Annotated in this window: 55 protein-coding genes (1 of these 55 running past the window's edge); 52 read left to right on the top strand and 3 right to left on the bottom strand. The window is 45.4% G+C overall.

The window, feature by feature from the left end; all coding sequences use genetic code 11:
* Window positions 1-941 carry the 5' portion of an iron-containing alcohol dehydrogenase gene (locus tag H605_RS0106465; protein WP_029053480.1) on the bottom strand. It extends 259 nt beyond the left edge of the window, so only the first 941 of its 1,200 coding nucleotides appear in the window; it begins with the start codon at window positions 939-941; its stop codon lies off the left edge, out of view.
* A 418-nt stretch (window positions 942-1,359) separates the two neighbouring features.
* Here H605_RS0106465 and H605_RS0106460 point away from each other — a divergent pair, with 418 nt between their 5' ends.
* The 9 genes from H605_RS0106460 to H605_RS0106415 all read left to right on the top strand — a co-directional run bounded on the left by H605_RS0106460 (window position 1,360) and on the right by H605_RS0106415 (window position 15,887).
* Window positions 1,360-3,588: a (Fe-S)-binding protein gene (locus tag H605_RS0106460; RefSeq protein ID WP_029053479.1), complete on the top strand. Its 2,229-nt coding sequence runs from the start codon at window positions 1,360-1,362 to the stop codon at window positions 3,586-3,588.
* A gap of 156 nt (window positions 3,589-3,744) precedes the next feature.
* Window positions 3,745-4,935 (top strand): acetyl-CoA C-acetyltransferase, encoded by a 1,191-nt coding sequence (locus H605_RS0106455; protein WP_029053478.1) that lies wholly within the window; start codon window positions 3,745-3,747, stop codon window positions 4,933-4,935.
* A gap of 15 nt (window positions 4,936-4,950) precedes the next feature.
* Window positions 4,951-5,802, top strand: a complete 852-nt coding sequence (locus H605_RS0106450) for a 3-hydroxybutyryl-CoA dehydrogenase (RefSeq protein WP_029053477.1) — start codon at window positions 4,951-4,953, stop codon at window positions 5,800-5,802.
* Window positions 5,803-5,834: 32 nt separating this feature from the next.
* Window positions 5,835-6,929 carry an acyl-CoA dehydrogenase gene (locus H605_RS0106445; protein WP_029053476.1) on the top strand — a complete coding sequence of 365 codons (1,095 nt, stop codon included), beginning with the start codon at window positions 5,835-5,837 and terminating at the stop codon, window positions 6,927-6,929.
* A 321-nt stretch (window positions 6,930-7,250) separates the two neighbouring features.
* On the top strand, window positions 7,251-8,390 hold the full coding sequence (locus H605_RS0106440; protein ID WP_029053475.1) for an acyl-CoA dehydrogenase: 1,140 nt from the start codon (window positions 7,251-7,253) through the stop codon (window positions 8,388-8,390).
* A 15-nt stretch (window positions 8,391-8,405) separates the two neighbouring features.
* On the top strand, window positions 8,406-9,023 hold the full coding sequence (locus tag H605_RS0106435) for a TetR/AcrR family transcriptional regulator (RefSeq protein WP_029053474.1): 618 nt from the start codon (window positions 8,406-8,408) through the stop codon (window positions 9,021-9,023).
* 68 nt (window positions 9,024-9,091) lie between these two features.
* Window positions 9,092-12,349, top strand: coding sequence for a fused isobutyryl-CoA mutase/GTPase IcmF (icmF, locus tag H605_RS0106430; RefSeq protein WP_029053473.1), 3,258 nt, complete (start codon window positions 9,092-9,094; stop codon window positions 12,347-12,349).
* A gap of 1,204 nt (window positions 12,350-13,553) precedes the next feature.
* A complete protein-coding gene (gene rpoE, locus H605_RS0106420; RefSeq protein ID WP_037561682.1) occupies window positions 13,554-14,114 on the top strand; it encodes a DNA-directed RNA polymerase subunit delta in 561 nt (186 codons plus the stop codon).
* Window positions 14,115-14,285: 171 nt separating this feature from the next.
* Entirely contained in the window at window positions 14,286-15,887 is a 1,602-nt protein-coding gene (locus tag H605_RS0106415; protein WP_029053471.1) for a CTP synthase, read from the top strand.
* A gap of 415 nt (window positions 15,888-16,302) precedes the next feature.
* Here H605_RS0106415 and H605_RS0106410 read toward each other — a convergent pair whose 3' ends face one another.
* Window positions 16,303-16,830 carry a DUF2529 family protein gene (locus tag H605_RS0106410; protein WP_029053470.1) on the bottom strand — a complete coding sequence of 176 codons (528 nt, stop codon included), beginning with the start codon at window positions 16,828-16,830 and terminating at the stop codon, window positions 16,303-16,305.
* A 239-nt stretch (window positions 16,831-17,069) separates the two neighbouring features.
* Here H605_RS0106410 and H605_RS0106405 point away from each other — a divergent pair, with 239 nt between their 5' ends.
* The 7 genes from H605_RS0106405 to rpmE all read left to right on the top strand — a co-directional run bounded on the left by H605_RS0106405 (window position 17,070) and on the right by rpmE (window position 23,525).
* Window positions 17,070-17,438, top strand: a complete 369-nt coding sequence (locus H605_RS0106405; RefSeq protein WP_029053469.1) for a response regulator — start codon at window positions 17,070-17,072, stop codon at window positions 17,436-17,438.
* A 98-nt stretch (window positions 17,439-17,536) separates the two neighbouring features.
* On the top strand, window positions 17,537-18,394 hold the full coding sequence (locus H605_RS0106400) for a class II fructose-bisphosphate aldolase (protein ID WP_029053468.1): 858 nt from the start codon (window positions 17,537-17,539) through the stop codon (window positions 18,392-18,394).
* Between the two features lie 95 nt (window positions 18,395-18,489).
* Window positions 18,490-19,137, top strand: coding sequence for a fructose-6-phosphate aldolase (gene fsa / locus H605_RS0106395; protein WP_029053467.1), 648 nt, complete (start codon window positions 18,490-18,492; stop codon window positions 19,135-19,137).
* A 20-nt stretch (window positions 19,138-19,157) separates the two neighbouring features.
* Window positions 19,158-20,435, top strand: a complete 1,278-nt coding sequence (locus H605_RS0106390) for a UDP-N-acetylglucosamine 1-carboxyvinyltransferase (protein ID WP_029053466.1) — start codon at window positions 19,158-19,160, stop codon at window positions 20,433-20,435.
* A gap of 137 nt (window positions 20,436-20,572) precedes the next feature.
* On the top strand, window positions 20,573-21,538 hold the full coding sequence (glpX, locus tag H605_RS0106385) for a class II fructose-bisphosphatase (RefSeq protein WP_029053465.1): 966 nt from the start codon (window positions 20,573-20,575) through the stop codon (window positions 21,536-21,538).
* 160 nt (window positions 21,539-21,698) lie between these two features.
* On the top strand, window positions 21,699-22,979 hold the full coding sequence (gene rho / locus H605_RS0106380) for a transcription termination factor Rho (protein WP_029053464.1): 1,281 nt from the start codon (window positions 21,699-21,701) through the stop codon (window positions 22,977-22,979).
* A gap of 330 nt (window positions 22,980-23,309) precedes the next feature.
* Entirely contained in the window at window positions 23,310-23,525 is a 216-nt protein-coding gene (gene rpmE, locus H605_RS0106375; protein WP_029053463.1) for a 50S ribosomal protein L31, read from the top strand.
* Between the two features lie 66 nt (window positions 23,526-23,591).
* Here the strand turns inward: rpmE and H605_RS19700 are convergent, their stop codons facing one another.
* Complete coding sequence (locus H605_RS19700; protein WP_155979479.1) at window positions 23,592-23,885, bottom strand: hypothetical protein; 294 nt, start codon at window positions 23,883-23,885, stop codon at window positions 23,592-23,594.
* A 246-nt stretch (window positions 23,886-24,131) separates the two neighbouring features.
* On the opposite strand from H605_RS19700, the gene H605_RS0106370 reads away from it, so the two are divergent.
* The 36 genes from H605_RS0106370 to H605_RS18850 form a co-directional block, all read left to right on the top strand.
* Complete coding sequence (locus H605_RS0106370; RefSeq protein WP_029053462.1) at window positions 24,132-24,728, top strand: thymidine kinase; 597 nt, start codon at window positions 24,132-24,134, stop codon at window positions 24,726-24,728.
* Window positions 24,729-24,820: 92 nt separating this feature from the next.
* Window positions 24,821-25,897, top strand: coding sequence for a peptide chain release factor 1 (gene prfA, locus H605_RS0106365; RefSeq protein ID WP_029053461.1), 1,077 nt, complete (start codon window positions 24,821-24,823; stop codon window positions 25,895-25,897).
* The gene (gene prmC, locus H605_RS0106360) at window positions 25,890-26,741 is read left to right on the top strand and encodes a peptide chain release factor N(5)-glutamine methyltransferase (RefSeq protein ID WP_029053460.1); all 852 of its coding nucleotides are present in this window, start codon (window positions 25,890-25,892) and stop codon (window positions 26,739-26,741) included. The genes prfA and prmC overlap by 8 nt, the downstream gene beginning before the upstream one ends.
* 47 nt (window positions 26,742-26,788) lie before the next feature.
* A complete protein-coding gene (locus H605_RS0106355; RefSeq protein WP_029053459.1) occupies window positions 26,789-27,358 on the top strand; it encodes a stage II sporulation protein R in 570 nt (189 codons plus the stop codon).
* 60 nt (window positions 27,359-27,418) lie between these two features.
* A complete protein-coding gene (locus H605_RS0106350) occupies window positions 27,419-28,450 on the top strand; it encodes an L-threonylcarbamoyladenylate synthase (RefSeq protein ID WP_029053458.1) in 1,032 nt (343 codons plus the stop codon).
* 79 nt (window positions 28,451-28,529) lie between these two features.
* Complete coding sequence (locus H605_RS0106345) at window positions 28,530-29,033, top strand: manganese efflux pump (RefSeq protein WP_029053457.1); 504 nt, start codon at window positions 28,530-28,532, stop codon at window positions 29,031-29,033.
* A gap of 54 nt (window positions 29,034-29,087) precedes the next feature.
* The gene (locus H605_RS0106340) at window positions 29,088-29,534 is read left to right on the top strand and encodes a low molecular weight protein arginine phosphatase (protein ID WP_029053456.1); all 447 of its coding nucleotides are present in this window, start codon (window positions 29,088-29,090) and stop codon (window positions 29,532-29,534) included.
* Window positions 29,531-30,823 (top strand): methyl-accepting chemotaxis protein, encoded by a 1,293-nt coding sequence (locus tag H605_RS0106335; protein ID WP_029053455.1) that lies wholly within the window; start codon window positions 29,531-29,533, stop codon window positions 30,821-30,823. The genes H605_RS0106340 and H605_RS0106335 overlap by 4 nt, the downstream gene beginning before the upstream one ends.
* Before the next feature lie 607 nt (window positions 30,824-31,430).
* On the top strand, window positions 31,431-31,871 hold the full coding sequence (gene rpiB, locus H605_RS0106330; protein WP_029053454.1) for a ribose 5-phosphate isomerase B: 441 nt from the start codon (window positions 31,431-31,433) through the stop codon (window positions 31,869-31,871).
* 18 nt (window positions 31,872-31,889) lie between these two features.
* Window positions 31,890-32,435 carry a TIGR01440 family protein gene (locus H605_RS0106325; protein ID WP_029053453.1) on the top strand — a complete coding sequence of 182 codons (546 nt, stop codon included), beginning with the start codon at window positions 31,890-31,892 and terminating at the stop codon, window positions 32,433-32,435.
* A gap of 55 nt (window positions 32,436-32,490) precedes the next feature.
* On the top strand, window positions 32,491-33,744 hold the full coding sequence (glyA, locus tag H605_RS0106315; protein WP_029053452.1) for a serine hydroxymethyltransferase: 1,254 nt from the start codon (window positions 32,491-32,493) through the stop codon (window positions 33,742-33,744).
* 1,624 nt (window positions 33,745-35,368) lie between these two features.
* The gene (upp, locus tag H605_RS0106310; protein ID WP_029053451.1) at window positions 35,369-35,998 is read left to right on the top strand and encodes a uracil phosphoribosyltransferase; all 630 of its coding nucleotides are present in this window, start codon (window positions 35,369-35,371) and stop codon (window positions 35,996-35,998) included.
* 15 nt (window positions 35,999-36,013) lie between these two features.
* Complete coding sequence (gene wecB, locus H605_RS0106305; RefSeq protein WP_029053450.1) at window positions 36,014-37,132, top strand: non-hydrolyzing UDP-N-acetylglucosamine 2-epimerase; 1,119 nt, start codon at window positions 36,014-36,016, stop codon at window positions 37,130-37,132.
* 923 nt (window positions 37,133-38,055) lie between these two features.
* Entirely contained in the window at window positions 38,056-38,424 is a 369-nt protein-coding gene (locus H605_RS0106295) for an ATP synthase subunit I (RefSeq protein ID WP_029053449.1), read from the top strand.
* A gap of 32 nt (window positions 38,425-38,456) precedes the next feature.
* Window positions 38,457-39,167: a F0F1 ATP synthase subunit A gene (atpB, locus tag H605_RS0106290; RefSeq protein ID WP_029053448.1), complete on the top strand. Its 711-nt coding sequence runs from the start codon at window positions 38,457-38,459 to the stop codon at window positions 39,165-39,167.
* Between the two features lie 61 nt (window positions 39,168-39,228).
* The gene (atpE, locus tag H605_RS0106285) at window positions 39,229-39,441 is read left to right on the top strand and encodes a F0F1 ATP synthase subunit C (RefSeq protein ID WP_029053447.1); all 213 of its coding nucleotides are present in this window, start codon (window positions 39,229-39,231) and stop codon (window positions 39,439-39,441) included.
* Between the two features lie 148 nt (window positions 39,442-39,589).
* A complete protein-coding gene (atpF, locus tag H605_RS0106280; RefSeq protein ID WP_029053446.1) occupies window positions 39,590-40,141 on the top strand; it encodes a F0F1 ATP synthase subunit B in 552 nt (183 codons plus the stop codon).
* Window positions 40,138-40,674 (top strand): F0F1 ATP synthase subunit delta, encoded by a 537-nt coding sequence (locus H605_RS0106275; RefSeq protein WP_029053445.1) that lies wholly within the window; start codon window positions 40,138-40,140, stop codon window positions 40,672-40,674. Before atpF ends, H605_RS0106275 begins: the two co-directional genes overlap by 4 nt.
* A 24-nt stretch (window positions 40,675-40,698) precedes the next feature.
* Window positions 40,699-42,210, top strand: coding sequence for a F0F1 ATP synthase subunit alpha (atpA, locus tag H605_RS0106270; RefSeq protein ID WP_029053444.1), 1,512 nt, complete (start codon window positions 40,699-40,701; stop codon window positions 42,208-42,210).
* A gap of 43 nt (window positions 42,211-42,253) precedes the next feature.
* A complete protein-coding gene (atpG, locus tag H605_RS0106265) occupies window positions 42,254-43,111 on the top strand; it encodes an ATP synthase F1 subunit gamma (RefSeq protein WP_029053443.1) in 858 nt (285 codons plus the stop codon).
* 33 nt (window positions 43,112-43,144) lie between these two features.
* A complete protein-coding gene (gene atpD, locus H605_RS0106260; RefSeq protein WP_029053442.1) occupies window positions 43,145-44,560 on the top strand; it encodes a F0F1 ATP synthase subunit beta in 1,416 nt (471 codons plus the stop codon).
* Between the two features lie 24 nt (window positions 44,561-44,584).
* Window positions 44,585-44,989 carry a F0F1 ATP synthase subunit epsilon gene (locus tag H605_RS0106255; RefSeq protein ID WP_029053441.1) on the top strand — a complete coding sequence of 135 codons (405 nt, stop codon included), beginning with the start codon at window positions 44,585-44,587 and terminating at the stop codon, window positions 44,987-44,989.
* A 77-nt stretch (window positions 44,990-45,066) separates the two neighbouring features.
* The gene (locus tag H605_RS0106250; protein WP_029053440.1) at window positions 45,067-45,300 is read left to right on the top strand and encodes a DUF1146 family protein; all 234 of its coding nucleotides are present in this window, start codon (window positions 45,067-45,069) and stop codon (window positions 45,298-45,300) included.
* 580 nt (window positions 45,301-45,880) lie between these two features.
* The gene (gene murA / locus H605_RS0106245; RefSeq protein WP_029053439.1) at window positions 45,881-47,176 is read left to right on the top strand and encodes a UDP-N-acetylglucosamine 1-carboxyvinyltransferase; all 1,296 of its coding nucleotides are present in this window, start codon (window positions 45,881-45,883) and stop codon (window positions 47,174-47,176) included.
* Window positions 47,177-47,382: 206 nt separating this feature from the next.
* Complete coding sequence (gene spoIID / locus H605_RS0106240) at window positions 47,383-48,210, top strand: stage II sporulation protein D (protein ID WP_248681202.1); 828 nt, start codon at window positions 47,383-47,385, stop codon at window positions 48,208-48,210.
* Window positions 48,211-48,240: 30 nt separating this feature from the next.
* Window positions 48,241-48,897, top strand: coding sequence for a M23 family metallopeptidase (locus H605_RS0106235; RefSeq protein ID WP_029053437.1), 657 nt, complete (start codon window positions 48,241-48,243; stop codon window positions 48,895-48,897).
* 109 nt (window positions 48,898-49,006) lie between these two features.
* Window positions 49,007-49,279 carry a sporulation transcriptional regulator SpoIIID gene (locus tag H605_RS0106230; RefSeq protein ID WP_029053436.1) on the top strand — a complete coding sequence of 91 codons (273 nt, stop codon included), beginning with the start codon at window positions 49,007-49,009 and terminating at the stop codon, window positions 49,277-49,279.
* Window positions 49,280-50,507: 1,228 nt separating this feature from the next.
* Window positions 50,508-52,001: a glycerol kinase GlpK gene (gene glpK / locus H605_RS0106225; protein WP_029053435.1), complete on the top strand. Its 1,494-nt coding sequence runs from the start codon at window positions 50,508-50,510 to the stop codon at window positions 51,999-52,001.
* Window positions 52,002-52,143: 142 nt separating this feature from the next.
* Window positions 52,144-53,145, top strand: a complete 1,002-nt coding sequence (gene mreB / locus H605_RS0106220) for a rod shape-determining protein (RefSeq protein ID WP_029053434.1) — start codon at window positions 52,144-52,146, stop codon at window positions 53,143-53,145.
* A 74-nt stretch (window positions 53,146-53,219) separates the two neighbouring features.
* Entirely contained in the window at window positions 53,220-54,044 is an 825-nt protein-coding gene (locus H605_RS0106215) for a flagellar hook-basal body protein (RefSeq protein ID WP_029053433.1), read from the top strand.
* A gap of 40 nt (window positions 54,045-54,084) precedes the next feature.
* A complete protein-coding gene (locus tag H605_RS0106210; protein ID WP_029053432.1) occupies window positions 54,085-54,918 on the top strand; it encodes a flagellar hook-basal body protein in 834 nt (277 codons plus the stop codon).
* Window positions 54,919-54,941: 23 nt separating this feature from the next.
* Window positions 54,942-55,544 carry a DNA-directed RNA polymerase subunit beta gene (locus tag H605_RS19375; RefSeq protein ID WP_232321196.1) on the top strand — a complete coding sequence of 201 codons (603 nt, stop codon included), beginning with the start codon at window positions 54,942-54,944 and terminating at the stop codon, window positions 55,542-55,544.
* Between the two features lie 53 nt (window positions 55,545-55,597).
* Window positions 55,598-56,032: a 3-hydroxyacyl-ACP dehydratase FabZ gene (gene fabZ, locus H605_RS0106200; RefSeq protein WP_029053430.1), complete on the top strand. Its 435-nt coding sequence runs from the start codon at window positions 55,598-55,600 to the stop codon at window positions 56,030-56,032.
* A gap of 84 nt (window positions 56,033-56,116) precedes the next feature.
* A complete protein-coding gene (locus tag H605_RS0106195) occupies window positions 56,117-56,512 on the top strand; it encodes a hypothetical protein (protein WP_029053429.1) in 396 nt (131 codons plus the stop codon).
* Between the two features lie 90 nt (window positions 56,513-56,602).
* Window positions 56,603-57,007 (top strand): hypothetical protein, encoded by a 405-nt coding sequence (locus tag H605_RS0106190; protein WP_029053428.1) that lies wholly within the window; start codon window positions 56,603-56,605, stop codon window positions 57,005-57,007.
* Window positions 57,008-57,193: 186 nt separating this feature from the next.
* The coding region (locus tag H605_RS18850; RefSeq protein WP_155979478.1) for a hypothetical protein at window positions 57,194-57,671 on the top strand (478 nt) is incomplete at its 3' end.

The following is a 57,671-nucleotide window of genomic DNA, read 5'->3' as shown; positions in this document are numbered from 1 at the left end:
TCGTATACACTTTTGCCGTAATACTCGAGCACGTGTGGCAAAATAATCGCATTCGCTAACCCGTGTGGCATGCTGTAAAATCCGCCGAGCGTGTGTGCAATCGCATGGACATTTCCAACATACGCCCTTGTAAATGTTTTGCCTGCTAAATAAGAAGCCCATTGCATATTCGTTCGCGCAGTCAAATTATCTCCATTTCTATAGGCTTCATATAAATTTGAGAATACGAGTTGCACTACTTCACGGCTATCATTCCACGTTTCATTCGTATTACTGTTGCCAATATACGCTTCCACTGCATGCGTTAACGCATCCATTCCAGTAGCGGCGGTAATCGCTGGCGGCAATTTCATTGTCAATAATGGATCGAGTACAGCGTAGTGGGGGATCAGTGACGTATCATTGATCGCATACTTCTCAAGCGTCTCACTATTCGTCACGACTGCAGCAAGCGTTGCTTCACTTCCTGTTCCCGCAGTCGTAGGTACCGTGAACAACGTAGGGATTTGCTTGCGCACGTGGAATAAACCTTTCAACTCGGGAATCTGTTTCTCAGGTCTCGCAATTCTTGCACCTACTGCTTTTGCACAATCAATCGGAGATCCACCACCAAACGCAATGAGCGCTTCGCATTCATTCGCTACGTACAAACCGCGCGCTTCTTCGATATTGACTATCGTGGGATTCGCGACAGTTTGGTCATACACCAAGTATTTGATGCCGAGTGAATTGAGCCCAACTAGCATGACGTCTAGTAAACCTAGCTTGGCGATGTCGCGATCCGTAATAATGAGCACACTATGAATTCCAAGACTTTTCACTTTCCCCGCAAGGCCTTCCAAACTACCAGGCCCGACTAGCAGCTCAGGCTCTCGCCAAGGTAAATAGTTCATTCCTGCTTTGAGTCCTTTTTGAACTGACCGTGCATACAATCGATACATAACAAAACCCCTTTCCAATGTTAGCAACACATTATGAAAACGTTATCATGAAATAGTCAAATTTGCTATATTCAGATATAATGAAAATAGAGTATTGTAATATCCTAGATAATAATGTGCTAGATGTGTAGAGAATATAATTTTGCTAATTTGGAACGATTCCAGGTCCTATATAAATTTGTAAATTAAAGTAACATAACGATAAAGCCTATAATAGCGGGACTGTGTGAGAGAATAATCACAAAAAATAAAAAAATGCTTGACAAAAAGGTCTTTCAACCATAGTAAGAAAATAAAAAATAAACTTTTAAAAACTGTTGACTGAATGATCATTCATTATTACACTAGATATAGAATAGTATTGAAAGCGGTTTCTTAAAGGGGATCTCAAGTAGAAGAAATGGAAGGGGAATAAGAGATGAATATACTACTCATCGCAAACTGGATTTTATTTGTAGCAGTTGTTGTATACGGCTTTGGTCTATTCCTATATCTATTAAAAACTCGCTACGAATTCATCCGACTGGGGAGAAAAGAAGAATTCGACAATGACGTCAAAGCGCGTCTAAAGAAAATTTGGGTGTATGTATTCGGACAAAAGAAACTATTGAAGGATAAAAAGAGTGGGGCCATCCACGTCATGTTCTTTTATGGCTTCCTACTCGTTCAATTCGGCGCAATTGACCTGATTTGGAAAGGCTTAAAGCCAGGATCACATCTACCACTTGGCCCGTTGTATCCGGCATTTACATTCTTTCAGGAAATTGTCGTATTCGTCATCTTAGTAGCGGTCGTATGGGCATTCTACCGTCGTTACATGGAGAAACTAGTTCGTCTAAAGCGCGGTTGGAAATCCGGTCTAGTTCTCATATTTATTGGACTACTTATGCTTTCCACACTGGTCGCTAACGGGGCGAACATGATTTGGCATAATGAAGGCACTACATGGACAGAGCCTATGGCATCGCTCATCGCAACTGTATTCAGCGCTGTTCCAACAGGCGTAGCCGTTACCATATTCTTTGTTGGCTGGTGGGTACACTTACTGACATTGCTGACGTTCCTGGTGTATGTACCACAATCCAAGCACGCGCACTTGATCGCGGGTCCAGCAAATGTTTATTTCCACCGTTTAGATCACGCGGGACGTTTGAAGCCGATCGATTTTGAAGCGCTTGAAGAAATCGAAGACGAAGACGATATGCCGCCACTTGGTGTAGGCAAGATCACGGACTTCACACAAGCGCAAATGATCGACTTCTATGCATGTGTAGAATGTGGACGTTGTACAAATATGTGTCCGGCAACAGGTACAGGTAAAATGCTGTCACCGATGGACTTGATCACGAAGCTACGTGATCACTTAACAAACACAGGTGCTGTCATGACGAAGCAACAGCCATGGGTACCTCAATTAATGTTTAAAAACTCACAAGGAAATCAATTGGCACTCGCTGCTACGGCAGAAGGAATGACAATGGACGAACTATACAATCCTTCATTGATCGGTGACGTCATCACAGAAGAAGAAATTTGGGCATGTACGACGTGCCGTAACTGTGAAGATCAATGCCCGGTAATGAATGAACACGTAGATAAAATTATTGATCTTCGTCGTTATCTTGTTATGACGGAAGGAAAGATGAACCCAGATGCACAGCGTGCGATGACCAACATCGAACGTCAAGGTAATCCATGGGGCCTTAACCGTAAAGAGAAAGAAAACTGGAGAGATGCACGTCCAGACTTGCACATCCCGACTGTGAAGGAAGCGAAAAAAGCTGGAGAAGACTTTGAATACTTACTATGGGTTGGTTCTATGGGTGCGTTTGATAACCGCTCACAGAAAATCGCTCTATCGTTCGCACATTTATTGAATGAAGCAGGGGTAAGCTTCGCGATTCTTGGTAACAAAGAGAAGAACTCGGGAGACACACCACGTCGTCTCGGGAATGAATTCTTATTCCAAGAGCTCGCAACAGCAAATATCGCAGAATTTGAAAAAGCGAACGTCTCGAAAATTGTTACGATCGATCCGCACGCATACAATATCTTCAAAAATGAATACCCAGATTTTGGACTGAAAGTCATCGTTAAACACCATACCGAGTTGCTACACGAACTGGTCATGGCAGGCAAGCTAGTACCGAAATATGAAATTGATGAAGTTATCACATTCCACGACTCTTGTTACCTAGGTCGCTATAACGACGTCTACGATCAGCCGAGAGAAATACTTAAAGCAATTCCAGGCGTACAGTTGGTAGAAATGGAACGTAACCGTGAAGACGGCATGTGTTGTGGAGCGGGTGGCGGTATGATGTGGATGGAAGAAGATACGGGTCAGCGCGTCAACGTAGCACGTACTGAACAAGCGCTTGAAGTTAGCCCAGGAATCATTTCATCTGGCTGTCCGTATTGCTTGACGATGTTGTCTGACGGAACGAAAGCTGTTGAAGTCGAAGAACAAGTCGGCACATACGATATTGCTGAACTATTGGAACGCTCGATCTTTGGAGAATACCAAACAGTCGCTGAACCTGAAGAAATAGTAGAGTCGGAAGAAGGGATTCTGGAGCCTGAGTTGGCTGTAACGGTTGAAACAGAGGATGAAACACCGGAAACCGACGATAGAAAACAAGATTGAAATTATTGCGAATTTCGTGTAAATACCGTACAATTAAGATATCTAAAACGCTAACAATTCAATAAACTATTAATAAGAGGGTCTAAACGCCCTCTTATTTAGTAGTAAGATATCGAGCGAGCGTTCAGTCAGTAAACTACTAGGGGGAATAGAGGAATGAGAACAGTGATATTACAAGGTGCTAGAACACCATTTGGTAAATTAAGCGGTGCATTGCAAACACAAACAGCAAGCGATCTAGGCGGTATTGCCATCAAGGAAGCGCTTGCACGCGCTGGCGTACAAGGCGATCAAGTAGACGAAGTCATCATGGGGACTGTTTTACAAGCAGGGCAAGGCCAGATTCCTTCCCGTCAAGCAGCTGTTAAAGGCGGCATTCCATACGGTGTCAAGACTGAAACGATCAACAAAGTATGCGCTTCTGGAATGCGCAGTATCACACTCGCTGATCAGCTGATCCGTCTTGGGGATGAGACAACGATCGTCGCTGGCGGTATGGAATCGATGACCAACGCACCGTATTACGCAAATGTCCGTTCAGGCTTGAAAATGGGCGATAGCACATTAGTAGACGGCATGATTTATGATGGACTGACGTGTTCATTCTCCGAAGGCAATGTCCACATGGGCACATACGGAAACAGTACAGCTAACGACTTTACAGTAAGCCGTGAAACGCAGGACAAATGGTCATTACGCAGTCATGAACGTGCACTTGAAGCGATGGAAAAAGGACTATTCGCAGAAGAAATCGTAGGAGTCAGCATTCCACAACGTAAAGGTGATCCAATCCTCGTGACAGAAGATGAAGGCCCGCGTAAAGGTAGTTCACTCGAAGCGTTGGCAAAGCTCCGCCCAGCTTTCGGTAAAGACGGAAGTGTCACAGCTGGAAACGCACCCGGCATCAACGATGGTGCATGTGCGGTTGTGTTAATGAATGAAGATGAAGCGAAGAAGCAAGGCAAAGAACCGCTTGCTGTTATTCTAGGTCACGCGGAAGTTGCAATTGAACCGGAACGTTTCCCTGAAACACCAGGTCATGTCATCAAGGCGTTACTTGAGAAAACAGGTAAAACGGCAGACGACATTGATCTTTACGAAATCAATGAAGCATTCGCAGTCGTTGCGCTTGCAAGTTCACAAATCGCTGAATTGGACGAAGAAAAAGTGAACGTCAATGGTGGTGCGGTCGCACTCGGTCACCCGATCGGTGCAAGTGGAGCGCGTGTCGTTCTGACATTGGCGAATGAACTAAAACGTCGCGGTGGTGGAATCGGTATTGCAGCAATTTGTTCAGGTGGCGGCCAAGGCGATGCCATCATGATCGAAGTACCAAAAACTAACTGATCGGGGGCATTCCAGATGACAATTGAAAAAGTATTCGTAATCGGGGCAGGGCAAATGGGCGGAGGGATTGCTCAAGTTTGCGCCCAGGCAGGCTATCAAGTAACTCTGCACGATATCAATGAAGAAGCATACGACCGAGGTTTTAAGGTCATCACGAAAAACTTAGAACGCAACGTGGAAAAAGGACGTATGACAGAGGAAGAAAAAGAAGCAGTACTTGGTCGTTTCACGAAATCACTGGATATGCAAAATGCCAAAGATGCCGACATCGTCATCGAAGCGGCAGTTGAAAATATGGCAATTAAAACAAAAATCTTTGCAGAGCTAGATGAAATCACACCGGAACACACGATATTGGCAACGAACACGTCTTCGTTACCGATCACGGAAATCGGTGCAGCTACTAAACGTCCAGGAAAAGTGATCGGCATGCACTTCATGAATCCGGTACCGGTCATGCAGCTTGTCGAAGTCATCCGTGGACTTGCTACAGATGATGATGTCTACGAAGCAGTCGAAGAGATGACGAAAAAGCTCAGCAAAACACCGGTTGAAGTGAATGACGCACCAGGATTTGTTGCGAACCGTGTGCTAATGCCGATGATTAACGAGGCCATCTTTACATTGTACGAAGGTGTCGCAACGAAAGAAGCAATTGACGACGTCATGAAAATGGGAATGAATCATCCGATGGGGCCTCTGCAACTGGCAGATTTCATTGGACTCGACACATGTCTCTACATTATGGAAACATTGTATGAAGGATTCGGCGACTCGAAATACCGTCCATGCCCATTGCTGCGTAAATACGTTAAAGCAGGTTGGCACGGCAAGAAAACTGGACGCGGTTTCTATTCATACGAATAAAGGAATTAAGTTGAAAGCAAGAGGTGAAGAGGATGGATTTTACATTAACAGAAGAACAACAAATGATGCGCCAAATGGTTCGTGATTTCGCAAAGAACGAGATCGAACCTTGGATTCCCCGGATGGAAGATGGAGAATTTCCGCGTGAACTACTAGAGAAAATGGGCGAGCTTGGATTGATGGGAATTACAGCGCCTGAACAGTATGGAGGTTCAGAGATGGACTTCCTGTCATATATCATCGCGATTCACGAACTATCAAAAGTCAGCGCTGTCATGGGGGTCGTGTTGTCTGTCCATACTTCTGTTGGAATGAATCCGATCCTTTACTTCGGTACGGAAGAACAAAAGAAACGCTACTTGCCGAAAATGGCATCCGGATCAGATGCAGGTTCATTGAAAACGAAAGCGAAGCGAGTCGACGACCACTACGTGATCAACGGCTCCAAAATGTTCATCACAAACGGTGGGGAAGCGGACGTCTACATCGTATTTGCTAACACGGCTCCTGAAAAAGGAACATACGGCATCACCGCATTCATCGTCGACCGAGACACACCGGGATTATCTATAGGTAAAGACGAAAAGAAAATGGGCCTTCACGGCTCTCGAACCGTCGCACTCAGCTTCGACAATATGAAAGTACCAGTGGAAAATAGACTAGGTGAAGAAGGCGGCGGCTTTAAAATCGCCATGGCCAACCTCGACGTCGGCCGAATCGGCATCGCCGCTCAAGCGCTAGGCATAGCAGAAGCCTCACTAGAAGCCGCGGTTGCCTACGCAAAAGAACGCGAACAATTCGGCAAACCCATCGCAGCCAACCAAGGCGTAGGATTCAAACTAGCCGACATGGCCACCGCAACAGAAGCGGCCCGACTACTAGTCTACCGCGCAGCTTGGTTACGTTCAGAAGGCAAACCATGCGGCAAAGAAGCCTCCATGGCCAAACTATTCGCATCCCAAGCATCCGTAGACAACTCCATAGAAGCCGTCCAAGTATTCGGCGGCTACGGCTACACAAAAGACTATCCAGTAGAACGCTACTTCCGCGACGCAAAAGTATGCCAAATCTACGAAGGCACAAGCGAAATCCAAAAAGTAGTCATCGCCAAACACCTAACAAACTAAAGTTAGAAGCGCTTAGGGGAGCGCATGGCGCGGTACAGACGAATTTTGGCACGGTGACCTACAACAACTTACAAATTTAATGATGTCAGTTTGCTTTAACAAGTTATAAGTAGGGATTGGAGTGGAAGACAGGGCGACTCCGGGAGGATCAGCGTGCGCCTTGAGACCCTGGACTGAACGAAGTGAGGGAAGCGGCTCAAGCCACGCCCTCCGGAAAGCGTCCCTGTCTGGAACTCCAATCCCCAAACCACAAGCCAACATCAAGCCTTACTATTTCCAATGAAATTTTCATTAACCAACAAACAAAAGGGTGGGAGAACAATGGACTTTAAATTATCAGAAGAACACGAAATGATCAGAAAAATGGTGCGCGACTTTGCACAAAAAGAAGTAGCACCAACCGCAGCACAACGAGACGAAGACGAAACCTTCGACATGGACATCTTCCACAAGATGGCCGAACTCGGACTCACAGGCATTCCGTGGCCAGAAGAATACGGCGGCATCGGCAGCGATTACCTAGCCTACGTCATCGCAGTAGAAGAACTATCCCGTGTCTGCGCATCTACAGGCGTCGTCCTGTCTGCACACACATCTCTAGCAGGATGGCCACTATTCAAATACGGCAACGAAGAACAAAAACAAAAATACTTACGCCCACTTGCAGAAGGTTCAAAGATGGGGGCATACTGCTTAACGGAAGCAGGCTCAGGATCAGACGCAGGCGGCATGAAAACTACGGCAAAGCTTGACGGTGACGACTACGTGCTTAACGGCTCGAAAATCTTCATCACCAATGGCGGAATTGCTGACACATATATCGTCTTCGCTGTAACGGATCCAGAATCCAAACATAAAGGAACAAGCGCATTCATTGTAGAAAGCACATTCGAAGGATTTTCTGTAGGTAAAAAAGAAAGAAAACTGGGTATTCGTTCATCCCCGACAACAGAAGTCGTATTGGATAACTGTCGCGTGCCGAAAGAAAACCTTCTAGGAGCAGAAGGTGATGGGTTCATTATTGCAATGAAAACACTTGATGGCGGACGCAACGGAATTGCCGCGCAAGCAGTAGGAATTGCACAAGGCGCATTGGATGCTGCAGTCGACTACTCAAAAGAACGTGTACAATTCGGCAAGCCCATCGTGGCTAACCAAGGCATCAGCTTCAAACTAGCGGATATGGCGACAGCGACAGAAGCATCTCGTCTGTTAACATACCAAGCAGCATGGCTCGAATCGAACGACCTGCCGTATGGTAAAGCATCTGCTATGGCAAAATTAATGGCTGGTGACACAGCGATGAAAGTAACAACAGAAGCAGTTCAAGTATTTGGCGGCTACGGTTATACAAAAGATTATCCGGTAGAGCGCTATATGCGTGACGCAAAAATCACGCAAATTTATGAAGGTACACAAGAAATTCAACGTCTCGTCATCTCGCGTATGCTGACGAAATAACAGGAGGTCTATGCAATGCCAAAACATGAAGTGAAATCTACCGTCAAAGACGAAGAACTCGTTCAGAAGCGACGTGAACAAATTAGCCGGGGCGCTGTGAAATTGTTTATCGATAAAGGATTCCACAGGACGACTACACGTGAAATCGCCAAAGAAGCGGGCTTCAGTATTGGCACACTGTACGAGTATATTCGGACAAAAGAAGATGTCCTTTATCTCGTCTGTGACAATATTTATAATGAAGTCAAGTTTCGTTTATCTGAACTCGATAACAATGACAACACGGTAGAAGGGCTACGTGTGGCGATTGCACGGTATTACGAAGTCATCGATCAAATGTCGGATGAATTTCTCGTCATGTATCAGGAGTCGAAGTCGTTACCAAACGAAGCGCTTCGTTATGTACTCACTAAAGAACTGGAAATGGTCGAGCAATTTGAGATCATCATTCGTAAATGCATGGAAGCTGGGAACCTACACATCGGACCGGATGAAGTATCATTGACCGCACACCACATCCTCGTATCTGGCCAAATGTGGTCATTCAGAAGATGGGCGTTGCGCAAACAATATACGTTACAACGCTATACGAAAATACAAACTGATCTAATTATCAAAGGCGTAGAGAAGTAAATAACTTGCGGACTCCGCCATGAAAACCTTCGTGGCGGCGGTCAGCATGTACGGAAGGTGGAAGGCAAATGGTAACTGAGGAAATCTATAAACCGAAACACCATATTCGTTTCGTGACGGCATCGAGTTTATTCGACGGGCATGATGCATCAATCAATATCATGCGCAGAATATTACAGGCAACCGGAGCGGAAGTTATTCATCTCGGACATAATCGATCTGTTGAGGAAGTTGTAAACGCTGCCATTCAAGAAGATGTGCAAGGAATCGCTATGTCATCCTATCAAGGTGGTCACGTGGAGTATTTCAAATACATGCATGACTTGCTGAAGGAAAGAGGCGCTTCTCACATTAAAATATTCGGCGGTGGTGGAGGAGTCATCATCCCGAAAGAAATCAAAGAGTTGCATGAATACGGCATTGAATGGATCTTTTCACCGGAAGACGGTCGGAAACTAGGTCTGCAAGGCATGATCAATAAAATCATGGAACTATCGGATTTCTCCACGACTCCCGAAAGCGAAGAGGCTAATCTGGAACAACTGACAGCAGAAACACCAGGGATCCTAGCCAATTTAATTACCTACGTAGAAGAAAAGCATTTGAACAAAGATGACGCGACGGAGCAATTACTCGACCATGCACGTTCTATGTCCAAGCAAACACCAGTACTCGGTATCACAGGTACAGGTGGAGCAGGTAAAAGTTCCTTGACGGATGAATTAATTCGCCGTTTCTTGCGTGAATTCCCTGACAAAAGAGTAGCAATCCTTTCTGTAGATCCAACAAAGCAAAAAACAGGCGGTGCGTTACTTGGCGACCGGATTCGTATGAATGCGATTTTTAATAACCGTGTTTACATGCGTAGTCTCGCAACACGTGGATCACGTTCCGAGCTGACAACCGCTATCCATGATGTACTCGATGTCACAAAAGCAGCTGGCTATGACTTGATTATTGTAGAGACGAGTGGGATCGGGCAAGGGGATGCGCGCATTACGGATGTCTCCGATGTTTCGATGTACGTTATGACAAGTGAATTCGGTGCACCGACACAGCTTGAGAAAATCGACATGATCGACTTTGCTGACTTAATTGTTATCAATAAATTCGAGCGCAAAGGTTCCGAAGATGCATTGATTCAAGTACGCAAGCAGTATCAGCGTAGCCATTTGCTATTTGATCAGGATTTAGAGACAATGCCTGTATACGGAACGATTGCAAGCCAGTTTAACGATAAGGGTACCAACACACTTTTCGCAGCGCTTGTTGAAAAAATTAACAACGCAACGGATTCGGATTGGACGACAAGCTACACAGACTTCGTGACGAATCAAAAGCAAACCGTAATCATTCCGCCCGACCGAAGCCATTACTTGCGTGAAATCGCTTCCACCGTTCGTAACTACCATGCGAAATCCAAACAGCAAGCAGAGCTGGCGCGCCGCGTCTTCCAATTGGAAGGTGCAATTGAAGCCGTGAAAGAAGCCGATTCTAATGAAGCATTGCTAGATTCATTGAATAGCTTGAAAGAAGGCATCGAGGAGCAATTAACAGGCGAATCTAAGCGTGCTTTGAAAAACTGGGAACCTTTGAAAGAGTCATACGAGCAGGATGAATATGTGGTGAAAATCCGCGACAAAGAAATCCGTACGACGCTTAATACCGTTAGTCTATCTGGCTTGAAGGTTCCGAAAGTGGTCTTGCCGCAATATAAAGATTATGGAGAAATCCTACGCTTTGTATACAGCGAGAATGCTCCAGGATTCTTCCCGTATACTGGAGGTGTCTTCCCATTCAAACGTGAAGGAGAAGATCCGCGCCGTCAGTTCGCTGGAGAAGGAACACCTGAACGTACAAATCGTCGTTTCCACTACGTATCAAAAGATGACGATGCAAAACGTTTATCTACAGCGTTTGACTCTGTCACGTTATACGGAGAAGATCCTGACGAGCGTCCTGATATTTACGGAAAAGTTGGCGAGTCTGGTGTGAGCATCTGTACACTAGAAGACATGAAAAAGCTCTACGACGGCTTCGATCTTTGCGCACCCACAACATCTGTTTCTATGACAATCAATGGACCGGCACCCATTATTCTAGCGATGTTCATGAACGCAGCAGTCGATCAGCAAGTACGTAAAAAAGAAGAAGAGCTCGGACGGACACTTACTGTCGAAGAGTTCACTGAAGTACGTGAAATGACATTCCAAACAGTTCGTGGAACGGTTCAAGCGGATATATTGAAGGAAGACCAAGGACAAAATACATGTATCTTCTCTACAGAATTTGCATTGCGTTTAATGGGCGATATCCAGCAGTATTTCATTGATAAAAAAGTTCGTAATTATTATTCTGTATCCATTTCGGGCTACCATATCGCAGAAGCAGGGTCCAATCCGATTTCGCAGCTAGCGTTCACACTCGCAAACGGCTTCACGTATGTGGAATATTACTTGAGCCGCGGCATGCATATCGACGACTTTGCACCAAATCTATCGTTCTTCTTTTCAAATGGACTCGATCCCGAATATACGGTAATTGGTCGCGTGGCACGTCGCATTTGGGCGGTTACGATGCGTGACAAATACGGAGCCAATGAACGTAGTCAAAAGTTGAAATACCATATCCAAACATCCGGCCGTAGTTTGCATGCGCAAGAAATTGATTTCAACGACATTCGCACAACATTGCAGGCATTGATGGCATTGCAAGATAACTGTAACTCGTTGCACACGAATGCTTACGACGAAGCCATTACGACACCGACAGAAGAGTCAGTTCGTCGTGCGATGGCGATCCAAATGATCATCATGAAAGAACACGGCTTGTCGAAGAACGAAAATCCGCTTCAAGGGGCTTACATCATTGAAGAAATGACAAGTCTCGTAGAAGAAGCGGTATTACAAGAATTTGATCGACTGAACGACCGTGGCGGCGTACTGGGCTCTATGGAGACGCAGTACCAGCGAGGTAAGATCCAGGAAGAATCAATGTATTACGAAATGAAGAAGCACTCAGGCGAGCTGCCGATCATCGGTGTCAACACATATTTGAACCCGAATCCGCCGTCTGAGGAAGATATCGACAATATGGAATTGGCACGTGCGACACAAGAAGAAAAAGAGTCACAGATTACCAATTTGCGCGCGTTCCAAGCTAAACATGCTGACGAAGCGGGGCAAGCGCTTGCTGATCTTCAGGAAGTGGCGATTACAGGGGGCAATGTCTTCGCTGAGTTGATGAAGACGGTGCGAGTAGCGAGTCTCGGACAAATTACGAATGCGCTTTACGAAGTAGGCGGGCAGTACCGCCGTAATATGTAATTGCATCTCAAAGGGGATGTCACAGAAGCCACCACTTCTGGCGGCATCCTCTTTTGTATGGGCTAAGTGCGTGGGATTGCAACTCCAGCTGGGGACGCGTTCCGGAGGGCGTGGCTTGAGCCTCCTCGTCCGCTTCGCTCCCTGCGGGGTCTCAAGGCGCACGCTTATCCTCCCGGAGTCGCCCCAGCTTCCGTTGCAATCCTTATGTAAAAAGTGGAAGGAAACGGAATATTTACTGGCGATGTAGTGTGAATTATTGTTGTCTTTGAACTTATTTAAGGTCAGGTACTGAATGGATGATGAAACTAATTTCAGTGAGTAACGATATGTCTCTCTCATTAGCAATGTAGATATTGGAGTGCAGGGGGGCGAATCCCACGGGAATAGCAATTGCTTCTCCGAGTAAAAGCAAAGCGTGGAATCACTTCATTGCAATTGTCTTAGCTTACGTTTCAATTATACGTTTATTTCAGAATCACTTACTGCCGCTAGTCAGTAAATCCGTAATGTCTCTGACAAAAGTTAAGTTACGGACGGAATAAGTACAAATGTTAGGTACTAAATCAATTACGAGAGCAGCTTCAGTGAGCAACAATAAGTGGCACCCGCTCTCATTGTAAGGGATTGGAGTGTAGAGCGGCGACTCCCGCGGGAATAGCATGAGCCTTGAGACCCCGCAGGTAGCGAAGCGGACGAGGAGGCTCAAGCCATGCCCGCAGGAAAGCGCCCGCTCGGAACGGAAATCCCCATCCCAACAGCCATGCCAGCCACTCTATCTCAAATATCCTATGAAACTTAATCCATTACGCAAAATTCTTTCCCTATCAAAGTGGATAATTTAGTAAGTTAGTCAGTATAATGAGAACAACAAAGAAAAGGGACGTGCTGAATGTGAGATGGTACTATCATGCAATCATAATAGCTCTCTTAATTACACTCACACTCTTCTTCTACAACAGCGGACTCGGCATAATCCCCTTCACCATCGGGGCGGTCTACCTGGGGTATTTGACCATTACTGAGTATAGAAATATAAAGAGAAGTAAAAGAATGTAGCATATTGGTAGAAATAACGTATATAATGTACACTATGCTTATATGCTACAAGATAAAAACGTCGATCGGCCAAATCATTCACTGACTTGGTCGGTTCCGCGTGTGATTGATAGAAGAAAGGACGTGCCATACATTGAATATCCATGACATGACAAAAGAAGAGCTGTTGGAAGAATCATTAATCAACATTACGCACCAGGTACTGACAGAACGACGTGAATCCCTCACGTTGGCGGAATTAATGGAAGAGTTCCGTAAACTTACAGGTATAAGCGAGAAAGAATTGAAGGAAAAGCTCCTTCAATTTTATACAGACCTGAACATCGATGGCAGATTCCTTGCGATCCAAGACAACCGTTGGGGCTTACGCGAATGGTATCCAGTTGATCAGATTGAAGAAGAAACAGCACCTGTCGTAAAAGTACGCAAGAAGAAAAAGAAGAAAAAAGATTACGACGAAGATGATATCGAAGAAGATGATGATGACGAAGAAGAAATCTTCGATGAAGAATACGTAGAACTCGGCGAAGAAGATGATGTAGACGACGAGGATGAGGAAGAAGAGGAAGTAGTCGAACTCGAGGAAGATTTAATCGATCCTGATGACGACCTGGAAGTTATTCCTGAAGTAGAACTCGATATCGAAGAAGATGACGAGGACGATGAAGAAGAGTACGAAGAAGACGAAGAGTACGAGGAAGAGAAATAATCGGACTTGACTTTTAGTGCCCAAAAATATAAGATTTGGATGGGCTCCTGAAAAGGACACATAAATTCGTGTATACGCGCTCCTTATTGTAGTTACGCTACAAACGGGGCGCTTTTTTGATTTTATATCGACCCTAATAGCTTGGAAAAAGAATAAATGGAGGCACTACACATGACAAAATATATTTTCATTACAGGCGGCGTCGTCTCTTCTTTAGGTAAAGGTATCAACGCAGCATCACTCGGACGTTTACTTAAGAACCGCGGTTTGAAAGTCACGAACCAAAAATTCGATCCATATATCAATATTGATCCACGCATGATGAGCCCATACCAGCACGGAGAAGTTTTCGTAACGGAAGACGGAGCGGAAACGGATCTTGACATCGGTCACTATGAGCGTTTTATAGACATCGAATGTAATCGTTACTCCAACGTAACGATGGGGAAAGTCTATGATCTAGTATTGCGCAAAGAGCGCGCTGGCGAATATAATGGTGCAACAGTTCAGGTAATCCCACATATTACCAATGAAATTAAAGAATTGATCAAACGTGCAGGTCAAACATTGAACGCAGATGTCGTAATTACAGAAATTGGTGGTAGTGTAGGGGATATCGAATCATTGCCGTATCTTGAAGCCATTCGCCAATTAAAAACGGATCTTGCGAAGGATGACGTGATGTACATTCACAACACACTCATTCCGTATTTGCATGCAGCTGGTGAAATGAAAACAAAGCCGACACAGCACAGTGTAAAGGAATTGCGTAGTCTTGGAATTCAGCCGAACATGATCGTCGTACGAAGCGAGTACCCAGTTCCGCAAGAAATGAAAGACAAGATCGCGTTATTCTGTAACATTAAGTCAGAAGAAGTTATCGAAGCACTTGATGCGGAAACTCTATACGAAGTACCTCTTCGTTTGCATGAACAAAACATGGATCAGCTAGTTGTGGATTACTTGGGTCTTGAAACACCACAGCCTGAACTTTCGGAAGTCGAAGAACTAGTGAAGTTGGTTAAGTCACTGAAAGAAACAGTGAAAATTGGTTTAGTTGGTAAGTATGTAGAATTACAAGATGCATACATTTCCGCAGTTGAAGCTATGCGTCATGCTGGATACGCGTTCGATGCAGACATCGATATTCAGTGGATTAACTCGGCAGATGTGACGTCTGAAAACGTAGCAGAACTTCTTGGAGACGTAGATGGTATTCTTGTGCCAGGTGGTTTTGGAGATCGTGCAATCGATGGGAAAATTGAAGCGATCACGTATGCGCGTGAACAGAAAATTCCATTCTTCGGTATCAGTTTAGGTTTGCAGTTAGCAGCTACTGAAATCGCGCGTAATGTCATCGGTCTGAAAACAGCTCATTCACTGGAGTTCGACACAGAGACAGAGCACCAAATTACGACATTCCATCCAGATTGCCGTACAGCACGTGAAGCAGACAGTACATTGCGTCTAGGTGCTTATCCGTGTAAAGTAGCTGAAAACACGAAGGCTTCCGCTGCATATGGCGAGGAGTTAGTGTACGAGCGTCATCGCCACCGTTATGAAATGAACTTGGCATATCGTGCGCAGTTGGAAGAGGCAGGATTTATCGTATCTGGAATTAGCCCGGACGGTCGCTTGATCGAAATTATGGAGATGAAAGACCATCCATATTTCGTGGCTTGCCAGTTCCACCCAGAATTTGCTTCCCGTCCAAATCGTCCATCTCCACTAATCCGCGACTTCATCCGTGCGGCGCTTGAACATAAAAAATAAAAAACAATGCCCACAGAAGATTTTCTTCTGTGGGCATTTTTGACTTTGAATATGAGCGGAGACTTGAAAGTAGAGTTGCTGAGTGTAAGGGGATTGAAGCTCCAGCTGGCGGACGCTTTCCCATGGGCTCGGCTTGAGCCGCTTCCTACGCTTCGCTTCGTCCAGGGTCTCAAGCTCTCGCTAATCCATCGGGAGTCGCCGCCAGCTTCCGCTTCAATCCTAGATACCAAGCGGATGTACTTGCATCACTTACTGTAAATCGTGTATAAAGTTTTGCTGTTTTTGAACAATTTTTAAGTCCGAGTGCGGATCTTATCTGGTTTCTAGTTAATCACTGATTACTAACGAAACTTCAAAGCGCAATGGAAAGTATCACCCAATCCCCACCCCAACAGCAACTCCACCCTATGCCAAGTTACAGCTCGTCGTCTTCATCCGCCAACATATCGTCAATCGACAGCTTTACTGCTTCATATACAAACAACGCAGCAAGCGCGTGGGGCTGTACGATTCTTTCGCCTGTAGGACCCGGAATGAGTCCCTTTTTCAAACCTGTCGAAATATACGTATACGCAAGAGAAGCAAGTTCGTTGTCCTCTTCTTCCTTATCCGCAGCCAACACTGCAAATGGGATGAATTGATCCGCGAGCTCGCGTGCCAGCTTAAGCGCAGCGGGATGATCTGCCTTTCGCACAAGCAACCATACGCGATCCGCCGTCGTCAGCTCCAACTCTTTAGTGTAACGAATAGCACCCTCCAACGGTTCGACACCCTCCAGTGCAGTCGCAGTAACTGCTTCCATTTCATCAAAAGCTGTCAAAACAATTCGTCCTTCGCCTACTAATGCTTGCGCCAATAAACGAGCCGTTTCTTCCATTGATTCATCTTGTCCTTCTGCAATTCTCTCCAGAAGACCTCTAATTTGTGTAGTTAATATTTTCACGAAAACCCCTCCAAAATCTCAGTATAGGTGAGAAATGAAAGAAGTGCAAAATAGTTGACGAAAAATAGAGGAGTTATCGGAATTTTCTTGAACAGTATTACATAGACAAATAAAATAGAGAGATAGAATCATACATAATTTTTCTATATACATTCTTTTATTATACAAGAATAACAAATGTAGATTACACTGTAAGTACAAAATCAAACAAGAAAAATTAGGTGATGGGAGAGATGTGGATGAAAAATTTATTAATTGTGGATGACCAACCAGGGATTCGATTATTGCTGGAGGAAATCTTCAAACCAACCGGAATAATGACAGCGCTTGCATCAAATGGAAAAGAAGCGTTAGAAATAGTTCAGAAACTTAATCCAGACTGTATTTTACTTGATATGAAGATGCCAGGCATGAATGGCGTCGAGGTATTAAGAGAAATCCGAAACCTATCGCCTGACGCAATTGTGATGATGATGACAGCGTACAGTGAAATAGAATTACTGCAAGATGCGGATAAACTTGGTATTGATCGGCACTTTACCAAACCGTTCGATATTTTCGAAGTGCGCGATAGCGTCTTAAAAAGGTTGGAGCTACTAGACGTCTGATAGTAGTAATCATTGCATGAATTTGATATGCTAATGGATGGAAATAACTATAATTACTACACATAAAAATTCGTGAAAAACTCAAGGAGGAATTTAACATGCCACTGGTCTCGATGAAGGAAATGATGATCCAAGGTAAAGAGCGAGGATATGCGATTGGTCAATATAACTTGAATAACCTGGAATATACACAGGCCATCTTACAAGCTGCCGAAGAAGAGAAGTCACCTGTTATTTTAGGCGTTTCAGAAGGCGCTGCACGCTATATGGGCGGATTCAAAACAGTCGTTATGATGGTCAAAGGATTAATGGAGGACTACGGTACTACTGTGCCGGTAGCCATTCATTTAGATCACGGTTCCAGCTTTGAGAAGTGTAAAGAAGCGATTGAAGCAGGCTTCACTTCTGTCATGATCGATGCATCTTCTAAGCCACTTGAAGAAAACATTGAAATCACGAAAAAAGTGGTGGATTTCGCGAAGCAACATAATGTATCAGTAGAAGCTGAACTTGGCGTTGTTGGTGGTCAGGAAGATGACGTCATCGCAGACGGTGTTATTTATGCAGACCCGGCTGAATGCAGAGAGCTTGTAGAAAAGACAGGTATTGACTGCCTGGCACCTGCACTTGGTTCTGTACACGGACCGTATAAAGGCGAACCGAATCTTGGATTTGAAGAAATGGAAGAAATCTCGAAACAAGGGGATATTCCACTCGTGTTGCACGGTGGTACAGGTATTCCGACGAAGGATATTCAACGTGCCATTTCACTTGGTACGTCTAAAATTAACGTCAACACAGAAAATCAGATTCAAGGTACAAAAGCTGTACGCGAAATTCTTAACGAAGATTCTGAAGTCTATGATCCACGTAAATTCCTTGGACCAATGCGCGAAGCGATCAAAGCAACGGTAATCGGAAAAATGCGTGAGTTCGGCAGTTCAAACCAAGCGTAATTACAGAATTCTGATTGAGCAAAGGAGGAGCGGAACCTGTCTCCTTCTTTGCTTTTTAGCTAAATGAATCAACCACAACTAGGAGGATATCATACATGAAATTTTTTATAGATACAGCCAATTTTGAGGAAATTAAAGAAGCGCATAGCTGGGGGATCATCTCTGGTGTCACAACCAACCCATCGCTTGTTGCAAAAGAAAATATTTCATTCCATGACCGCTTGAAAGAAATCACGGCTCTTGTACCTGGTTCTGTCAGTGCGGAAGTTATCGCTTTGGATGCAGAAGGTATGATCGAAGAAGGACGTAAACTTGCAGCCCTTGCAGAAAACATCACGGTGAAATTACCGATGACACCTGAAGGCTTGAAAGCTTGTTCTGTATTCGCAGCAGAAGGAATCAAAACGAACGTCACTCTCATTTTTAGTGCCAATCAAGCCTTGCTAGCAGCGCGTGCAGGCGCGACATACGTTTCACCATTCATCGGACGTTTGGATGATATTGGCCAAAATGGTGTCGAGTTAATCGAAACGATTTCAGATATCTTCACGATCCATGACTTGGATACACAAATTATCGCAGCTTCCATTAGACACCCACAACATATTACGGCTGCAGCACTTGCAGGAGCGCATATTGCGACAACTCCATTCAACGTACTTCAGAGTCTATTTGCACACCCGTTGACAACTAAAGGAATCGATCAGTTTTTGAAAGACTGGGAAACCAGAACGAATAAGTGATAGAACAAAAGGAGCTTGAAATGGACGTTTATAAAATCAAAGGCGGAAAACGACTGCAAGGAACGATCAGAGTGAGTGGAGCGAAGAACAGCGCAGTAGCTCTAATTCCTGCGGCTATTCTAGCAGATTCACCTGTTACTATTGCAGGTCTTCCCGAAATTTCAGATGTCTATACATTGCAGACGCTCGTCGAAGAAATCGGCGGCAAAGTGGAAATGAAAGATGGCACAATGACCATCGATCCAACTGAAATCATTTCTATGCCATTGCCTAACGGTAACGTCAAAAAACTTCGTGCATCCTACTATATGATGGGGGCGATGCTTGGCAAGTTCAAGCACGCCGTTATCGGATTACCTGGAGGTTGTCACTTGGGTCCACGCCCGATTGATCAACATATTAAGGGCTTTGAAGCACTGGGTGCCAAAGTCGAAAATGAACACGGCGCTATTTATTTGCGTGCAGATGAACTGTATGGCGCGAAAATTTATTTAGACGTCGTCAGCGTCGGTGCCACGATCAATATCATGCTTGCCGCTGTTAAAGCAAAAGGCAAAACGATTATTGAAAACGCAGCGAAAGAACCCGAAATTATTGATGTAGCGACTTTGCTTTCCAATATGGGCGCGAATATTAAAGGTGCAGGAACGAACGTCATTCGTATCGAAGGCGTAGAAACATTGCACGGTACGAAACACACTATCATTCCGGACCGTATTGAAACAGGTACCCATATGATCATGGCAGCCGCAATTGGTGATGGCGTCACAATTGATAATGTCATTCCTTTGCATGTTGAAGCGGTCACGGCGAAGCTTCGTGAAATGGGCGTGAAAGTAGAAGTCGGTGAAGAACAAATTTTCATTCCGAAAACTGAAAAACTTCATGCGGTCGATGTGAAAACTCTCGTTTATCCAGGATTTCCGACAGACTTGCAGCAACCGTTTGGTGTTTTATCGACACAGGCGGAAGGTTCATCTATTCTGACAGACACCATCTATCCAGCACGCTTTAAACAAATCGATGAGCTTCGTCGGATGAATGCGGAAGGTAGAGTAGAAGGTCGTTCTGCCATCATAACAGGGCCAACAGAATTGCAAGCGGCAACGGTTGAAGCAACAGATTTACGTGCCGGAGCTGCGTTATTGATCGCGGGATTACTAGCTAGCGGAGAAACAGAAATCCATGAAATTGAACATATTGAACGCGGCTATGGCGATATCATTAACAAATTGCAAAATCTTGGTGCCGATATCAATAAAGTAAAAGTGCTCACTCCGTCTTCAATTTCTGAGTGACGCAAATTGCCAAAACGTGTATAATAGACTCAAACGACACATCCATTACGTAGAAAGTAGCCATTGGATGCGGACGTAGGCAAATGAAAGGTAATACGCAATACGCGCCTTACCGCAAACAGGAGGAACAAAACATTATGGAACGTAGTTTATCAATGGAATTAGTGCGTGTAACAGAGGCAGCAGCCGTAGCGGCAGCTCGCTGGATGGGACGCGGTTTGAAGAACGAAGCAGACGACGCGGCAACAGAAGCAATGCGTACAGTATTCGACACAATTCCTATGGAAGGTATAGTCGTGATCGGTGAAGGTGAAATGGACGAAGCGCCTATGCTATATATCGGTGAAGAACTTGGAACAGGTCACGGACCCGCTGTAGATATCGCTGTCGATCCAGTCGAAGGTACGAATATCGTAGCGGCAGGTGGATGGAATGCACTAGCTGTTTTGGCTGTTGCAGATAAAGGCAACTTGCTAAACGCACCGGATATGTATATGGACAAAATTGCAGTAGGACCTGAAGCGGTTGGGAAAATTGATATCGACGCAAGCGTTACAGATAACTTGATGGCTGTAGCAAAAGCGAAAAATAAATCAGTATCTGACCTTGTAGCATCTGTTTTGAACCGTGAACGCCACGCAGCCATCATCGAAGAAATTCGTGAAGCGGGTGCTCGTATCAAATTGATAGAAGATGGCGACGTAGCAGCTGCTATCAATACAGCTTTCGATGACACAGGTGTGGATATTTTATTCGGTAGAGGCGGTGCTCCTGAAGGTGTAATCGCAGCAGTCGGATTGAAATGTCTCGGTGGAGAAATCCAAGGACGTCTTGTTCCTTCAAATGACGAAGAAAGAGAACGTTGCATCAAAATGGGCATCGACGTAGATAAAGTTCTAATGATGGACGATTTAGTAAAAGGAGACGACTGTATTTTCGCAGCAACAGGCGTAACAGACGGCGAATTGATGGACGGCGTACAGTTTAAAGGTACGTATTGCCGAACTCAGTCGATCGTTATGCGCTCGAAATCAGGAACAATTCGTTTCGTAGAAGGTCGCCACAGTATGAAGAAAAAACCTCTTCTCGTAATGCAAGACTAACTCCCTCAATACCCGGTGTCACAACCGGGTCTCTATTTCCTAAAACTATCTAGATCCATAATGTCCGGCTACTGAAGGAAAGGAAGTACATCGTGTACTCTCCTTTCTATTTACTATGCCAAATTTTCCATACAAAAAATGAAGAGTGGTGTACGCATAGATGACAATGATTACCCTTGCGGACCTAGAGAATATGACGCTTAAAGAGCTATACTCTCTTGCGAAGCAATTTAAAATTACCAACTATAGCAAACTGACAAAGAAAGAATTGATCTTCGCTATATTGAAATCCCGCGCCGAACAAGAAGGCTTCTTCTTCATGGAAGGCGTCCTCGAAATTATTCAATCTGAAGGATACGGATTCCTACGTCCAATTAATTACTCGTCCAGTTCAGAAGATATCTACATCTCAGCATCTCAAATCCGTCGCTTCGATTTACGTAACGGCGATAAAGTAACGGGGAAGGTTCGGCCACCAAAAGAAAACGAACGCTTCTATGGTTTACTACAAGTAGAAGCAGTCAACGGGCAAAATCCAGAAGTCGCACGCGAACGTGTTCATTTCCCGGCGTTGACACCTTTATACCCAGAACGTCAAATTCATTTAGAAACGTCAAAAAACAATGTGTCCACACGTATCATGGACCTCGTCTCTCCAGTCGGATTTGGTCAACGTGGTTTAATCGTCGCTCCTCCGAAAGCAGGGAAAACGACGTTGTTGAAAGAAATCGCCAATTCCATCACAACAAACCATCCCGAAGCGGAACTCATTGTATTGCTGATCGACGAACGTCCAGAAGAAGTAACGGACATCGAACGTTCTGTTAAAGCGGACGTAGTCAGTTCCACATTCGATGAAGTACCACAAAATCACGTCAAAGTAGCGGAACTTGTACTCGAACGCGCAATGCGTCTAGTCGAAAGTAAACGCGACGTTATCATTTTAATGGACTCCATCACACGATTGGCACGTGCATTCAACTTAGTCATCCCACCGAGTGGACGAACACTATCCGGAGGAATTGACCCGGCAGCTTTCCATCGACCAAAAAGATTCTTCGGCGCTGCACGTAACATCGAAGAAGGTGGAAGCTTAACCATCCTTGCCACCGCCCTAATAGAAACCGGCTCACGCATGGACGAAGTCATCTACGAAGAATTCAAAGGAACCGGCAACATGGAACTACACCTAGACCGCAACCTAGCCGAACGCAGAATCTTCCCAGCGCTGGACATCCGTCGCTCAGGCACACGAAAAGAAGAACTACTCATTCCAAAAGGTAACTTGGAAAAACTATGGGCCATCAGAAAAACGTTCTCAGATTCCCATGACTTCACTGAACGTTTCATGAAAAAACTGAGCCAATCCGAAAACAACGAAGAATTCTTCAACAAGCTCAATGAAGAAATGAAGGCGAAAAAAGGCAAGGGTCTAATCTGATCTATCAACTTTAACAATGCAAATTTTGTTTTACTTTTACGCTCTTAAACGAAAGTAAATGGGTGATGTTCTTACTCATGAGGTGAAGATTGTAGCGGAAATCCAACCCATAACTAATGAGCTTATGCCCAGTAAATACCCAAATCAAACAGTTGCACAACGTATCGGATTTTGCTATACTAATCAAGTACAGTTTTGCTGTACACCGCATATACGGCTGACAAACACGGGCCGTGTACGGCATCGATCGTTTTATTGACAACTGGTCAATAAAACATCCATAATTTCAAACTCTGTTCCAGATGGTTCAGGGCGAAAGGAGAGATATCGATGAAAGCAGGAATTCATCCAAATTACAAACTTGCAACAGTAGCTTGCTCATGTGGCAATACATTTGAAACAGGTTCTGTAAAAGAGGACATTCGCGTAGAAGTATGCTCAGAATGTCACCCATTCTATACTGGCCGTCAGAAATTTGCTTCAGCAGACGGACGAGTTGACCGTTTCAACAAGAAATACGGCATCAAGACAGAAGGACAAGAGTAATAAAAGCCAGATACCCGTCAGGTGCAGTCGTGCCAGACGGGTATTTTTATTAATTTACTGCGGAGTTTAGCGAGTACATAGGGCTAAAGTGTAAAGATTCAGCAGTGTTTGCTCTATTGGGGTCGCTGAGCGCTCAATCTGGGTTGCTATGCGCTCATAGTTGTGCGTAAAGCGCTCAAACTGGTCTGCTAAGCGCTCATAGTTTTGCGTTAAGCGCTCAATCTGGGCTCTTAAGCGCTCATAGTTGTGCGTTATGCGCTCAATCCGGGCTGCTAAGTGCTCATAGTTGTGCGTTAAGCGCTCAATCTGGTCTGCTAAGCGCTCATTGTTGTGAGTTAAACGCTCAATCTGGGTTGCCAAGCGCTCATAGTTGTGCGTAAAGCGCTCAAACTAAGCTGCAAAGCGCTCATAGTTGCATGTTAAGCGCTCAAACTAAGCTGCCAAGCGCTCATAGTAACACGTGAACCGCTCAATCTAGGCCATCAACCGCTCATAGCCGCACACCAAGCACTCAATCTAAACGGCAAACCGCTCAAAGTAGCATACGAAACCACTCTTATCGCACTACGCACATACATATAGCACGACATCGAAAGGAGATTGACCATGTACGTTTCAATGCAAGGCGGCTGGATGGAAGTCATCTGCGGCAGCATGTTTTCAGGTAAATCGGAGGAGCTCATTCGTCGGATTCGCCGGGCGGAATTTGCAAAACAAAAAATTGCGGTATTTAAACCGGCTATTGATGATCGGTATAGCGAGGAAGCAGTTGTCAGCCACGATGGTACGTCAACTATCGCAAACCCTATTTCCAAAGTGAGCGAAATACCAAACCTCGTATCAGATGATTTCGATGTGGTCGCCATTGATGAAGCTCAATTTTTTGACAAAGATATTATAGATGTCGCGATTGCACTCGCAGATCGCGGATTTCGCGTGATCATTGCAGGACTCGATCAAGACTTCAGAGGTGAACCGTTCGGGCCGATGCCGGAACTAATGGCGGTGGCGGAGCTGGTGACAAAACTCCAAGCGGTCTGCACCGTTTGTGGATCGCCTTCAAGCCGAACGCAACGATTGATAGATGGACAACCCGCATGTCAAGATGATCCCATCATTCTGGTTGGCGCATCCGAAGCATATGAACCACGTTGCCGTCAGCACCACGAAGTACCCGTCAGTCGTGCGCAACATGTAAAATAAACATATTTGCGTCTATCCGTAAGCAAGAAAGGATAGACGTTTCTGCTATATATTAGTATGTAACCAATAATTTCAGAAGAGGTGAACCGACTATGTTCGATAGACTGCAAGCAGTAGAAGACCGTTATGATCGACTCAATGAACTACTTAGTGACCCGGAAATCGTCAATGATCTGAATAAATTACGAAGCTATTCGAAAGAGCAATCGGATTTACAAGACACGGTCGAAGTATACCGTGAATACAAAGATGTCTACACTCAATATAAAAACGCGAAAGAAATGCAAGATGAGCCACTCGACGAAGATATGAAAGAATTAGTCAAAATGGAAATTGATGAACTGGAAGATCGTATCGAGGTTTTAGAAGAACAGTTAAAGATATTGTTGATTCCAAAAGATCCGAATGACAATAAAAGTGTCATTATGGAAATACGGGGCGCAGCGGGCGGAGACGAGGCAGCTTTATTTGCGGGTAGTCTATATCGTATGTATACACGCTACGCGGAAATGAATCATTGGAAAGTAGAAGTCATTGATTCATCACCAACCGAACTTGGTGGTTTTAAAGAAATTATTTTCATGATCGATGGCAAAGGTGCCTACTCCAAGTTGAAGTACGAAAACGGAGCGCACCGCGTGCAACGTGTACCGGAAACGGAATCAGGGGGACGAACGCATACCTCTACTGCTACAGTTGCGTGCTTGCCTGAAACAGAAGAAGTAGAAATTGAGATTCATGATAAGGATATTCGTACCGATACATTCGCTTCATCGGGACCGGGTGGACAATCCGTCAACACGACCATGTCAGCCGTACGCCTTACGCATTTGCCGACAGGTACGACGGTATCGATTCAAGACGAAAAATCTCAAATCAAAAATAAAGAAAAAGCGATGAAAGTCTTGCGTGCACGTGTCTACGATAAGTTTATGCAAGAGGCGCAAGCTGAATACGATGAAAAACGGAAAACCGCTGTTGGATCAGGAGACCGTTCCGAACGGATTCGCACATACAACTTCCCGCAAAATCGCGTGACAGATCATCGAATTGGTTTGACCATCCAAAAACTTGATCAGATTATAGAAGGGAAATTGGATGAAGTCATCGATGCATTGATTATAGAAGAACAAGCACATCGTCTAGAAAGTTTGGATCGCAATGAATGAGACCATCTATGAGTCCGTGCAACGCGCACAACAATTGCTTCAGGAACGTGGAATGGACACGCATGCCGCTGAACTGGCGATGCGTTCTGTCACGGGCATGAATCAAGCTAATTATTTAGCTAGTTTCCGTGAACAAATTTCGCCTGAAACGCATGCGAAATTCTGGGGAATCATCACAGAATTACTGACTGGTAAGCCCATTCAATATATCCTTGGCGAAGAATCTTTTTATGGCTATTCATTCGAGGTCAATGAACACGTCTTGATTCCACGTCCTGAAACAGAAGAACTCGTCCACTATGCATTGCAGCGGGCGAGTGTATTATTCGGAGACCAAGTCATTCAAGTGGCGGATATTGGAACAGGTAGCGGAGCGATTGCCATTGCATTCAAAAAAGAACGACCGAATGCTAACGTGAGGGCCACTGACTTTAGTGAGACGGCGCTTGAAGTCGCCAAACGCAATGCGCAGCGCAATAAAGTGGATGTAACCTTTATGCAAGGTGATATGGAAGAACCGTTGATTCAGCAGAAATGGGACATCATCTTATCCAATCCACCGTACATCGCGGAACATGAAAAATCGGATATGTCGCCAACTGTCTATGATTTCGAACCGCAAACTGCATTATTCGCTGAAGAAGAAGGTCTCTACTTTTATCGAAGACTGGCAGAGAACTTATCGCCTCTGATGAATCGTCCAGCGCTTATCGGTTTCGAAATCGGCTATCAGCAAGGGGCAATCGTGCAAGGATACTTGCGAAAATCCTTTCCAGAAGCGACGGTTGAAATTGTTCAAGATATCAATAAAAAAGATCGAATGATATTTTGTGAGATTCGATGAATAAAATCTCCTCCTGCGGGTCAAGATAGAGTGCAGGAGGGGATGACATGTTACAAGATTATCCGATTAACCAACAACCAACTCAAACTTCGAAACTAGTGGCGTTTATAGAATTTGTACTTATATTACTTACGATTCAAGCGGTGTTGCTTGTATTCGGTCAGCAGGCAACGACAGGTGAAGCGACGCAGTTTCGCATTCTCGCAAACTCTAATACGGTAGCGGATCAACAAGTGAAACGAGATGTTCAAGATAAACTCGCGCCACTACTCGAGCAGGCAATCAGCCAATCTACGAACACACAGCAAATCACTGAAAATCTTCAAGGGTTAGAACCCGCGATTCTGGAAATTGCTAAAGCGCAAGTAAACGGTGCGCATGTAACACTTGAGCACGGTGCGGCAGTGATTCCACCAAAACGAGTAGGGTTCTTTATTCAGCCACAAGACGTTTACGATGCGTATGTCGTGAAAATTGGCGCAGGTCGAGGCGATAACTGGTGGTGTTCATTGTTTCCTAACGTTTGTTTCCCTGAAGAAGCTACAGTGACTGAAACAGAAGAAGAAGAACCTGTTACATTCTTCATTTGGGAGTGGATAAAGTCGTTGTTTAAATGAACATATTCACACTTTTTGTGGATAAGGTTGATAAAATGTGTATAAAAAGGGGTTGAGCAAGTGGATACTACGCAAGAAATAGTGGATAACCTAGTGGATAACGACAGAATCTATGAACAAGCTGTAGATATCTTGAATTCTGGAGGGATTGTTGCCTTCCCGACTGAGACAGTTTATGGTTTAGGAGCCATTGCGACAGATGAGCAAGCAGTACAGCGGATCTTCGAAGCAAAAGGAAGACCTTCGGATAATCCGCTGATCGTACATATTGGGAACCAGTCAGACATCGAGAAATACGCAACAGATATTCCTGAAATTGCAGACGTATTAATAAAGCAATTTTGGCCAGGACCGCTGACGTTAATTATGGAGAAAAAGCCTGGAGTGATTGCAGATGTCGTTACGGCGGGACTTAGTACAGTAGCCATTCGTATGCCTGACCACCCGATTGCGTTGGCGTTACTACGTAAACTGGATCAGTCGTTAGCGGCACCGAGTGCAAATCGTAGCGGAAAGCCAAGCCCAACGGAAGCGGATCATGTCTATCACGACTTAATCGGTAGAGTTCCGCTGATTTTAGATGGCGGAGAGACAGGGGTAGGCCTGGAATCCACCATTTTGGATATCACGGTTACACCGCCTGTCATTTTGCGTCCGGGTGGCATTACGAAAGAGCAGCTGGAAGAGTTGATTGGCACCGTGGATATGGCGACGCTACCTACAGATCAAACGGCAACGCCGCGCGCGCCAGGAATGAAATATGCTCATTACGCACCTGAAGCGCCGCTATTCATTATCGAGCCGAATACGGATTCTATTGCGCATGCGCTAAATACTATTCATCAACAAAATAAACGAGTCGCGATGATCGGACCTGATGAGTTATACACAGAAAACGCGGATTGGTACTTTTCCACAGGTTCCATTAACAGTCGTGAAGCGATGGCGTCGAGTCTCTATAAAGCGATTCGCCAATGCGACAATACAGAGGCTGATATAATTCTCGCAATTGAGACCGATCATTCGGGTATCGGCGCAGCGGTTATGAATCGCCTCGATAAAGCATCAGACGGCAAGCGTTTCACCGAATAACATTTCAATAATGATGAATAGCCCCCTTTAGCGCCCGCATAAGATTAGTAGATGCGAGACTTGCGAGGGGGCTACTTTTTTGATAGAAATCATAGCGGCTATCGTGACAACGGCTGATATACTAATCGTCTATACATTACTTCAACTGCGGCGTGGTCGATTGATGATCATGCTGTGGACGACTATACTAAATGTGTTGCTGCCACTTATCGGTTTCTACGCGGGGGAATGGGTGATGATCTTTTTCACAGGTTGGGGCCATGCGCTCTCGAGTGTACTGCTTTCACTCATAGGTCTTCACATTCTCCTCTCCGACAGTGAAGATCTGTCAGTCGTCAATAAAATCTCCCCATTTTTCTTAGCACTGATCGTCAGTATAGATGCGTTCGGAGTGAGTGTGACATTCGGTATGATGCAGCTGAATAAATGGCTGTTTGTTTTGGCGTCCGGATTCTTTTCTATTATATTTTCGGCCATTGCTTTCTTGTACACAGGCCGCTTGCGTGTAATTAATAGTACATTTATTCGACGGTTAGCAGGTATTGTATTCATATGTATGGGCGTATTATCCTTATTTTTCTAAAAAACTGTTTCTTTTTTCTCATAAATCCGTTATTCTGTAAAGTAGGTGAAGAAAATGAATATTTATTTTATTTGTACAGGCAACACATGCAGAAGTCCTTTGGCAGAAGCATTAGTCAATCATGCTAAAGTGCCAGGTATGACGGCGAAATCAGCAGGTATTCATGCGATAGATGGCTTGCCGATTTCCACGAACTCAGCACGATTGCTGACGGAAGAAAACATACCTTTCACTCCATATTCTAATGAAGTCAAGACTGCTGAGATGGAGTGGGCTGATGTTGTTTTAACGATGACCGCAAACCATCGAGATATCCTGCACAGTCGTTATCCTGCAATGAAAGAAAAAGTATTTACATTAAAAGAATACGCGGGTACAATGGCGGGTCTTGATGTGCATGATCCATATGGTGGAGATTTGGAAACATACCGCACTACATTTCATGAACTGACAGACCTCATTAACTCCGTCATCCGAAAGCAAGCGGAGGGGAACTTATGAAAGAACCGAAAAAAGTAGGGCTCCGGGCGAAACTCGTCTTATTTATCGTTATTTTAGCAGTCATCACGTATACAACGAGTGCTGTATTCATTAACTGGGTACAGCCGACATTCTTCCCGAATGTACGACCATTCGTTTTTCAACTGCTTACGTACGCCATGGGCATCATGTGGTCAGGTATTTTAGCCGCCATGTTCAGCACCATTTTGACTAAGCCGTTGCAACGTTTGGAAACGGCTGCTATGAAAGTGGCGGATGGGAAAATTGGTACAGACATTCAACTGCCCAACTCCTCGGATGAAATTCATTCTGTCTCCAAAGCATTCCAGCAAGTAGTCGTTAATTTACGTAGCATTATTGAACAAATTGAATCCAACTTCCAAGCTACTGCTCAATCCGTCAATGAATTGACGAGTGAGACAAGCGCTGCGTCTGGCCAATCCGACGCCATTGCGCGCACTATTGGTGAAATTTCCGATGGCGCAGAAAACACTTCGGAGTCGATACGAGAAACAGTCAACGCAATTGAAGATATTCGTCAACTCGCGGTGGAAGTCAATAATCGCGCGGGGCAGTCTTCTGAACAATCCAAAGTGATGTTACAAGAATTACACGTAACCACAGAAGTCTTCCAATCGGTTTTAGCGGGTATTCATCAAATGAGCAATCAAAGCGAGCATTCATTGGAAACGATACAAGTACTCGATGAAAACGCACATAAAATCGGTGAAATCGTGGAACTTGTCGGCAACATCGCTGGTCAGACTAACCTACTAGCGCTTAACGCATCTATAGAAGCAGCGCGGGCAGGGGAGCATGGTAAGGGCTTCGCTGTCGTCGCGGAAGAAGTCCGTAATTTAGCGGATGAAAGTGCAAAAGCGGTCCAAATGATTTCGGGACTTGTTCAAACGATCCAATCAGACGTCAAACAAGTCGTAGCTGAAATGAAGCAACAAGTAAAAACGGCGTCCACTGAGGCCGAGCGCGCGACAAAAACGAATGGAAACGTTGAAACGATGACCGCCACTATCCAAACAATGGCACTTTATGTAGAAGAAATTAGCCAAATCGTCAGCAACCAAATGCAGACGATCGAGCGCACGGCTAAGCAATCGATGGAGGTAGCAACGATTGCAGAGCATACTTCAGCGGGAGCGGAAGAAGTTCGTGCGGCCACGGAAGAACAAGTGGCGTCTATAGATCAAACAAAAAACAAAGCATTGGAGCTGAAGGAACAATCGGAAGAGTTGTACAAAGTCATCCGAAAGTTCGACCGCACGCCAATGTAATAAGCAATAACGATTCTGAGGTGTTTTGCGCTCTGAATCGTTTTTTTATTTATTATGGGGAATGGAAAACGATTGGTTAGTAGTAAATAAGAGGCAGCATGGGGTAGTGTTTTGGCAATTTCATTTCTTTGGCTGTTTTGTACAGGGTTACTGGTTTAATTGGCTATGAGAGTGGGATGGTCATTGGCACCACCACCGCCAGCTGGCTCATGGCTGTAGGCAATCCCCCACGTGCCTGCGTGGGTCCAGAAAGCAGATACTTATTCACTTCAGTACCCAACAACCAGTCGAGCAACGACCGCAACTGCATAGTTACTCGGTCAACCGCGTTTCTCAGTAAGGTAACTTCACCACACGCCTAAGCAACTACAAAAGATGAAACTTTCCGAATAGAATGCTTAATCTACATCGAGCAATGCCCAGAACATGACTTCCTAGACCTCAAACACGTACAATGATTTCGTTTTATTCATATAATATTCGTCTTTATGACAAAACTTCAACGTTTCAAAATGTAAAATTCAAAAATAGTACAGTAAAACCGATGATTTTTTTATAGAACAATGATAGAATAAGCGATAAGTAAAAATAGAAATGAGGGTGCGCAGTGAAAGTTGCAATTTCTTCAGACCACGGAGGCAACAACCTCCGAAAAGAGATCACCAATCTATTAACCGAACTCGACATTGAATATATCGACTACGGACCGGATGCCGACACTTCCGTCGACTATCCTGACTATGCAGAACCAGTAGCGAACGACGTCGTGGCGGGGAAAGTAGACCGCGGAATCTTGATTTGCGGCACAGGAATCGGCATGTCCATTTCCGCCAATAAAATCAAAGGTATCCGTTGCGCGCTCGTTCATGATGTATTCAGCGCGAAAGCAACACGCGGCCATAACGATTCCAACATTTTAGCAATGGGGGAACGCGTGATTGGACCAGGGCTAGCACGAGAAATCGTTAGCGCTTGGCTTGAAACAGAATTTGAAGGCGGCCGTCACGAGCGTCGTATAAATAAAATGATGGAACTTGAAAAGAACTAAAGGAAGCAGGTGGAACAAGTGGATGCCATTCAATTATGGAAACTGCAGCTAGAACAAGCATTGACCGAATTTGCCGAACAAGCACCACCTGCCGAAGAGACAATTTTCGTCGTCGGCTGTTCTACTTCTGAAGTAGCTGGTGCCCGTATCGGTACGAACGGTGCACTTGAAATAGGAGAAGCACTATTCGCACCGCTTCAAGCGTTTGCGGATCAATACCATGTACATTTAGCTTTCCAAGGCTGTGAGCACATCAATCGTGCGATCACATTGGAACGCAAGACGGCACAGCAATTTCATTTGGAACCTGTATCCGTCGTACCCGTTTTTAAGGCGGGTGGCTCGATGTCTACTTATGCGTACAAACAATTCAGTGATCCCGTCGTAGTGGAATCGGTGCAAGCACATGCGGGTATCGACATCGGACAAACTTTAATTGGCATGCAAATGAAGCCGGTAGTAGTACCGATCCGTACATCCATTAATAAAATCGGTGAAGCTGTAATCACACTTGCGACAACTCGTCCAAAATTAATTGGCGGAAGTCGTGCGAAATACGAATAAACCGTGTACAATACAAGAAAATATAAAACTATCAGAAAAAAGGGGATACAATCCAATGGACTTAAGCAATGTACAACGCGAAGATGCAGCAGTATATGAAGCAATCATGGCGGAAAAGAACCGTCAAAACTCGAACATCGAATTAATCGCATCTGAAAACTTCGTAACAGAAGCAGTAATGGAAGCACAAGGGTCATACTTGACGAATAAATATGCTGAAGGATATCCAGGCAAGCGTTACTATGGTGGATGTGAGCATGTAGACGTAGTCGAAAACATCGCACGCGATCGCGTAAAAGAAATCTTCGGCGCAGCATATGCAAACGTACAGCCACACTCTGGTGCACAAGCAAACATGGCTGTTTATTTCACGGCACTTGAGCCAGGCGACACAGTTCTTGGGATGAACCTTTCTCACGGCGGTCACTTAACACACGGTTCACCAGTTAACTTCTCCGGAAAGCTTTATAATTTCGTAGATTACGGTGTGACAAAAGAAGAAGAAGTCATCGACTATGAAGACGTTCGTCAAAAAGCGCTTGAGCACAAGCCGAAAATGATCGTTGCGGGTGCAAGTGCATACCCACGTGCAATCGACTTCGCGAAATTCCGTGAAATTGCTGATGAAGTTGGCGCATACTTGATGGTAGATATGGCACACATTGCGGGTCTAGTCGCAGTAGGCGAACATCAAAACCCAGTTCCACACGCACACTTCGTGACATCCACAACGCATAAAACATTGCGTGGACCACGTGGCGGTATCATTCTATTAAATGAAGAAACAGCTGAAGAATTCGGCAAGAAAATCGACAAAACGGTATTCCCAGGCGTCCAAGGTGGTCCTTTAATGCACGTAATCGCTGCAAAAGCGGTAGCGTTCAAAGAAGTATTGGATCCTTCATTTAAAGAATATGCACAACAAGTGAAGAAAAACGCTGTAGCATTGGCTGAAAAACTACAATCAGAAGGTATCGACGTTGTATCTGGCGGCACTGACAACCACATCGTACTTGTGAAACTGAAATCACTTGAACTAACAGGTAAAGTAGCAGAGCACGTACTGGACGAAATTGGTATCACAGTGAATAAAAACACAGTACCATTCGACACAGAAGGACCATTCATCACGTCTGGTATCCGTATCGGTACACCGGCTGTTACAACTCGTGGTTTCGTAGAAAAAGACATGGTAGAAGTGGGACGTATCATCGCAACATTGTTGAAAAACCACGAAGACCCAACAGCAAAAGAAGAAGCACGCAAAGCCGTTACAGCTCTAACAGATCAGCATCCTCTATATAAGTAAAAAACTAGCGCCTGACCTTGTGTCGGGCGTTTTTTTTATGTGGTGGGTGGGGGGGTTATGAGCGGTTGGGTTGGTTCATTGAGCGCTGGTGGGTCGGCATTGAGCGGATAACGGGGATGATTGAGCGCTTGAGGCTCCACATAGAGCGTTCATGGAGTTGTATAGAGCGGATAGCACGTGACATAGAGCGGGTAAGTTAGCACATAGAGCACTCTCGGACGAACATAGAGCGAGATGGCGTGGGCGATAGCGTGTTTTAGATAACACACTAAGCCCTCGCGGATCGGCTTAGAGCGTGACAGCGCGGGGGATTGAGCGGATAACGGGGATGATTGAGCGCTTGAGGCTCCACATAGAGCGTTCGCGGAGTTGTATAGAGCGGATAGCACGTGACATAGTGAGGTTAAGCTAGCACATAGAGCACTCGGGGACGAACATAGAGCGAGATGGCGCGGGCGATAGCGTGTTTTGGATAACACACTAAGCCCTCGCGGATCGGCTTAGAGCGTGACAGCGCGAGCGATAGAGCGGATAACTGGGTCGATTGAGCGCTTGAAGCTCCTGATAGAGCGTTCATGGGGTTGTATAGAGCGGATAGCACGTGACATAGAGCGGTTAAGCTAGCACATAGAGCACTCTCGGACGAACATAGAGCGAGATGGCGCGGGCGATAGCGTGTTTTGGATAACACACTAAGCCCTCGCGGATCGGCTTAGAGCGTGACAGCGCGAGCGATAGAGCGGATAACTGGGTCGATTGAGCGCTTGAAGCTCCTGATAGAGCGTTCATGGGGTTGTATAGAGCGGATAGCACGTGACATAGAGCGGTTAAGCTAGCACATAGAGCACTCTCGGACGAACATAGAGCGAGATGGCGCGGGCGATAGCGTGTTTTGGATAACACACTAAGACCTCGCGGATCGGCTTAGAGCGTGACAGTGCGGGCGATAGAGCGGAAAACCGGGGTGATTGAGCGCTTGAGGCTCCACATAGAGCGCACGCGGATTTGTATAGAGCGGATAGCACGCAACATAGAGCGGGTAAGTTAGCACATAGAGCACTCGCGGACGAACATAGAGCGAGATGGCGCGGGCGATAGAGTGTTTTAGACAACACACTAAGCTCTCGCGCATCGGCTTAGGGCATGATAGTGCGAGCGATAGAGCGGATAACTGGGTCGATTGAGCGCTTGAGGCTTCACATTGAGCGTTTGTGGAGTTGTATAGAGCGGATAGCACGTGACATAGAGCGGGTAAGTTAGCACATAGAGCACTCGCGGACGAACATAGAGCGAGATGGCGCGGGCGATAGAGTGTTTTAGACAACACACTAAGCTCTCGCGCATCGGCTTAGAGCATGATAGTGCGAGCGATAGAGCGGATAACTGGGTCGATTGAGCGCTTGAGGCTCCTGATAGAGCGTTCATGGGGTTGTATAGAGCGGTCCAACGTAAAGATAGAGCGAATAACCCCGCCCATAGAGCGCTCCTCAAAGAAGTATGAGTATTCACGGAAGTTAATGTCTTTCACGCAATTTTTTCATTATGACAAATCACACATGTTCACTGCGCCTCGCGCACGATTTCTGTTATAATGTACAAGATATTCCGAAAAGGAGCGATACCAATGGGAAAAGTACATGTATTTGATCATCCATTAATTCAGCACAAACTGACGTTTATACGAAAGGTCGATACAGGAACGAAAGAATTTCGCGAGCTTGTGAACGAATTAGCTACACTTATGGCGTTCGAAATCACACGTGATCTTCCAACGCAAGAAATTACGATCCAGACACCAGTCTGTGAAGCAAAATCACATATTTTGGCAGGGAAAAAATTAGGGATTGTTCCGATCTTACGTGCGGGAATTGGCATGGTAGATGGAATTATCGATTTAATTCCAGCTGCGAAAGTGGGACATGTGGGATTATTCCGCGACCCAGAAACATTAAAGCCCGTTGAATACTTTGTGAAGTTACCTTCTGATGTGGCTGAGCGTGAATTCATCGTAGTGGATCCGATGCTTGCGACAGGCGGAACAGCAGTCGAAGCTATCAATTCCATGAAAAAGCGTGGCGCGGTTAATATTAAATTTATGTGCCTAGTTGCTGCTCCTGAAGGCGTCGAAGTTCTGACAGAAGCACATCCAGACGTTGACGTGTATATCGCGGCGCTAGACGAAAAGTTGGATGAACACGGCTATATCGTCCCTGGACTAGGTGACGCGGGTGACCGTTTATTCGGCACGAAATAATGGAGGGATCATTCATTGACTAAGAAATGGAAAGTGATGACGATTTTCGGCACGAGACCGGAAGCTATTAAAATGGCGCCTCTCGTTCTCGAGCTCGAAAAGCATCCGGATGAAATCGAGTCAATCGTCACGGTCACTGCCCAGCATCGTCAAATGCTTGACCAAGTGCTGGAAACATTTAGCATTACACCAGACTATGATTTAAATATCATGAAAGACCGCCAGACGCTGATCGATGTGGCAACACGCGGCCTTGAAGGTTTGGACAAAATAATGAAAGAAGCGCAACCGGATATCGTGCTCGTCCACGGTGATACATCGACGACGTTCATCGGTAGTCTAGCTGCGTTTTATAATCAAATTTCAGTAGGACACGTTGAAGCAGGGTTGCGTACATGGAATAAATATTCGCCGTACCCTGAAGAAATGAACCGCCAACTGACTGGCGTTATTGCCGACCTTCATTTCTCGCCAACTGAAAGATCAGCGCAAAATCTGATTGATGAAGGCAAAAATAAAGATCGCATCTACATCACAGGCAACACGGCAATCGACGCATTGCAAACGACGGTAGATCCGGATTATCATCATCCGATATTTGATACGCTTGGAGACGACCGTTTAGTTCTATTGACTGCACACCGACGTGAAAACCTTGGCGAACCAATGCGCAATATGTTCCGTGCAATTAATCGCTTGCTGGACAAACACGATGATATCCAAGTAATCTATCCGGTACACATGAATCCGGCTGTACGTGAAGTGGCGGATGAATTACTAGGCGACAATGACCGAATTCATCTGATCGAGCCGCTCGAAGTACTGGATTTCCATAACTTCGCAGCGCGTTCCCACATCATCCTCACAGACTCGGGCGGTATCCAAGAAGAAGCACCATCCCTTGGAAAACCTGTCATCGTTCTGCGGGACACAACCGAACGCCCGGAAGGTATCGATGCAGGAACATTGCGCTTAGCAGGAACTGAAGAAGAAAACATCTTCCAACTATCCGACGCGCTCCTATCCGACAATGCCGAGTACGAAAAAATGTCCAAAGCCCACAACCCTTACGGCGACGGCCACGCATCGGCACGAATAGTAGAGTCCCTACTCAAATATTTACATTCACTATAAGAACCAAAACAGCAGAGAACTTACATCTGCTGTTTTTTCTGTTTGCAAATAAAGTTGTTAAAAGAAGAGAGGGGAGGGGGTGTGGCTTGATCCTCCCGGAGTCGCCCCAGCTTACGCTTCAATCCTACTTACAAAGTGATGTAATCAGTTACCTTCAACTTCCAACTAAAACACAAGCCTAACTTCAATGAACAACAAATGGTAGCCTCCACTCAGATTGTAAAGGATTGGTGCGTAGGAGGGGCGACTCCCGATGGATCAGCCCGATCAGGTGAGACAACCAAAAGAGAGCGAGAGCCGTAACGAAGGACGGCTTTTGCGAGTAAAAGCGAAGCGTTAGGAGCACATCTTTGCACTAGCGACCTGGTTGGCTCACCGCGGGCCCATGGGAAAGCGTCCCCTCCGAAGCGCCAATCTCTACCCCAACAGCACGTCAGCCTCTCCAGTATTAAACCAACGACACTTAGAACAATTTAATCTGAAAACACGAACAATTCCATGCTCGAAATCATGATAAAACCACCATATAAATCCAGAAAACAAATATGTCGAATGTTTGACAAAGAGAACACATTGTGAATTAAATCACTTGAATCAATTGACATAAAAAACCCTCTATTGTATGCTAACAAAGGGTAAGATTGATAAGGAACTCATACATAAATTGAGTACAGAAATCATGTTTCGTAGGTTTCAAGTCTTCACTCGGAAGCGCCAAACCCTAACTCTTTGTCGACGTCGCGCATAGCAACGTCACCTGGTGGACGGAACAGGCGATTCACTTACAATTTCCAGATTCCTTTGCAAGGAATCTATGTCGTTGAAAAAGATCAAAACGACAAAGACTCAAGACTCGACATAAGTCGGGAATTACTGAACACTTCAGACGCTGTAATCCAAAATACGAATTGGGAGAATCGACAATGCAAAGTATGCAGGAAATTTTTAAACAGCAAAAGAAGAGTCTCTTTTTTTTGCTTGCATTGTTCGTGCTCGGTTGGTTCTTCTTGGACTACCGGACAATCTTCGCTGGGCTCATCTTAGGTTCACTTTTCGGTATGTATAACTTTTGGATTCTCGTTCGACGGATGGAACGGTTTGACCGGTCTATCGATGAAGGGAAGCGAGCGAAGTCATTAGGTATGGGCTTACGTTTTGCATCAGGTGTAGGGGCTACGGCCGTTGCACTCGTTATGCCGGAGGAGTTCGATCTGATCAGCACGGTAATCGGGTTAATGATACCCTATGCATTGCTGTTTACTGGTCATCTGCTGTTCCATTGGAAGCAATGACACTTTACTAGCAAGGGGAGGTGAACAAAAACGTGAATCATGAAAATCCACAGTTTATTTTATTCGGAATCGGGTTTAACCCATCGAATATACTGATGTTATTTGTAACGTGTCTGATTGTCTTCCTGATTGCAGTTGCATCTACGCGGCGGCTTCAAATGAAACCTACGGGTATGCAAAACTTCATGGAGTGGGTCATGGACTTTGTTAAAGGCATCATCAAAAATAACATGGACTGGAAAACGGGAGGCCGCTTCCACGTACTAGGCATCACTTTAATCATGTTTGTCTTCGTTGCAAATATGATTGGACTTCCATTCGCAATCGTATGGGATGACCAACTTTGGTGGAAATCACCGACAGCCGATCCAGTTATCACGTTAACCCTCGCTGCTACAGTTGTTGCGTTAACGCATTACTATGGTGTGAAACAGCTCGGAATGGGCAAGTACTTGAAAACATACTTCCAGCCAATTCCATTCCTAGCACCACTGAAGATCATTGAGGAATTCGCAAACACGTTGACACTCGGTCTTCGTCTTTACGGTAACATTTTCGCAGGTGAAATCTTGATTGGTTTACTTGCAACATTGGGTGCTTCAAGCATCTTCGGTCTTGCCGGAGCTGTTATACCAGCACTTGCATGGCTCGGATTCTCGGTATTTATCGGGGCGATCCAAGCATTTATCTTCGTTATGTTAACGATGGTCTATATGGCTCACAAGGTCAGCACAGATCACTAAACATATATTTACCCTGTAATCAGGGAACCAAACTACAAAGAATATTAGGAGGAAATACAAAATGGGTTTATTAGCAGCAGCTATTGCAGTTGGTCTAGGTGCACTTGGTGCAGGTATCGGTAACGGTTTAATCGTTTCTAAGACAGTTGAAGGGATCGCACGTCAACCAGAAGCACGTGGCGTTCTACAAACAACAATGTTCATTGGTGTTGCATTGGTTGAGGCACTTCCAATCATCGCAACTGTTATTGCGTTTATCGTAATGAACAAATAATATTTGCGTTATATGGCGAAGCATGCAGTATAGGTCTTCGCCATTGCTTTATGTCAATAAATAAACAATCTACAGAGTCTGAATGAATAAAGTGTTCCAATTAGAGTAAGAAACAAAAGAGTCATGAGCTCTTGAAGGGAGTGAAACAATCGTGTTGGATACCTTCGTCCTCTTATCAGCAAACGCTGACGCAGGATTTTTAGCTAGTTTAAACCAACGTCTAAATTTAGGCGACATTATCGTCACTGTAGTATTTTTCACGATTCTCATGGTACTTCTAAAGAAGTTTGCATGGGGTCCGTTAATGGGCGTGATGGATCAACGAGCGAAGTTAATCGCTACGGAGATCGAACAAGCCGAAGCAAGTCGTCAAGAATCTGCAAAGCTTCTTGAAGAGCAACGTGCTCTATTAAAAGAAGCACGCGAAAGCGCACAATCTATCGTAGAGAATGCGAAGAAACAAGGTGACACTCAACGTGAAGAGCTGATTATGGCTGCACGCGCTGAAGCTAACCGTATGAAAGAATCTGCAACTCTCGAAATCGCTACTGAAAAAGAGAAAGCAGTTGCAGCAGTTCGCGAAGAATTCGTATCTCTTTCTATCTTGGCTGCGTCTAAGGTTCTTGGGAAAGAAATTTCTGAGGAAGATAACCGCGCATTGATCGAAGAAACGATTGTGAAGGCAGGCGAAGGGCGATGAGCCAATCGGTAATCGCAAAACGTTATGCCGTTGCATTGTTTGAAGCAGCACAGGAAAAGCAACAAACGCTTTCCGTGCAAACAGATCTAAAAGAAATGAAAAAAGTATTCGCTGGAGACAAGCAGTTTGGTGAGCTATTAATTTCACCAAAGTTCTCTACAGAGAAGAAAAAAGAATTGATTGGGCAATTTTTCAATGGAGCAAACCAACTTGTATTGAACACACTATATGTGTTGCTCGATGCAGGCCGTATTGAAGAAATAGGCAATCTAATCGAAGACTTCCAGGAACTCGCTAACGAGGCTTCTGGAGTTGCCGAAGCGAAAGTCTACTCTACACGTTTGCTTTCTGAAGAAGAAAGTACTGCGATCTCTACTGCCTTTGCGCACAAAGTAGGGAAACAATCATTGCATATCGAAAACATTATTGATCCAAGCTTGATCGGTGGCATTCGCCTCCAGATCGGCAACCAAATTTACGACAGTAGTGTCAGTGCAAAGCTGGCGCGTCTGGAACGTCAATTAATCAATTAATTTGAATTAAGAGGGGTGACATACATGGGCATCAAAGCTGAGGAAATTAGCGGTCTGATCAAACAACAGATCGAAAATTATCAGTCTGAAATGGAAGTAAGTGAAACAGGTACTGTAATCCGTGTAGGTGACGGTATCGCACTTGCTCATGGCCTCGACAATGTCATGGCGGGGGAACTACTTGAGTTCTCTACCGGCGTAATGGGTCTGGCACAAAACTTGGAAGCGAACAACGTAGGTATCGTTATCCTTGGGCCATACACAGACATTAAAGAAGGCGATGAAGTTCGTCGTACAGGCCGTATTATGGAAGTACCAGTCGGAGAAGAATTGATTGGACGTGTAGTCAATTCACTTGGACAACCAGTTGATGGACTAGGTCCAATCAACACAACAAAAACTCGTCCTATCGAAAGCCCTGCACAAGGGGTTATGGCGCGTAAATCAGTTCACGAACCATTGCAAACAGGAATCAAAGCGATTGACGCTCTTGTTCCGATCGGCCGTGGACAACGTGAATTAATCATCGGTGACCGTCAAACAGGTAAAACGACTGTTGCAATTGACGCAATCCTAAACCAAGCTGACCAAGACATGATCTGTATCTATGTTGCTATCGGTCAAAAAGAATCTACTGTTCGTGGAGTAGTTGAAACTCTACGTAAAAACGGTGCACTCGATTACACAATCGTTGTCACTGCTTCTGCATCAAGCCCGTCGCCAATGCTATTCTTGGCACCATACACAGGTATTTCGATGGCAGAAGAATTCATGTTCGACGGCAAGCACGTACTAATCGTTTATGATGATCTATCTAAACAAGCAGCAGCTTACCGTGAACTGTCCTTGCTACTTCGTCGTCCTCCGGGTCGTGAAGCATATCCAGGGGATGTCTTCTATCTACACAGCCGCCTACTTGAGCGTGCTGCAAAGTTGAATGACGAACTAGGAGCAGGTTCTATTACAGCATTGCCGTTCGTTGAGACACAAGCTGGAGATATCTCTGCTTATATCCCAACAAACGTAATTTCTATTACAGACGGACAAATCTTCTTGCAGTCTGACCTATTCTTCTCAGGTGTACGTCCAGCGATCAACGCCGGTCTTTCCGTATCCCGTGTTGGTGGATCAGCGCAAATTAAAGCAATGAAGAAAGTTGCGGGTACACTTCGTTTGGACTTGGCAGCATTCCGTGAACTAGAAGCATTCTCACAATTCGGTTCGGATCTAGATCCATCTACAAGAGCGAAACTGGACCGCGGTCACCGCACAGTTGAAATCTTGAAGCAGGACTTGAACAAGCCGTTGAAAGTCGAATACCAAGTAATCAGTCTATATGCACTGACACGCGGTTACCTCGACGATATTCCAGTAAGAGACGTATTGCGTTTTGAAAGTGAAATCACTAGCTGGTTAGAATCTAACCATACGGAAGTGTATGATCACATCCGTACAACAAAAGATCTTCCAGCTGATGACGTAATGAGCGCAGCGTTTAACGAATTCAAGAAAAACTTTGTGACTTCTGAAGCTTAATTTTTCCTTGAACTGATCTTAAAATAAAGGTGGTGAATAGCCAGTGGCGTCCTTACGCGAGATAGAAAGCCGTATTGCTTCAACAAAAAAGACGAGTCAAATCACGAGAGCGATGCAAATGGTATCTGCTTCCAAACTGAACCGTGCTGAAATGAATGCGAAGAAATTCGTACCATACATGGATAAAGTTGAAGAAGTGGTTGGTGCCATTGCAGCCGTAACGAAAGATTCCGGACATCCTTTATTAACTGCACGTCCCGTAAAGAAGTCTGCGTACATCGTAGTTACTTCAGACCGTGGACTAGTTGGTGGATATAACGCGCACATTTTCCGTGCAGTTACCCGTGCAATCGAACAACGCCATAAATCGAAAGATGAAGTGGTCATTATCGCGATCGGTCGTAAAGGCTATGAATTCTTCGACCGTCTGGGTTACCAGATTGAAGAAAGCCTAATCGGACTTTCGGATCACCCTCGTTTTGAAGAAGTAAAAGATATCGCGAATCGGGCTGTTGGCATGTTCACAGAAGGCGTATATGATGAAGTGTTCTTGTATTACAACCACTTCATCTCCGCCATCTCCAACGAAGCAACTGAACGTAAATTGCTTCCACTCACAGATATTTCATCTGTATCAGCTTCATCATCTTATGAGTTCGAGCCTTCAGCAGAAGCGATTCTCGAAACACTTCTCCCACAATACACGGAGAGCCTCATTTATGGAGCGGTACTCGATGGAAAAGCGAGCGAACATGCTTCCAGTATGACAGCGATGAAGACGGCGACAGACAATGCGTCTGACCTAATTGATTCGTTAACACTACAATTTAACCGCGCTCGTCAAGCAGCGATCACTCAGGAAATCACTGAAATCGTAGCCGGCGTAGCAGCACTCGAATAATAGATTTGAAACAGTAAGACAGGAGGGAAAAGCATGAGTAATGGACATATTCTTCAAGTTATGGGTCCAGTTGTCGACGTAAAGTTTGAAAACGGACAACTTCCAGCGATCTATAACGCATTGAAGGTTAATATCGATCGTTCCAACGGAGTGGTTGAAGTATTGACTTTAGAAGTAGCACTTCACCTTGGTGATGATGCAGTTCGTACGATTGCGATGTCCTCGACAGATGGTCTGAAACGCGGTACGTCAGTTATTAATACAGGCGCACCAATTTCTGTTCCAGTCGGCGACGTTACACTCGGACGTGTATTTAACGTACTAGGTGAGGAAATTGATCTGCGTGAGCCAGTTCCTGCTGATTCACAACGTGACCCAATTCACCGTTCTGCACCAACATTCGAATTCCTTTCTACAGAGGTAGAAATTCTTGAAACTGGAATTAAAGTAGTTGACTTGCTTGCACCATACATCAAGGGTGGTAAAATCGGACTCTTCGGTGGTGCTGGAGTTGGTAAAACAGTTCTAATTCAGGAATTAATCAACAACATCGCACAAGAACACGGAGGTATTTCCGTATTTGCTGGTGTTGGAGAGCGTACTCGTGAAGGAAACGACTTGTACTTTGAAATGACGGATTCAGGCGTTATCAAGAAAACGGCAATGGTATTCGGTCAGATGAACGAGCCACCAGGCGCACGTATGCGTGTAGCACTTTCTGGCTTGACTATGGCTGAGTATTTCCGTGATGAGCAAGGACAAGACGTTCTATTGTTCATCGATAACATTTTCCGCTTTACACAAGCAGGTTCTGAAGTTTCTGCACTACTTGGACGTATGCCTTCTGCGGTTGGTTACCAGCCGACATTGGCTACAGAAATGGGTCAGTTACAAGAGCGAATCACTTCTACAAATAAAGGATCAGTTACATCGATCCAAGCAATCTACGTACCAGCGGATGACTATACGGATCCAGCTCCGGCAACAACTTTCGCTCACTTAGATGCAACTACGAACTTGGAGCGTAAACTTTCAGAGATGGGTATCTACCCAGCTGTTGACCCACTAGCTTCTTCTTCACGTGCATTGAGTGCAGAAATTGTTGGACCGGAACACTACCGTGTAGCTCGTGAAGTACAAACCACTCTTCAACGATACCGTGAATTGCAAGATATCATCGCAATCCTAGGTATGGACGAGTTGGATGAAGATGACAAGCAGGTTGTTGACCGCGCTCGTCGTATCCAGTTCTTCTTGTCACAAAACTTCCACGTTGCTGAGCAGTTTACAGGACAAAAAGGTTCTTACGTTCCAGTTCCTGAAACAATCAAAGGCTTTGCTGAAATTCTTGAAGGTAAGTACGATCACTTGCCAGAAGATGCATTCCGTTTAGTTGGACGTATCGAAGAAGTTATCGCAAAAGCAAAAGCTATGGGTGTAGAAGTCTAAGAAAAGGGACCAGGAGGGAAAAAAATGAGTAAAATCAAAGTGAATATCGTCACTCCCGACGGCCCTGTTGTTGAAATGGATGCGAACATGGTGATTGCAGTTACCGAAGCTGGTGAGATCGGGGTTCTACCCGGTCACATCGCGATGGTCGCGCCGCTTCAAATTGGTGCACTTCGCCTAAAGACAGATGGCAAAACAGAAACAGTCGCAGTCCACGGAGGCTTCATCGAGGTCCGTCCTGAAGTTGTCACTGTATTGGCACAGAGTGCGGAACTGGCTGAGTCCATTGATATCGCACGTGCAAAGAAAGCTGCTGAAAAAGCTGAACAAGATCTTCAGAAAAAAACTGATGACCTTTCCAAGAACTTAGCAGAGCTTGATTTAAAACGTGCAATTAACCGCATGCAAGTGTATGAACAACGTATTTAATCTATAATTGAAATGGGCCGACAGACAACCTCTGTCTGCCCATTTTCTCTATATCCAAGAAAAAAGGAGTGGAAACTATGGACAGCATGTTAGGAAGCAATCCACTACTCGCAATCGTATCGCACATCTTCTTCATCGGCATCAGCTTCTACGCACTACAAGCGATCTTGCCAGAGAACATCATACGAAAAAATCGCGTATTCCAAACACAACTTTTGTTTATTTTGCTAAGTATTGCTATCGGATCCACCGTATCAAAATTCTTTTTAGACATATCCTATTGGTCAGGAAGATGGGCAACTTGGTTTTGATTTCCTTCAGCTGAAGCTCTACCAGTACGACCAGTGGAAATCAGAACTCTAGCTGAAAGAAATTAAAACAAGATGGTCATGATGTGGTGAGGTTTTGTCACTTGAACTTGTAAAAGTTTAAGGAATTCACTGATTGTCAACAACATATAGTTAAGGTCGTAACGGAAGAAGGGGACGACTCGAGAAAGCGTCCAACGGCTGAAGTGGAAATCAGAAACACGTGGCAATGTAGACTTTCCATGTAGCAACTTTGTAATATTCCTGTAATGAAAATATCTCTTATTGCGTGTAAAATGTAGGATTACCGGGTAATAACGGTAATGTGGCTATAAATGAACGGTCAAATGCAATCACTTTGTGTCAGATCATCACATATACTACACCACGCAAGAAATAACGCAAAACTGCGCCGGAAGGTACTTGTTTAGCAATGTTTTACAAGGTACAATAGTATATGTTTTATATTTTAAATTTGAATTTGACTTTAACAAATGATCCGCAACACCAATGAAAATGTTTATAGACGATTATTGATAATAGGCTGTGGGTGAAGGATAAATTGGACTCGGAGGGGCTACTGGTGGAAAAAATTATTATTAACGGCGGACGGACTTTGCAAGGGAACGTACGTGTAGAAGGTGCGAAGAACGCGGTATTACCGATCTTGGCTGCTGCTTTATTAGCATCTGAAGGAGTGAATGTCATACGTGACGTTCCAAATCTATCAGATGTACGGACGATTAATGAAGTGCTTAAAAGTTTAAACGCAAAAATCACGCATGATCCGGAAAAAGGGGAAGTCATCGTAGATTCACGTGGAAGACTAGCAGATGAAGCACAATTTGAATTTGTACGTAAAATGCGCGCATCCATTTTAGTAATGGGACCGTTACTAGCGCGAAACGGATTCGCGCGTATCGCATTGCCGGGCGGTTGTGCTATAGGTTCAAGACCAATTGACCAACATTTGAAAGGCTTCGAGGCAATGGGAGCAGAAATTTCATTTGGACATGGTCATGTCGAAGCGAAAGTAGATGGCCGATTAAAAGGTGCGAAAATCTACTTGGATTTCCCGAGCGTAGGCGCAACAGAAAATATTATGACGGCTGCTGCTCTCGCTGAAGGTACAACGATCATCGAGAACGCTGCCAAAGAACCTGAAATCGTCGACTTGGCGAATTTCATCAATGAAATGGGCGGTAAAGTCGTAGGTGCAGGTACGGATAATATTCGTATTGAAGGTGTACAGACAATGTATGCATCGATTCATCATATTATTCCGGATCGTATCGAAGCTGGAACATTCATGGTAGCTGCTGCTATCACGGGTGGAGATGTTACAATCGACAACGCAGTACCTGAACATTCTACAGCACTAATTTCCAAATTAACGGAAATGGGTGTAGAAATCACACCATTGGATGAAGGGATTCGCGTTACAGCGAAGCATCCACTAAAGGCAGTCGATTTGAAGACGATGCCGCATCCAGGTTTCCCGACAGATATGCAATCACAAATGATGGCATTGATGTTAACAGCTACCGGTATCGGTGTGTTAACGGAAACTGTATTTGAAAATCGCTTTATGCACGTTGAAGAATTCCGCCGTATGAACGCGGATGTGAAGATCGAAGGACGTTCTGTTATTGTTTCAGGACCTTCAAAAATCCAAGGTGCGGAAGTCGCAGCCACAGACTTGCGTGCTGCTGCATCACTCATCCTAGCCGGACTCGTAGCAGAAGGCGTTACACGTGTGACTGAATTAATTCACTTAGATCGCGGTTATGTGGACTTCGATAAAAAGCTCAAAGCTCTAGGCGCAGATATAACACGTGTTTCAACTGAACAAGAAGTTACAGAATCTCAATTAGTATAATAATCGAAACCATGGACAGTTCGCTGTTCATGGTTTTTTCATTTGATACAATGAATACGCAATCTCCACATAACATATAGTCTAGTATGTACAAAAAACTACTCCTTTTATTCATCATTCTCACATTATTTTTTATTCCTATCCTTGTAAGACAAGCGCCAGAATTCAAACTGGTAGACCAACGAGAGGAGAAGTACTGCGATGCGATGATCACGGTCGTAGGTGTGGACGAGCCGATTCCGTTAGAAGAGTATGTCGTCGGAGTGGTAGCGGGTGAGATGCCTGCTGATTTTCATCCCGAAGCATTGAAAGCTCAAGTAATTGCTGCCCGCACATATGCCGCAAGAAACACAGACAAAGGAATGAAGCCGATTGCGAAAGACGTCTCTGCTCAAGTGTACCGCACAGAATCCGAACGTAAAGAGCGTTGGGGCAAGTCGTTCAAAGACAATGAAAAGAAAGTACGCAAAGCAGCCGAAGATACGAAAGGCCAAATTATTGTGTACGGGGAAGAAATCATATCGGCCATGTTTTTCTCTACATCTAATGGCAAAACAGAAGCTGCGCAAAACTTTAGCGGCAATCCGGTCGAGTATTTACAGAGCGTTGAAAGTCCAGGAGAAGAAGATGTTGCACCAACTGTAGAGCGCAAGCAAGAACTAACATTGACTGAATGGAATCGTAAACTCGGTTTCAACTGGGATGCCAATCAATTTCGTGAACTGAAGCTCGTCCGCAATCAAACCGGACGTGTCCAGAAAATTATGTCTGGACAATATGAAACGAGTGGGCGACAAATTCGTGAAAAACTTCATTTGGCCTCTACCGATTTCAATATTGCGTATGATGTCAACAATCAAATCGTCCATATTACGACCGTTGGCTACGGCCATGGAGTCGGGATGAGTCAATACGGCGCGGAAGCTTTCGCCCAAAAAGGATGGACCGCAGATCAAATTCTGTCGCACTATTATACAGGTACAAAAATCCAAGAAATAAATTTACCTGAAGATCGATGTTTAAAATCCTCGTAACTTGCAAAGAATGCAAGTGAGGTGATGAACATGCGAGAAGAAAAACCAAAGGCCCCTTCTCAGGAGAACAAGAAAACGAAGAACGGCTGGTTCTGGCCTGCCATTTATACGAGCGTAGCGCTTTTATTCATCGGCATGGTATGGGGATACACCGCATTGACGACGGAAGATTCTGTCCCGTCTGAAGTGGCAAAAGTAGAACAGCCAAAAGAAAACGGCACGGTAGAAACAAACGCAACAAAAGAAACACTGAAGTATCCATTCGATGAAGCAAAAGTAGATCAAGTCGCCATCTTACAAGAATTTTATGATGCAGAAGCAGACGAAGCAGTGCGTGAGAAAGCACTACTCGTATTCAACCAGACATACGTCACCAGCAAAGGACTATCTCTATCGATGGATGGAGAACCATTCGAAGCTGTTGCGGCAATGAGTGGAACAGTCGAAGAGGTCATCGTGGATTCATTCAAAGGCACGGAAATTAGATTGAAACACGCTGATGGTAAGACAACAGTCTACGGTTCATTGACAGGCGTAGTCGTGAAAGAAGGCGACACGGTCCAACAAGGACAAGTGCTAGCCACAACGACTCAGAATGAATGGAACCCCGAAGCAGGCGTCCACTTGCAATTCGAAATCCAGCAAGATGGAGTGTCCGTAAACCCACACGATTTCCTAGCGTTTTAATACGTAGCACCCAAGCCATTCCAGCCCCCGGAATGGCTTTTTTCATATGTTGACACTTGTTCGCATACACTACATTAGTCAAAGGAGTGAATAGAGAAAGGAAGAGGGCGTGCACGAGCAAATTAGAAAACGCTGCGTACGACTGGGCAAGCTACTGATCGAGACCAACTTGACAGTGCGCGCGCTAGCCACTGCGACCGGCTACTCCAAAAGCACGGTCCACAAAGACTTAACCGAACGATTACCAAATGTAGACCCATGCTTGTCACGGAAAGTCGCAGAAATACTGGCCTACCACAAATCCATCCGCCACCTGCGCGGAGGAGAAGCCACCCGCCAAAAATGGAAAAATGAAACCGAAGCACAAAAAGCAGATGCCTAGCCACACTGAAAATGAAGCAGTAAGGTACTGTACCCATACAAGCAGCCTGAAAATGTGAAAAGCTATCCAGAGGAATGTATCTGGATAGCTTTTGTTTGATTGAGTGTGATGGGGCTGGAGTGGAGCGGACTGGGCCGGGCCGCTCAATGTTGGGTGATATCCGCTCTATGTGGGGCCGCGAGCGCTCTATGTGCTTGCTAAACCGCTCTATGTCGCGCGCTATCCGCTCTATCTAACTCCGCGAGCGCTCTATGTGTCAGCTCAAGCGCTCAATCGCTCGCGCTATCATGCCCTAAGCGTGTTCGCGGGTGCTTAGTGTGTTGTCTAAACCGATCTATAGCGCGCGCAATCTCGCTCAATGTGCTGGCTTCACCGCTCTATGTCCCGCGCTATCCGCTCTATACAACTCCGCGAGCGCTCTATGTGTCAGTTCAATCGCTCAATCGCTCGCGTCATCATGCCCTAAGCGTGTCCGCGAGTGCTTAGTGTGTTGGCTAAACCGATCTATAGCGCGCGCAATCTCGCTCAATGTGCTGGCTTAAGCGCTCTATGTCCCACGCTATCCGCTCAATGCCTGTCCGCAATCGCTCAATGTGTTGGCTTAACCGCTCTATGTCCCGCGCAATCCGCTCTATCTAACTCCGCGAGCGCTCTATGTGTCAGCTCAAGCGCTCAATCGCTCGCGCTATCATGCCCTAAGCGTGTCCGCGAGTGCTTAGTGTGTTGTCTAAACCGATCTATAGCGCGCGCAATCTCGCTCAATGTGCTGGCTTCACCGCTCTATGTCCTGCGCTATCCGCTCTATCCCCGTCCGCAATCGCTCAATGTCCTGCGCTATCCGCTCTATCCAACTCCGCGAGCGCTCTATATGTCAGTTCAAGCGCTCAATCGCTCGCGCTATCATGCCCTAAGCGTGTCCGCGAATGCTTAGTGTGTTGGCTAAAGCGCTCTATAGCTCGCGCAATCTCGCTCAATGTCCTGGCTTAACCACTCTATGTCCCGCGCCATCCGCTCTATCTAACTCCGCGAGCGCTCTATGTCAGCTTAAGCGCTCAATCGCTCGCGCTAACCGCTCAATGCCCCACGCTAACCGCTCAATACAAACCCCGCAACCGCTCTATGTATCAGCTCATCCGCTCAATCGCCCGAACACCCCCCTCAACCCCTCAACAAACCCCCAAAAACATGTATAATAGACACCAAACATCACCAACAGGAGGAATGAATCATGACGAAAAAGTATATCCTAGCGCTCGATCAAGGTACCACGAGCTCACGTGCGATCCTATTTGATAAAAAAGGTAATATCTTTCACACAGCGCAACAGGAATTCACGCAGTACTTTCCGAAGCCTGGATGGGTGGAGCACAATGCGGATGAAATTTGGAGCTCGGTTCTTTCTGTTATCGCAGCTGTCATTTCTGAAAAAAATATCGCCGCCACGCAAATTGAAGCGATCGGCATCACCAATCAACGCGAAACGACGGTCGTCTGGGATAAGCATACGGGTAATCCGGTTTACCATGCGATCGTTTGGCAATCCCGCCAGACAGCTGACATTTGTGAAGAATTAAAAGCAGCTGGACATAATGATGTATTCCGTAATAAAACGGGCTTACTAATCGATTCGTATTTTTCAGGAACAAAAGTGAAATGGATTTTAGACAACGTAGAAGGCGCGCGTGAAAAAGCCGACAACGGTGATTTGCTATTTGGCACAATCGATACGTGGATTATTTGGAAACTGTCAGGCGGTGAAGCGCATGTTACGGACTACTCCAATGCATCGCGCACGCTCATGTACAATATTCACGACCTGCAGTGGGATGAAGAGTTGCTGCATATATTAGATGTTCCCAAGACGATGTTGCCGACTGTCTGCCAGTCCTCCGAAGTTTACACACACACCGACACCAAGCACTTTTTCGGCCACAATGCACCGATCGCGGGTATCGCAGGTGACCAGCAGGCGGCTTTATTCGGCCAGGCATGCTTCGAAAGTGGTATGGTGAAAAACACGTACGGCACCGGTTGCTTCATGCTGATGAATACTGGGGAGAAAGCAGTGACGTCTGAAAACGGTCTATTGACGACCATCGCGTGGGGAATCGATGGGAAAGTGGAATACGCACTCGAAGGCAGTATTTTTGTCGCGGGTTCCGCCATTCAATGGTTGCGTGACGGAATGCGTATGTTCCGTAAAGCGTCTGAAAGTGAAAGTTATGCTAAGCGGGTCAAATCGACTGATGGTGTCTATGTTGTACCGGCATTCGTCGGGCTCGGCACACCGTACTGGGACAGCGATGTCAAAGGCGCGGTATTCGGCTTGACTCGGGGTACGACGAAAGAACATTTCGTGCGTGCTACCATTGAATCACTCGCTTACCAGACGAAAGACGTTCTCGACGCAATGGAAGCGGACTCCGGGATTTCATTGAAAACGTTACGGGTTGATGGGGGAGTAGTGGACAATAATTTTCTCATGCAATTTCAGGCAGATTTACTCAACGTGCCAGTCGAGCGTTCGACGATCAATGAAACGACAGCTCTCGGCGCGGCGTATCTTGCGGGTCTGGCGGTAGGTTTTTGGAAGGATCGCAATGAAATCGCGGAGTATTGGCGTCTCGACCGACCTTTTGAGCCCAATATGGAAGAAGCGGTACGCGAAGAACTCTACAAAGGGTGGCAAAAAGCCATTCATGCAACGATTGCCTTTAAATAATTCACTAGCCGTCGCTAACTTGCTGGCGGCTTTTAGTTTTGCCGACCCCTATCGAAAAATGCCAAATAAAGTAGAAATATGATATAATGAACAGCTAAGAGTGTAATCAGACAGGACGTATGGGGAAGGAGTCGAGGTCACCATGTTTTCGAAAGATATTGGAATAGACTTAGGTACCGCCAATGTATTGATATATGTGAAAGACAACGGTCTCATCATCAATGAGCCGGCTGTCATTGCGATCGATAAGCGTACGGATGAACCTGTGGCTTTTGGTGAAGAGGCGTATCAAATGATGGGTCGAGCACCAGAACATATCCAGATCGTACATCCAATGAAATCTGGGAACATTGCGGAGTTCGAAATGACCCGTGTGTTGATCAGACACTTCCTCGAAAAAGCGCTAGGAAAAAGCCTGCGTATCAAACCTCATATTACGGTATGCTGTAAAGCGGATACGACGCGAGTGGAAAAAAACGTGATCCGACAAGTACTGATGGGTGCGGGAGCCAAACAAGTTGTTATGGAAGAAGAATCAAAAGTGGCGGCGATTGGTGCAGGTATTGATATATCCAAGCCTTCAGGCAATATGATAGTCGATCTGGGTGCAGGCACGACAGACGCATCCGTGCTTTCGATGGGGGAAATCGTATCGTTTAAAAAAACGAATATCGGCGGCCTTCATTTCGATCAATGTATTATTCAACATATACGTAAAAAACATAATGTCTATATAGGTGAAAAAACGGCAGAACAAGTGAAAAAAGGCATTGGTCTTGTGCTCATGAGTGGAGAAAAACCGAACGCAATGAACGTGCACGGTAGTGACCTTGCGACGGGCATTCCGAAAACGATTGAAGTGACAGCGGAAGAGATTCATCAGGCATTGCAACTACCGATTGGTAAAATCGTAGAGACGACAAGAGATGCACTGGAAGGCACACCGCCCGAGCTCGCTGCGGATATTGCACAGCGCGGCATCATTTTAATCGGTGGCGGTGCATGGCTACCAGGAATTGATACCTTATTAACCGAACATCTCAACGTTCCGGTTTTCATTGCAGAAAATCCACTCACTTGTATTGCAGAAGGCACCGGATCGCTCATGGACTCGATCGGTAAAACGTGGACACGCATAATTTGACCTGCCATGCAAGCTACAAGTAGTGTATACTAAAAACAACGAATATTCGACATGATGCAAAGGAGTGAAATGAAATGTTTCGTGGTTTTTACACAGTAGGATCAGGCATGATTGCACAGCAACGCCGTACGGAAATGCTATCAAATAATATCGCGAACGCCAACACGCCAGGCTATAAGGCGGAGCAGTCGACGATTCGTGCATTTCCTAACATGTTGATGTCCCGCTTGGATTCAATGCGTGTACCGACGGAAAAAGGCTTGAACTTTAAAAATCTTTCCGAAGTCGGCGAACTATCGACAGGCGTTTATATGCAGGAAACCTTGCCTTTATTCGCACAGGGACAGTTGCGTGAAACAGAACAGAAGACCGATATCGCGTTACTTGATGGACCGATGGAAGTCAATGAAGAGACAGGCGTTGCAGGGACTGTGTTTTTCACGCTAGAAGGTGAAAATGGTGGTCAATACTACACACGAAACGGTAATTTCGCTGTCAACGCAGAAGGGTACCTGACCAATCCATCCGGCTTATACGTCCTTGACGATGCAGGCAATCGGATCGAACTGACAAGTGATGATATTCGCGTGACGGATTCAGGAGCAATCTTCGCAGGGGAAACGGAAGTCGCGACGCTAGGTATTGCCTACTCTGACGCACCGGATACATTGTCTAAGCAAGATAACGGACTCTTCACAACGATCGACGGCAATGCGTTACCTACAGGGGGCACATACTCGATGCAACAAGGCTATCTTGAAGATTCCAACGTCGATGCCGCGCGCTCGATGACGGATATGCTGACAGCTTACCGTGCATTTGAAGCGAATCAAAAGGTCCTGCAAGCTTATGATCGCAGTATGGAAAAAGCGGTCAATGAAGTAGGACGGGTCAATTAATGACTACATATAGAAGCATGCAAAAAGGAAGTGACCTTTGATGATCCGCACGATGACTACAGCGACCAACACGATGAACCAGTTGCAGCAACGTCTCGATTTGATCGGCAACAACTTATCGAACGTCGGTACTCATGGATATAAATCCTCGGCAGCTACATTCCAAGAACTACTATTCCAGCAAATTCAAAATGACAAAGCAGATCAAGCCGATCGCAGGTCAGATTTTGGCATCCGTATGGGGACTGGCGCGCACCTCGGCAGCTTGCAGATGAACTGGAAAGTGGGCTCTGTACAAATAACGGACCGCCAGCTAGACTTTGCGCTAACGGAACCGAAACAACATTTTAATTTGATCCAGCCAACGGACGGCGGAGAGGAAATCATTTATTCACGTAAAGGGAATTTCTACTTGTCGCCAACTGCAAATGGCAACAATGCGCTAGTCAATGAAGAAGGACTCGCGGTGGCGGATAGCGCAGGCCGTCCAATCGTCTTTTCCGGACAAGCAACCGACTATCAAATTCGTCCGAATGGTGTATTGCAAGTGACGACACCACAAGGCACACAGGAATTTAATCTCGGTGTCACTGTCCTAGAAAAGCCTGATTCAATGGTTCAACTTTCCGCAACCAACTTTGGTTTGCCGACAGACCTAGCAGCAATCGGACTGACAGCAAATGATTTATTGACAGAAATGACAGGTGCTGGACGAAGTCAGATTGGATTGCAAAATCAAGCGCTCGAAACTTCCAACGTAGAGTATGAAAAAGAAATGGCGGATTTGATTTCGACGCAACGTGCCTATCAATTCAATGCGCGTTCCGTAACCATGGCGGACCAGATGATGGGCTTAATTAATGGCATTCGCTAACGCGTGCAATAGGAGTACTTACTATGACTGATAAAAATAAAAACTTCAAAAAAATAACAGAACCACTATCACCCGTACAACCATTTGAACCATTAAAGACTTCGGAACCAGCAGAAATGGAAGATCCGATCGAATTGACAGAAACAGATCCGGTCGTACCAACTGAAATGGACGAAGTGGCAGTTACGGTGGCAGAGCCAGAGCCACTCACAGCGGACAAAGAAATTCCAGAAGACATTGAGTCGACAACGGAGACAGAAGCGCCAGAAACAACTCCTGACGCTCCAGGTGAGGTAATAGAAGAAACACCACTAGTCGAAACAGAACCTGTCAAAAAACTACCTGCGCCAGAAGAATCCACCACGACATACTGGACAAAGATTAAATCGAAATGGTCACGCAAAGAGCGCTCTGAAAAAATCACAAAACCTGTTAGTGAAATGCGTTGGGTACAAGTGCGCTTGATACCGATCTGGTTGCGCTTGCTGATTTTCATCGTATTGCTTGTCTTAGCAGCTATAGCAGGTACAATGGTTGGATTCAGTGTAATTGGCGACGGATCAGCAGCCGATGTCTTCAAAAAAGAGACATGGCAGCATATTTTTGATATCATGAACGGTAAATAAGTACAGAAACATCTGATTTCTTCAGATCCTCTGGAATAAAGGAGACATATTTCATGCTAAATGCTCAACAAATACAAGAAATTATCCCGCATCGCTATCCATTCTTGCTCGTCGATCGCATCGAAGAACTCGAAGAAGGCAAGCGTGCAGTCGGGTTGAAAAACGTTTCAATCAATGAAGATTTCTTCAACGGCCATTTCCCGGGCTATCCGGTCATGCCGGGTGTTTTAATCGTAGAAGCACTCGCACAAGTTGGCGCAGTCGCTTTACTCAAAAAAGAAGAAAACAAAGGCCGGCTAGCATTTTTCGCAGGCATCGATAACTGCCGCTTCAAGCGCCAAGTCACACCAGGTGACACGCTACGTCTCGAAGTGGAAATTGTTCGCTTACGTGGAACAATCGGTAAAGGAAAAGCCATCGCAACCGTTGACGGCGAAGTGGCATGCGAAGCAGATATTACGTTCGCACTCGGCCCCGTCCAAGAATAATAACATCACGATGCAATACTGAATAATTGATATAATAATCATTGGAATGCCAATATGGCATACAGTGGGAGGGTACATTACAGCATGTTAAAAAAGCTTTCTCCAAATATAAAGAGCAGCATCACTCGTTCCATTTCTCAATCATTCGAACAATACATGAGTGAAATCGGCTGGTCAGCAGAAGAATATAACATCGAACAGTTTTATGCGAACTGGCGGGAATACATAACGACTAAAGCGCTTTGGTACGACAAGATTCCGGACGACGTCAAAGTAGATCCCGAGTTCCACAAAGAATTAGCAGAACGCGTGGAGGAAGTATTAATCCGCATACTCAATGATCCTCCGACCGAAGAACAGATCGCGCAAATTGAAATTTTACAACAAAATCTCGATACACATTATGATTATGGCTGTAAAGCGGAAGCTGTATACGTTCAAAACGTATTAGAAACCACATCAGGCTATCCGAATAATTAATACGAATAGTTCTCTCCTTTTCGCACAAGCTATCGATGAACATACCAATACGTATGGTTCACAGCTTGTAAAAAAGGAGGGAATTTTTTTATGATCAGAAAAGCTCTACCCGTAGTTTTCGCATCTGCACTCGTTCTGACCGCATGTAACACGAACGACGGCGCACTGCCAAACAACAATGAAACGCCCATGCAAGACGTAGAACGTGACAATACACCGAACGACAACCAGCGTATGGGTCCAAACCTCGACGGTCTTGACGACAATGATGACCGCGGCATCATGGACAACGACGGCGAGGGGATCATGGACGGTGACGGCGAGGGCATCCTGGAGGACACGCGTGAAGGTATCGAGAAAACACGCGAAGAACTCATCGATGACAACAACGAAAATCATGGTGCACGTGACGACAACAATATGGACGGCAACATGAACGGTAGCGACTCTGCTCCTGACGGCGTTTTACGCGATGGCGATCGTAAAACACGATGATTCCCACCATTATAAAAACGGCCCTGCATATTAAATGCTTGGGCCGTTTTTGTGTGTGGTTTTTTAGTGTGTGCGCTTTGTCCGGCGTGTTATTCGCTCAAACTTCATCCGCGAGCGCTCTATGTGGCACCCTAAGCGCTCTAACGCACGCGCTATCCGCTCAAAGCCCTACCGCGAGCGTTCTATGTGTCTGCTGTTCCGCTCTATGCGGCGTGTTACCCGCTCAAACTCCGCGAGCCGCTCAATACCTCCTCCCAAGCGCTCTATCACACGCGCCATCCGCTCAATGCCCTACCGCAAGTGCTCTATGTGTCTGCTGATCCGCTCAATGTTAGCGTGTATGCGCTCTATGCAGTGTGTTATCCGCTCAAACTCCGCGAGCCGCTCAATACATCCTCCCAAGCGCTCTATCGCACGCGCCATCCGCTCAATGCCAGCGTGTATGCGCTCTATGCAGCGTGGTATCCGCTCAAACTCCGCGAGCCGCTCAATACATCCTCCCAAGCGCTCTATCTCACGCGCCATCCGCTCAATGCCCTACCGCGAGCGCTCTATGTGTCTGCTGATCCGCTCAAAGCCCTACCGCGAGCGCTCTATGTATCTGCTGTTCCGCTCAATGCCAGCGTGTATGCGCTCTATGCGGCGTGGTATCCGCTCAAACTCC

This window comes from Sporosarcina ureae DSM 2281, from assembly GCF_000425545.1.
In the GTDB taxonomy this organism is placed as follows: Bacteria; Bacillota; Bacilli; order Bacillales_A; family Planococcaceae; genus Sporosarcina; species Sporosarcina ureae.
This window is presented reverse-complemented; position numbering and strand designations above follow the sequence as displayed.

Coding starts and splice junctions, on each gene's coding strand:
- H605_RS0106460 (WP_029053479.1), top strand. CDS start 1,360: ATGAATATACTACTCATCGCAAACTGGATTTTATTTGTAGCAGTTGTT.
- H605_RS0106455 (WP_029053478.1), top strand. CDS start 3,745: ATGAGAACAGTGATATTACAAGGTGCTAGAACACCATTTGGTAAATTA.
- H605_RS0106450 (WP_029053477.1), top strand. CDS start 4,951: ATGACAATTGAAAAAGTATTCGTAATCGGGGCAGGGCAAATGGGCGGA.
- H605_RS0106445 (WP_029053476.1), top strand. CDS start 5,835: ATGGATTTTACATTAACAGAAGAACAACAAATGATGCGCCAAATGGTT.
- H605_RS0106440 (WP_029053475.1), top strand. CDS start 7,251: ATGGACTTTAAATTATCAGAAGAACACGAAATGATCAGAAAAATGGTG.
- H605_RS0106435 (WP_029053474.1), top strand. CDS start 8,406: ATGCCAAAACATGAAGTGAAATCTACCGTCAAAGACGAAGAACTCGTT.
- icmF (WP_029053473.1), top strand. CDS start 9,092: ATGGTAACTGAGGAAATCTATAAACCGAAACACCATATTCGTTTCGTG.
- rpoE (WP_037561682.1), top strand. CDS start 13,554: ATGACAAAAGAAGAGCTGTTGGAAGAATCATTAATCAACATTACGCAC.
- H605_RS0106415 (WP_029053471.1), top strand. CDS start 14,286: ATGACAAAATATATTTTCATTACAGGCGGCGTCGTCTCTTCTTTAGGT.
- H605_RS0106405 (WP_029053469.1), top strand. CDS start 17,070: ATGAAAAATTTATTAATTGTGGATGACCAACCAGGGATTCGATTATTG.
- H605_RS0106400 (WP_029053468.1), top strand. CDS start 17,537: ATGCCACTGGTCTCGATGAAGGAAATGATGATCCAAGGTAAAGAGCGA.
- fsa (WP_029053467.1), top strand. CDS start 18,490: ATGAAATTTTTTATAGATACAGCCAATTTTGAGGAAATTAAAGAAGCG.
- H605_RS0106390 (WP_029053466.1), top strand. CDS start 19,158: ATGGACGTTTATAAAATCAAAGGCGGAAAACGACTGCAAGGAACGATC.
- glpX (WP_029053465.1), top strand. CDS start 20,573: ATGGAACGTAGTTTATCAATGGAATTAGTGCGTGTAACAGAGGCAGCA.
- rho (WP_029053464.1), top strand. CDS start 21,699: ATGACAATGATTACCCTTGCGGACCTAGAGAATATGACGCTTAAAGAG.
- rpmE (WP_029053463.1), top strand. CDS start 23,310: ATGAAAGCAGGAATTCATCCAAATTACAAACTTGCAACAGTAGCTTGC.
- H605_RS0106370 (WP_029053462.1), top strand. CDS start 24,132: ATGTACGTTTCAATGCAAGGCGGCTGGATGGAAGTCATCTGCGGCAGC.
- prfA (WP_029053461.1), top strand. CDS start 24,821: ATGTTCGATAGACTGCAAGCAGTAGAAGACCGTTATGATCGACTCAAT.
- prmC (WP_029053460.1), top strand. CDS start 25,890: ATGAATGAGACCATCTATGAGTCCGTGCAACGCGCACAACAATTGCTT.
- H605_RS0106355 (WP_029053459.1), top strand. CDS start 26,789: ATGTTACAAGATTATCCGATTAACCAACAACCAACTCAAACTTCGAAA.
- H605_RS0106340 (WP_029053456.1), top strand. CDS start 29,088: ATGAATATTTATTTTATTTGTACAGGCAACACATGCAGAAGTCCTTTG.
- H605_RS0106335 (WP_029053455.1), top strand. CDS start 29,531: ATGAAAGAACCGAAAAAAGTAGGGCTCCGGGCGAAACTCGTCTTATTT.
- glyA (WP_029053452.1), top strand. CDS start 32,491: ATGGACTTAAGCAATGTACAACGCGAAGATGCAGCAGTATATGAAGCA.
- upp (WP_029053451.1), top strand. CDS start 35,369: ATGGGAAAAGTACATGTATTTGATCATCCATTAATTCAGCACAAACTG.
- H605_RS0106295 (WP_029053449.1), top strand. CDS start 38,056: ATGCAAAGTATGCAGGAAATTTTTAAACAGCAAAAGAAGAGTCTCTTT.
- atpE (WP_029053447.1), top strand. CDS start 39,229: ATGGGTTTATTAGCAGCAGCTATTGCAGTTGGTCTAGGTGCACTTGGT.
- H605_RS0106275 (WP_029053445.1), top strand. CDS start 40,138: ATGAGCCAATCGGTAATCGCAAAACGTTATGCCGTTGCATTGTTTGAA.
- atpA (WP_029053444.1), top strand. CDS start 40,699: ATGGGCATCAAAGCTGAGGAAATTAGCGGTCTGATCAAACAACAGATC.
- atpD (WP_029053442.1), top strand. CDS start 43,145: ATGAGTAATGGACATATTCTTCAAGTTATGGGTCCAGTTGTCGACGTA.
- H605_RS0106255 (WP_029053441.1), top strand. CDS start 44,585: ATGAGTAAAATCAAAGTGAATATCGTCACTCCCGACGGCCCTGTTGTT.
- H605_RS0106250 (WP_029053440.1), top strand. CDS start 45,067: ATGGACAGCATGTTAGGAAGCAATCCACTACTCGCAATCGTATCGCAC.
- spoIID (WP_248681202.1), top strand. CDS start 47,383: ATGATCACGGTCGTAGGTGTGGACGAGCCGATTCCGTTAGAAGAGTAT.
- H605_RS0106235 (WP_029053437.1), top strand. CDS start 48,241: ATGCGAGAAGAAAAACCAAAGGCCCCTTCTCAGGAGAACAAGAAAACG.
- glpK (WP_029053435.1), top strand. CDS start 50,508: ATGACGAAAAAGTATATCCTAGCGCTCGATCAAGGTACCACGAGCTCA.
- mreB (WP_029053434.1), top strand. CDS start 52,144: ATGTTTTCGAAAGATATTGGAATAGACTTAGGTACCGCCAATGTATTG.
- H605_RS0106215 (WP_029053433.1), top strand. CDS start 53,220: ATGTTTCGTGGTTTTTACACAGTAGGATCAGGCATGATTGCACAGCAA.
- H605_RS0106210 (WP_029053432.1), top strand. CDS start 54,085: ATGATCCGCACGATGACTACAGCGACCAACACGATGAACCAGTTGCAG.
- H605_RS19375 (WP_232321196.1), top strand. CDS start 54,942: ATGACTGATAAAAATAAAAACTTCAAAAAAATAACAGAACCACTATCA.
- fabZ (WP_029053430.1), top strand. CDS start 55,598: ATGCTAAATGCTCAACAAATACAAGAAATTATCCCGCATCGCTATCCA.
- H605_RS0106195 (WP_029053429.1), top strand. CDS start 56,117: ATGTTAAAAAAGCTTTCTCCAAATATAAAGAGCAGCATCACTCGTTCC.
- H605_RS0106190 (WP_029053428.1), top strand. CDS start 56,603: ATGATCAGAAAAGCTCTACCCGTAGTTTTCGCATCTGCACTCGTTCTG.